Source organism: Arthrobacter sp. TmT3-37 (assembly GCF_054510835.1).
In genome coordinates, this window is sequence record NZ_JBTNDU010000008.1 from 1 (window position 1) to 57,445 (window position 57,445).

56 protein-coding genes and 1 pseudogene (1 of these 57 cut by a window edge) are annotated in these 57,445 nt (G+C 61.8%); 34 read left to right on the forward strand and 23 right to left on the reverse strand.

Features of this window, described 5'->3' with window-relative positions; translation table 11 throughout:
- Window positions 1-784, forward strand: a 784-nt coding sequence (locus ACX80U_RS11265; protein ID WP_459268458.1) for a hypothetical protein, incomplete at its 5' end; no start/stop codon positions are given.
- A 19-nt stretch (window positions 785-803) separates the two neighbouring features.
- Here the strand turns inward: ACX80U_RS11265 and ACX80U_RS11270 are convergent.
- The 5 genes from ACX80U_RS11270 to ACX80U_RS11290 form a co-directional block, all read right to left on the reverse strand.
- Window positions 804-1,289 (reverse strand): hypothetical protein, encoded by a 486-nt coding sequence (locus ACX80U_RS11270; RefSeq protein ID WP_459268459.1) that lies wholly within the window; start codon window positions 1,287-1,289, stop codon window positions 804-806.
- Window positions 1,290-1,312: 23 nt separating this feature from the next.
- Window positions 1,313-1,612 (reverse strand): hypothetical protein, encoded by a 300-nt coding sequence (locus ACX80U_RS11275; protein ID WP_459268460.1) that lies wholly within the window; start codon window positions 1,610-1,612, stop codon window positions 1,313-1,315.
- A gap of 13 nt (window positions 1,613-1,625) precedes the next feature.
- A complete protein-coding gene (locus tag ACX80U_RS11280; RefSeq protein WP_459268461.1) occupies window positions 1,626-2,288 on the reverse strand; it encodes a recombinase family protein in 663 nt (220 codons plus the stop codon).
- Window positions 2,289-2,745: 457 nt separating this feature from the next.
- Window positions 2,746-3,957: an ROK family protein gene (locus ACX80U_RS11285; RefSeq protein ID WP_459268462.1), complete on the reverse strand. Its 1,212-nt coding sequence runs from the start codon at window positions 3,955-3,957 to the stop codon at window positions 2,746-2,748.
- 145 nt (window positions 3,958-4,102) lie between these two features.
- Window positions 4,103-4,249 (reverse strand): hypothetical protein, encoded by a 147-nt coding sequence (locus ACX80U_RS11290; protein ID WP_459268463.1) that lies wholly within the window; start codon window positions 4,247-4,249, stop codon window positions 4,103-4,105.
- A gap of 52 nt (window positions 4,250-4,301) precedes the next feature.
- On the opposite strand from ACX80U_RS11290, the gene ACX80U_RS11295 reads away from it, so the two are divergent.
- The 6 genes from ACX80U_RS11295 to ACX80U_RS11320 all read left to right on the forward strand — a co-directional run bounded on the left by ACX80U_RS11295 (window position 4,302) and on the right by ACX80U_RS11320 (window position 12,398).
- On the forward strand, window positions 4,302-5,591 hold the full coding sequence (locus ACX80U_RS11295) for a sugar ABC transporter substrate-binding protein (RefSeq protein ID WP_459268464.1): 1,290 nt from the start codon (window positions 4,302-4,304) through the stop codon (window positions 5,589-5,591).
- Between the two features lie 201 nt (window positions 5,592-5,792).
- Window positions 5,793-7,325: an ABC transporter permease subunit gene (locus ACX80U_RS11300; protein ID WP_459268465.1), complete on the forward strand. Its 1,533-nt coding sequence runs from the start codon at window positions 5,793-5,795 to the stop codon at window positions 7,323-7,325.
- 1 nt (window position 7,326) lies between these two features.
- On the forward strand, window positions 7,327-8,283 hold the full coding sequence (locus ACX80U_RS11305) for a sugar ABC transporter permease (protein ID WP_459268466.1): 957 nt from the start codon (window positions 7,327-7,329) through the stop codon (window positions 8,281-8,283).
- Window positions 8,283-10,220: a glycoside hydrolase family 13 protein gene (locus ACX80U_RS11310; protein ID WP_459268467.1), complete on the forward strand. Its 1,938-nt coding sequence runs from the start codon at window positions 8,283-8,285 to the stop codon at window positions 10,218-10,220. The genes ACX80U_RS11305 and ACX80U_RS11310 overlap by 1 nt, the downstream gene beginning before the upstream one ends.
- Before the next feature lie 19 nt (window positions 10,221-10,239).
- Window positions 10,240-10,395 (forward strand): hypothetical protein, encoded by a 156-nt coding sequence (locus tag ACX80U_RS11315; protein WP_459268468.1) that lies wholly within the window; start codon window positions 10,240-10,242, stop codon window positions 10,393-10,395.
- Window positions 10,396-10,652: 257 nt separating this feature from the next.
- Window positions 10,653-12,398, forward strand: coding sequence for a glycoside hydrolase family 13 protein (locus ACX80U_RS11320; RefSeq protein WP_459268469.1), 1,746 nt, complete (start codon window positions 10,653-10,655; stop codon window positions 12,396-12,398).
- Window positions 12,399-12,468: 70 nt separating this feature from the next.
- On the opposite strand, the gene ACX80U_RS11325 is transcribed toward ACX80U_RS11320, so the two are convergent.
- Entirely contained in the window at window positions 12,469-13,512 is a 1,044-nt protein-coding gene (locus tag ACX80U_RS11325; protein WP_459268470.1) for a LacI family DNA-binding transcriptional regulator, read from the reverse strand.
- Between the two features lie 154 nt (window positions 13,513-13,666).
- Here ACX80U_RS11325 and pulA point away from each other — a divergent pair, with 154 nt between their 5' ends.
- From pulA to ACX80U_RS11345, 4 genes are all read left to right on the forward strand, one after another.
- On the forward strand, window positions 13,667-16,753 hold the full coding sequence (gene pulA / locus ACX80U_RS11330) for a pullulanase-type alpha-1,6-glucosidase (protein ID WP_459268471.1): 3,087 nt from the start codon (window positions 13,667-13,669) through the stop codon (window positions 16,751-16,753).
- 300 nt (window positions 16,754-17,053) lie between these two features.
- Window positions 17,054-19,771, forward strand: a complete 2,718-nt coding sequence (locus ACX80U_RS11335; RefSeq protein ID WP_459268472.1) for an alpha-amylase family glycosyl hydrolase — start codon at window positions 17,054-17,056, stop codon at window positions 19,769-19,771.
- A gap of 95 nt (window positions 19,772-19,866) precedes the next feature.
- Entirely contained in the window at window positions 19,867-20,895 is a 1,029-nt protein-coding gene (locus ACX80U_RS11340) for an aldo/keto reductase (protein WP_459268473.1), read from the forward strand.
- Between the two features lie 728 nt (window positions 20,896-21,623).
- Window positions 21,624-21,776 (forward strand): hypothetical protein, encoded by a 153-nt coding sequence (locus tag ACX80U_RS11345; RefSeq protein ID WP_459268474.1) that lies wholly within the window; start codon window positions 21,624-21,626, stop codon window positions 21,774-21,776.
- On the opposite strand, the gene ACX80U_RS11350 is transcribed toward ACX80U_RS11345, so the two are convergent.
- The gene (locus tag ACX80U_RS11350) at window positions 21,773-22,936 is read right to left on the reverse strand and encodes a glycoside hydrolase family 26 protein (protein WP_459268475.1); all 1,164 of its coding nucleotides are present in this window, start codon (window positions 22,934-22,936) and stop codon (window positions 21,773-21,775) included. The genes ACX80U_RS11345 and ACX80U_RS11350 overlap by 4 nt on opposite strands.
- A gap of 349 nt (window positions 22,937-23,285) precedes the next feature.
- Here ACX80U_RS11350 and ACX80U_RS11355 point away from each other — a divergent pair, with 349 nt between their 5' ends.
- On the forward strand, window positions 23,286-23,768 hold the full coding sequence (locus ACX80U_RS11355; RefSeq protein WP_459268476.1) for a hypothetical protein: 483 nt from the start codon (window positions 23,286-23,288) through the stop codon (window positions 23,766-23,768).
- A gap of 539 nt (window positions 23,769-24,307) precedes the next feature.
- On the opposite strand, the gene ACX80U_RS11360 is transcribed toward ACX80U_RS11355, so the two are convergent.
- On the reverse strand, window positions 24,308-25,900 hold the full coding sequence (locus tag ACX80U_RS11360) for a sensor histidine kinase (protein WP_459268477.1): 1,593 nt from the start codon (window positions 25,898-25,900) through the stop codon (window positions 24,308-24,310).
- 1,182 nt (window positions 25,901-27,082) lie between these two features.
- Between ACX80U_RS11360 and ACX80U_RS11365 the strand changes: the two genes are divergently transcribed.
- Complete coding sequence (locus tag ACX80U_RS11365) at window positions 27,083-27,799, forward strand: EAL domain-containing protein (RefSeq protein WP_459268478.1); 717 nt, start codon at window positions 27,083-27,085, stop codon at window positions 27,797-27,799.
- Between the two features lie 437 nt (window positions 27,800-28,236).
- On the opposite strand, the gene ACX80U_RS11370 is transcribed toward ACX80U_RS11365, so the two are convergent.
- Both ACX80U_RS11370 and ACX80U_RS11375 read right to left on the reverse strand, forming a co-directional pair.
- Window positions 28,237-28,587 carry a DUF3040 domain-containing protein gene (locus tag ACX80U_RS11370; protein WP_459268479.1) on the reverse strand — a complete coding sequence of 117 codons (351 nt, stop codon included), beginning with the start codon at window positions 28,585-28,587 and terminating at the stop codon, window positions 28,237-28,239.
- 43 nt (window positions 28,588-28,630) lie between these two features.
- A complete protein-coding gene (locus ACX80U_RS11375) occupies window positions 28,631-29,257 on the reverse strand; it encodes a hypothetical protein (protein ID WP_459268480.1) in 627 nt (208 codons plus the stop codon).
- A 519-nt stretch (window positions 29,258-29,776) separates the two neighbouring features.
- On the opposite strand from ACX80U_RS11375, the gene ACX80U_RS11380 reads away from it, so the two are divergent.
- Together ACX80U_RS11380 and ACX80U_RS11385 are read left to right on the forward strand one after the other, a co-directional pair.
- Window positions 29,777-30,070 (forward strand): hypothetical protein, encoded by a 294-nt coding sequence (locus tag ACX80U_RS11380; RefSeq protein WP_459268481.1) that lies wholly within the window; start codon window positions 29,777-29,779, stop codon window positions 30,068-30,070.
- A gap of 157 nt (window positions 30,071-30,227) precedes the next feature.
- On the forward strand, window positions 30,228-30,983 hold the full coding sequence (locus ACX80U_RS11385) for an ANTAR domain-containing protein (RefSeq protein WP_459268482.1): 756 nt from the start codon (window positions 30,228-30,230) through the stop codon (window positions 30,981-30,983).
- Window positions 30,984-31,211: 228 nt separating this feature from the next.
- On the opposite strand, the gene ACX80U_RS11390 is transcribed toward ACX80U_RS11385, so the two are convergent.
- Window positions 31,212-31,955 carry an alpha/beta fold hydrolase gene (locus ACX80U_RS11390; protein ID WP_459268483.1) on the reverse strand — a complete coding sequence of 248 codons (744 nt, stop codon included), beginning with the start codon at window positions 31,953-31,955 and terminating at the stop codon, window positions 31,212-31,214.
- Here ACX80U_RS11390 and ACX80U_RS11395 point away from each other — a divergent pair.
- Both ACX80U_RS11395 and ACX80U_RS11400 read left to right on the forward strand, forming a co-directional pair.
- Window positions 31,935-32,141, forward strand: coding sequence for a hypothetical protein (locus tag ACX80U_RS11395; RefSeq protein ID WP_459268484.1), 207 nt, complete (start codon window positions 31,935-31,937; stop codon window positions 32,139-32,141). The genes ACX80U_RS11390 and ACX80U_RS11395 overlap by 21 nt on opposite strands.
- A 363-nt stretch (window positions 32,142-32,504) precedes the next feature.
- On the forward strand, window positions 32,505-32,858 hold the full coding sequence (locus ACX80U_RS11400) for a hypothetical protein (protein WP_459268485.1): 354 nt from the start codon (window positions 32,505-32,507) through the stop codon (window positions 32,856-32,858).
- Between the two features lie 85 nt (window positions 32,859-32,943).
- Here ACX80U_RS11400 and ACX80U_RS11405 read toward each other — a convergent pair whose 3' ends face one another.
- A complete protein-coding gene (locus tag ACX80U_RS11405) occupies window positions 32,944-33,621 on the reverse strand; it encodes a GAF and ANTAR domain-containing protein (protein ID WP_459268486.1) in 678 nt (225 codons plus the stop codon).
- 376 nt (window positions 33,622-33,997) lie between these two features.
- On the opposite strand from ACX80U_RS11405, the gene ACX80U_RS11410 reads away from it, so the two are divergent.
- Entirely contained in the window at window positions 33,998-34,732 is a 735-nt protein-coding gene (locus tag ACX80U_RS11410) for a GAF and ANTAR domain-containing protein (RefSeq protein ID WP_459268487.1), read from the forward strand.
- 284 nt (window positions 34,733-35,016) lie between these two features.
- On the opposite strand, the gene ACX80U_RS11415 is transcribed toward ACX80U_RS11410, so the two are convergent.
- Both ACX80U_RS11415 and ACX80U_RS11420 read right to left on the reverse strand, forming a co-directional pair.
- Window positions 35,017-35,283: a Txe/YoeB family addiction module toxin gene (locus tag ACX80U_RS11415; RefSeq protein ID WP_459268488.1), complete on the reverse strand. Its 267-nt coding sequence runs from the start codon at window positions 35,281-35,283 to the stop codon at window positions 35,017-35,019.
- Window positions 35,280-35,528: a type II toxin-antitoxin system Phd/YefM family antitoxin gene (locus tag ACX80U_RS11420; protein ID WP_459268489.1), complete on the reverse strand. Its 249-nt coding sequence runs from the start codon at window positions 35,526-35,528 to the stop codon at window positions 35,280-35,282. Before ACX80U_RS11420 ends, ACX80U_RS11415 begins: the two co-directional genes overlap by 4 nt.
- 156 nt (window positions 35,529-35,684) lie before the next feature.
- Between ACX80U_RS11420 and ACX80U_RS11425 the strand changes: the two genes are divergently transcribed.
- From ACX80U_RS11425 to ACX80U_RS11435, 3 genes and pseudogenes are all read left to right on the forward strand, one after another.
- Window positions 35,685-36,380 carry a DsbA family oxidoreductase gene (locus ACX80U_RS11425; RefSeq protein ID WP_459268490.1) on the forward strand — a complete coding sequence of 232 codons (696 nt, stop codon included), beginning with the start codon at window positions 35,685-35,687 and terminating at the stop codon, window positions 36,378-36,380.
- Window positions 36,381-36,673: 293 nt separating this feature from the next.
- Window positions 36,674-37,516 (forward strand): sigma-70 family RNA polymerase sigma factor, encoded by an 843-nt coding sequence (locus ACX80U_RS11430; RefSeq protein ID WP_459268491.1) that lies wholly within the window; start codon window positions 36,674-36,676, stop codon window positions 37,514-37,516.
- Window positions 37,517-38,403: 887 nt separating this feature from the next.
- Window positions 38,404-38,580, forward strand: a pseudogene (locus ACX80U_RS11435) (DUF1059 domain-containing protein).
- Between the two features lie 249 nt (window positions 38,581-38,829).
- Here the strand turns inward: ACX80U_RS11435 and ACX80U_RS11440 are convergent.
- The 3 genes from ACX80U_RS11440 to ACX80U_RS11450 all read right to left on the reverse strand — a co-directional run bounded on the left by ACX80U_RS11440 (window position 38,830) and on the right by ACX80U_RS11450 (window position 42,083).
- The gene (locus tag ACX80U_RS11440; protein WP_459268492.1) at window positions 38,830-40,023 is read right to left on the reverse strand and encodes a diguanylate cyclase domain-containing protein; all 1,194 of its coding nucleotides are present in this window, start codon (window positions 40,021-40,023) and stop codon (window positions 38,830-38,832) included.
- 853 nt (window positions 40,024-40,876) lie between these two features.
- Window positions 40,877-41,368 (reverse strand): DUF7793 family protein, encoded by a 492-nt coding sequence (locus ACX80U_RS11445; RefSeq protein ID WP_459268493.1) that lies wholly within the window; start codon window positions 41,366-41,368, stop codon window positions 40,877-40,879.
- A gap of 100 nt (window positions 41,369-41,468) precedes the next feature.
- Complete coding sequence (locus ACX80U_RS11450; protein WP_459268494.1) at window positions 41,469-42,083, reverse strand: GNAT family N-acetyltransferase; 615 nt, start codon at window positions 42,081-42,083, stop codon at window positions 41,469-41,471.
- Between ACX80U_RS11450 and ACX80U_RS11455 the strand changes: the two genes are divergently transcribed.
- From ACX80U_RS11455 to ACX80U_RS11485, 7 genes are all read left to right on the forward strand, one after another.
- Window positions 42,082-42,462 carry a hypothetical protein gene (locus ACX80U_RS11455; protein WP_459268495.1) on the forward strand — a complete coding sequence of 127 codons (381 nt, stop codon included), beginning with the start codon at window positions 42,082-42,084 and terminating at the stop codon, window positions 42,460-42,462. The genes ACX80U_RS11450 and ACX80U_RS11455 overlap by 2 nt on opposite strands.
- A complete protein-coding gene (locus ACX80U_RS11460; RefSeq protein ID WP_459268496.1) occupies window positions 42,459-43,301 on the forward strand; it encodes an NmrA family NAD(P)-binding protein in 843 nt (280 codons plus the stop codon). Before ACX80U_RS11455 ends, ACX80U_RS11460 begins: the two co-directional genes overlap by 4 nt.
- Before the next feature lie 334 nt (window positions 43,302-43,635).
- Window positions 43,636-43,911, forward strand: a complete 276-nt coding sequence (locus ACX80U_RS11465; protein WP_459268497.1) for a hypothetical protein — start codon at window positions 43,636-43,638, stop codon at window positions 43,909-43,911.
- Between the two features lie 239 nt (window positions 43,912-44,150).
- Entirely contained in the window at window positions 44,151-44,474 is a 324-nt protein-coding gene (locus tag ACX80U_RS11470; protein WP_459268498.1) for a DUF3040 domain-containing protein, read from the forward strand.
- Window positions 44,475-44,809: 335 nt separating this feature from the next.
- The gene (locus tag ACX80U_RS11475; protein WP_459268499.1) at window positions 44,810-45,064 is read left to right on the forward strand and encodes a hypothetical protein; all 255 of its coding nucleotides are present in this window, start codon (window positions 44,810-44,812) and stop codon (window positions 45,062-45,064) included.
- 610 nt (window positions 45,065-45,674) lie between these two features.
- Window positions 45,675-45,851, forward strand: coding sequence for a DUF1059 domain-containing protein (locus tag ACX80U_RS11480; protein ID WP_459268500.1), 177 nt, complete (start codon window positions 45,675-45,677; stop codon window positions 45,849-45,851).
- Window positions 45,852-46,208: 357 nt separating this feature from the next.
- Window positions 46,209-46,892 (forward strand): hypothetical protein, encoded by a 684-nt coding sequence (locus ACX80U_RS11485; RefSeq protein ID WP_459268501.1) that lies wholly within the window; start codon window positions 46,209-46,211, stop codon window positions 46,890-46,892.
- Between the two features lie 956 nt (window positions 46,893-47,848).
- Here ACX80U_RS11485 and ACX80U_RS11490 read toward each other — a convergent pair.
- From ACX80U_RS11490 to ACX80U_RS11500, 3 genes are all read right to left on the reverse strand, one after another.
- Entirely contained in the window at window positions 47,849-49,174 is a 1,326-nt protein-coding gene (locus ACX80U_RS11490) for an AI-2E family transporter (RefSeq protein ID WP_459268502.1), read from the reverse strand.
- Between the two features lie 158 nt (window positions 49,175-49,332).
- Window positions 49,333-49,773, reverse strand: coding sequence for a MarR family winged helix-turn-helix transcriptional regulator (locus ACX80U_RS11495; RefSeq protein WP_459268503.1), 441 nt, complete (start codon window positions 49,771-49,773; stop codon window positions 49,333-49,335).
- A gap of 260 nt (window positions 49,774-50,033) precedes the next feature.
- Window positions 50,034-50,807, reverse strand: a complete 774-nt coding sequence (locus ACX80U_RS11500; RefSeq protein WP_459268504.1) for a membrane protein — start codon at window positions 50,805-50,807, stop codon at window positions 50,034-50,036.
- Window positions 50,808-51,034: 227 nt separating this feature from the next.
- Between ACX80U_RS11500 and ACX80U_RS11505 the strand changes: the two genes are divergently transcribed.
- From ACX80U_RS11505 to ACX80U_RS11530, 6 genes are all read left to right on the forward strand, one after another.
- Window positions 51,035-51,907 carry a DUF2382 domain-containing protein gene (locus tag ACX80U_RS11505; protein WP_459268505.1) on the forward strand — a complete coding sequence of 291 codons (873 nt, stop codon included), beginning with the start codon at window positions 51,035-51,037 and terminating at the stop codon, window positions 51,905-51,907.
- 112 nt (window positions 51,908-52,019) lie between these two features.
- Window positions 52,020-52,178: a helix-turn-helix transcriptional regulator gene (locus tag ACX80U_RS11510; RefSeq protein WP_459268593.1), complete on the forward strand. Its 159-nt coding sequence runs from the start codon at window positions 52,020-52,022 to the stop codon at window positions 52,176-52,178.
- Window positions 52,179-52,683: 505 nt separating this feature from the next.
- Window positions 52,684-52,965 (forward strand): hypothetical protein, encoded by a 282-nt coding sequence (locus tag ACX80U_RS11515; protein ID WP_459268506.1) that lies wholly within the window; start codon window positions 52,684-52,686, stop codon window positions 52,963-52,965.
- Between the two features lie 191 nt (window positions 52,966-53,156).
- Window positions 53,157-53,909 (forward strand): ANTAR domain-containing protein, encoded by a 753-nt coding sequence (locus ACX80U_RS11520; RefSeq protein ID WP_459268507.1) that lies wholly within the window; start codon window positions 53,157-53,159, stop codon window positions 53,907-53,909.
- A gap of 489 nt (window positions 53,910-54,398) precedes the next feature.
- Window positions 54,399-55,295: a glutaminase A gene (gene glsA / locus ACX80U_RS11525; protein ID WP_459268508.1), complete on the forward strand. Its 897-nt coding sequence runs from the start codon at window positions 54,399-54,401 to the stop codon at window positions 55,293-55,295.
- 741 nt (window positions 55,296-56,036) lie between these two features.
- Window positions 56,037-56,213, forward strand: coding sequence for a CsbD family protein (locus ACX80U_RS11530; protein WP_459268509.1), 177 nt, complete (start codon window positions 56,037-56,039; stop codon window positions 56,211-56,213).
- Window positions 56,214-56,407: 194 nt separating this feature from the next.
- Here the strand turns inward: ACX80U_RS11530 and ACX80U_RS11535 are convergent, their stop codons facing one another.
- The 3 genes from ACX80U_RS11535 to ACX80U_RS11545 all read right to left on the reverse strand — a co-directional run.
- The gene (locus ACX80U_RS11535) at window positions 56,408-56,821 is read right to left on the reverse strand and encodes a MarR family winged helix-turn-helix transcriptional regulator (RefSeq protein WP_459268510.1); all 414 of its coding nucleotides are present in this window, start codon (window positions 56,819-56,821) and stop codon (window positions 56,408-56,410) included.
- Complete coding sequence (locus ACX80U_RS11540; RefSeq protein ID WP_459268511.1) at window positions 56,818-57,126, reverse strand: DUF3040 domain-containing protein; 309 nt, start codon at window positions 57,124-57,126, stop codon at window positions 56,818-56,820. The genes ACX80U_RS11535 and ACX80U_RS11540 overlap by 4 nt, the downstream gene beginning before the upstream one ends.
- Window positions 57,127-57,315: 189 nt before the next feature.
- On the reverse strand, window positions 57,316-57,445 hold the 3' portion of the coding sequence (locus tag ACX80U_RS11545) for a mechanosensitive ion channel family protein (RefSeq protein ID WP_459268512.1). The gene runs 638 nt beyond the window's last position; 130 of the gene's 768 nt are visible here — the last part of the coding sequence; its start codon lies off the right edge, out of view — the gene reads right to left on this strand; it ends in the stop codon at window positions 57,316-57,318.

The following is a 57,445-nucleotide window of genomic DNA, read 5'->3' on the forward strand; positions in this document are numbered from 1 at the left end:
GGACTTCTCCAAGGCCCTCGGCCTGAACACCTCATCAGCAATCGCCGAGATGGCTACCGGGATGCTAGGCAAGACGGACTTCTCCAAGGCCCTCGGCCTGAACACCTCATCAGCAATCGCCGAGATGGCCACCGGGATGCTAGGCAAGACGGACTTCTCCAAGACCTTCGGCCTGAACACCTCATCCGCGATCATCGACCTGGTCGACAGCCTCCACGACAAGACGGACTTCTCCAAGGCCCTCGGCCTGAACACCTCATCAGCAATCGCCGAGATGGCTACCGGGATGCTAGGCAAGACGGACTTCTCCAAGGCCCTCGGCCTGAACACCTCATCCGCGATCATCGACCTGGTCGACAGCCTCCACGACAAGACGGACTTCACTAGTCTGATCGAAACTATCCGAACCCATCAGAGCGCCTTCAATTTAGAAGAGATTGAAGCCCAGTTTGATCAAATCCCAGATGGTGAAGCTCTTCTGACACGATCGGCAACGGAATTTGGTCTAACCGTCCCTTTTACTCACGACCCAGTAGTCCGGATGACACTTCAAATCATTGTCACTACTATCTTCACCACGTTCATGCTGTACCTAATCACCGTGGCTCCCACTACTATTGCCGTACTGCAAACTTTCGTTTCTACCAAGACGTCGGTCGAAACGTGGAAGGCCGTTGGTGCGGCCTATGACAAGCTTTACGACAGAAAGCACTATCACCCAGAGAGGGGTACAAAGCGGCCACCCTTGAACGGGCCACCTAGCCCCAACAACGATGTTTGGTGAAGAAGCTACCCCTAGGTCGTCAGAACAAGGTTGGGGCGTCGGGGTCAATGCCGGCGAGCAGAGGGCGGATGATCGGTTCGTTCCATCCGTGCTCGAGGAGGGCTGAGCGCAGCTCGACGGATTGGGCGCGGAACTGGGCGCGGCCGACGCCGCGCCATCGGAAGGTTGAGGCGTTGGCGTGCCGGCCTTTCTGGGACCGGTCGAGCATATTCAGCGCTTGGGTACCGGGCAGCAGGTGCGTGTCCGTCCCGGTACTGGCATGGACGCAGAGCGGCACGTCGCAGACGTGCATGAGCGCGATGCCGGGGTGCAGGGTGTCTCCGGTGAGGTGTTCGTAGGCGTAGCGTTGCGGCCGCAGGGCGCGTTGCTCGCCGTCCCTGGTGACCCAGAACCGTCCGTAGCCGTCGTCGGCGACGGCGCCGGTCCAGATCCAGCAGTCCTGTAGCCTCGGGCCTTTGACGACTTTCTCCCAGAACCGGTCAGCCTCTCCCCTGCGATGCCTCATTGCCGGCTACCTCCGCCAGGACGTCATCGGACCCGCGCCTGCCGGCGGACGATCAGCCGGCGGCCTTCCATTCGCACCACACCTGCGATGACGACGGCAGCTGCAGCAGCGACCATCAACTGCCCCCACCATGGCGCGCCGGCTGCGGTGGCGACGAACCACGATGAGAAGAACCACAGGCCGACGGCCAACGCGCCGGCGACCTGGTTGCGCACACTCGGGGGGATCGGCAGCAACAGCAGGGGAAGTCGGATGAACGCACGGACAAACAGGTAGCTGTACCGGATGCTCGAGGTGAGCAACCAGCGGATGAGTCTGATCATCGTGTTGTCCTGATCATCGGGAGACCTCTGGTGCGAGCCTGGCCTCGAGTGCTTTGACCTCGGCCGCTGATTTTGTCGGTGATTTCGATTTCAGCTTTCGCCCCTTTGCAGGAGTGACCTGGTCGCGCTTGAGTGTCCGGTAGATGGTGGTCCTGCTGACTCCGAGGACCTGACCGATCTGTTCGACGGTCATGTCTTGCTGCTCGTACATTCGCCTCGCGGCGGTGGCCTGATGGGGACTGAGTCGCGGTGGGCGCCCACCGGTGCGGCCTCGAGCTCGGGCTGCCGCGAGACCGGCGTTCGTGCGCTCCTTAATAAGGTCACGTTCGAACTCGGCGAGAGCGGCGAAGACGTGGAAGACGAGCCGACCGCCAGGCGAGGTTGTATCGATTGTTTCCTGAAGGGACTTGAACCCAACGCCCTTGTCCTGGAGCGCTGTGAGCTGGTCGATGAGGTGACGGATGGAGCGACCGAGCCGGTCGAGCCGCCACACCACGAGCGTGTCCCCCGGCCTGAGCTGATCCAACAGCTTCGTGAGCTCCGGTCTCTGATCGAGGGATCCCGAAATAGTGTCGACGAACACCCGATAGCAGCCGGCAGCAGTCAGCGCATCGACCTGCAACGCGGCATCCTGGTCAGTCGTCGACACTCGCGCGTAGCCCAGAAGGTGTCCCATGCTCTTCAATGTAGCGGATCTCGTCCCAAAGGAGCAGAAGTGAAACATAGATTCTGGCACTGAGTATTGCTACACCAAAAGAGCTTCTACGTGATCTTTCGCGGTGTCGCAGTTGCGTGTAGCGAATACGTTCGTATGCGGCTCGATTTCGATCGATGCTGATGCTGCCAGCAACGGTCCCGTACTGCCCACGTCCGACCGTTTAGGGTCATGCGGAAGGCATCACCGCCGACGTCTCCGGTTGTACGCGCAGCGGCGTCCTTCAGCGCGGGCAGTTCCACGGCGAGTGCTTTGCCGCGGGCGATGGCGCTGTCCTTGCCGGCTGAGCGCTGCCTGGTTGCGGTGCCAGCCGCGCTCAAGGCGCTGCAGGCGGTCAGTTCCTGATCGGCTTTGGACTTCTTCAGGTGGACGTGCCTAGCCTCCTTGATGCCGGAAATTTGCACGAAATCGGTGCATGTTAGCCTCGACGCAGCTCGATATCCAGGGCGTCTCGCCCTACCCTAGCCAGCGCGGCATTCACGGCTCCGGTCAACACAATGTCGCCTGCAAGGGAGGATGCCACCACTCGGGGCGGGAAGTGCGACGTCGCAGCGACCTTCGCTTCGATTTGCTCCGCCAGACGGGCGATGGACGGTGCCACCGCACCGCCGATGACCACGGTGTCCGGGTTGAGCAGCGACGCGAGTGTCGAGATGACGTGGGATAGTCGTTCCGCCAAGCGCTCCACGATCTCGACCGCAACGGCATCGCCGTCCGCTGCTGCTGCGAACACCGCCTCAGCGGCCGGTCCGTTTTTCTCCGAGCGGCCCTGCGATAAAACCGTAGTCCGGCCTGCCGCAATAGCTTCAGCCGCCCATGCCCGCGCCAGCGGTGCAATGGCTTCGGGGCTGCCTACACCCTTCACGAGGTCTAGGTAGCGCATCTCGCCGCCACCTCCCAACGATCCATGCAGGAGGTGACCGTCCTCGATGATGCCCGCACCGAACCGTTCGCCGGCCAGGAGCACCAGGAAGCTTCCATCCGGGTCAACGGTGCCGTTGTAACGTTCCGCCAGCGCGGCAAGGTTCGCATCATTCTCAATGAAGGACATCCACTGCGGATGTTCGGCCAGTACGGCTGCCTGATCAACGGCCATCCGTTCCCAGAATGGGTTACCGGTCGGGATGGTGCCGCGGCGGCTGACCGGCGCGGGGATGCCGAAGCACACGGACAGAACGTGCCGCGGATCGATGCCGCCGTCGTCGAGCACTGATTTTATGGCGCGTTGCAGCGCAGCAGTGCGCGGGACTGGATCGGGATTGTCGATGTCGGCGACGAACGGTGCGCGACCACGGCCGACTAACTCGCCGCGCAGGTTGGCGATGACACTGCGGATGCCGCTGTACCCGGCGTCGATGCCGATGACGAAGCCCGCCCGGGCGTCAAGGGCGAACTGTCGGGCGGGTCTGCCCTTGCCGGTGGCGGTGCGCGCGGGCGCCTCAACAATCCATCCGTCACGGAGCAGGTCATCACAGACGCCGAGGACGGTTGCGCGGGTGAGGGACGTTGAGCGGATGAGTTCATTCGCCGTAATGGTGCTGCCCGGTGGGACCCGCCAGATTGTGTTCAGGATCAGCCGCGCATTGGAGCGCCGCAGCATGTTGGTCGACGACGCTCCTTCGGAGACCACGCGTCGTTCGGTTCCGGCTACATCTACCACTTCAGCTACCACTCTTGACTCTCCCAGTTTCACCCCTCAACATAGGTGAAGACATAAATGTATGTCATAAATGTATTCCTGAGAACCAAGCAAAGGAGCTTGCATAGGCCGCTCCCTAACCGGCTGCACCCGCAGCGACGTCGGCGCCGTCGGTCGCCAGGCTGATACCAGTTCTGGACAGGCGCCTCTCATTGAGCCCTGCTGTCAGGACCGTAACTTCCTCTAAAACTCTTAGTTCGTTGATGCCTTGACCTGGTGTCATGCGTCGCTTCAACAATTTCGATTATCAACCCAGCAAACCACTAGGGAGCACTATGCGTAACACTGTCCGGTCGTTCGCCGCCATTGCCGGCATCTCATTTCTCATCACCGGATGCTCCAGTGGTGGCGGTGGTGAAGCGACTCCGACCGAGTCAACCGGGTCCACTCAGTCTGCCGGTGAAAGCGCCGCGCCTGCTGTTCGCGGCGATGAGGACCTCATCATTTGGGCCGACCCGGTCCGGATTGAATACATCCAGAAGATCGCAGACGCCTACGCGGAGGAAAACGGCATCACGGTCGGCGTCCAGGGGATCGTCAATACCCGTCAGGATTTCATTACGGCAAACTCGGCGGGCAATGGGCCTGACGTTGTCGTCGGTGCTCATGACTGGATCGGGCAGCTCGTGCAGAACGGCGCCGTCGACCCGCTCCAGCTCTCACCGGACGCCCTGGCCGGGTACTCCGAAACGGCGGTCGATGCTTCCACCTATGAGAACCAGCTGTACGCATTGCCGTATGCGGTGGAGTCAGTCGCCCTGTACTGCAATACCGAGTACGCCCCGGACACCTACGCCTCCATCGAGGACGTCATAGCAGCCGGTCAGCCGGCAGTCGATGCGGGTACCTTGGACGTTCCGCTCATCGTGCAGCAGGGCGAACCGGGCGACGCGTATCACATGCAGCCACTATTCACCTCAGCCGGCGGGTACGTCTTCGGCCGTGACGCGGAGGGCAACTACGATCCGACCGATCTGGGGTTGAACAAGCCCGAATCGATCGCGGCGGCCGAGAAGATCGCCTCACTGGGCGAAACCGGAGCGGACACCATCCGCCGGTCAATCAGCCCCGATAACTATCTCTCGCTGTTCACCGAAGGCCGGGCGGGTTGCATGGTGTCAGGCCCGTGGGCGTTGCCCGACGTCAAGGAAGCGTTGGGGGAGAACTACTCGATTCAGCCCGTTCCGGGCTTCGCGGGCATGGAGCCGGCGGAACCGTTCATGGGCAGCCAGGGTTTCATGGTCGCATCCAACGGCCAGAACAAGGCCTTCGCTCAGGAGTTCGTCGCCAACGGTGTCAACAACGAAGAGGCCATGCAGGCATTGTTCGAGGCGAGCAACCAGCCGCCGGCCATGGAATCAGTACGCGAAGGCGTCACCGATGAGGACGTGCTGACATTCGCCACCGCAGCGGACCAGGGCGCCCCGATGCCAGCGGTTCCCGCGATGGCTGAAGTGTTCGCCCCACTCGGCCAGGCATGGTCAGCGATTATCGGCGGCGCCGATCCGACCGAGACGATGAACCAGACCCACGAGACGATCGCCCAGGCCATCGCCGGTCAGTGACATCCGCTCACACCCGTGGCCGGGCCGACTGGCCCGGCCACGGGTGCCACGGGACCCTCAACGGCCCCATTTTTTTGACCCGTAGAGGTTTCTGAAGCGACTTTGGAGCGTGACGGCGTGAACCAGCGTGTAGCAAGCAGGGCAGTGAAAAAGGCACGCAATGGTGACCTTGGCAGCACAAAAGGAGGATCCAGCGGTGTAGTGGGACTGCTGGTCAAGATCGTCGCTCTCGGCACGATCATCGGGTTGGCGGTCATGCTGACCCCGGCCCTGGTAGGGACCGGACAATGGGCCTTCCTCATCGTCATTTGGGGCATCGTCGCCTTGCTCGCTGTAACGTATGCGACCCGCCGGTTCATCCCGGCCAAATACCTTGTCCCAGGCACGCTCCTGCTGGTGCTGTTCGTGGTGTACCCGATCCTCATGACGTTCCAGCTCTCGACGACGAACTACGGGGACGGGACACGCACCACGAAGGAAGTGACGGTCTCCCGGATCATCGGGAACGCAGCACAGCAGGTCCAAGGTGCCAAAACATTCGGGCTCTCTGTCGGCAGCGAAGGCACAGCCACCTCCGGCCCCTACACATTCCTCCTCGTCGATACCGCCACGAACGAAGTTTTCGCCGGCACACCGGACGGGCTCAGTGAGCTGGACCCAGACACTGTCACGGTAGAAGACGGCGTCATCACCGAAGCGGAAGGGTTCACCCTGCTGGACCGCCGCCAGATCAACGAGTTCAGCCAGCAGGGCGGTGACCTCGAGGGATTCGCCGTGCCGACCGAGGATGGCGTCATCACGGCCCAGGGGTTCAGCGCCGTCGAACTGTTCTCGCCGCTGGAATACGACGAAACCACGGATACGATCACGAACACCGAGACCGGTGTCGAGTACACGCCCGTCCAGTCCGGGGACCGGAAGTTTTTCACCAGCGCTGAGGGCGAGCGTCTCTCCGACCAGTCCTGGGGTGAGAACGTCGGCATGGGCAACTACGTGCGGGCTTTCACTGACCCACGCATCAGCAGCGACTTCGTCGGCATCTTTATTTGGACGCTCGTCTTCGCCGTCCTGTCCGTGGGCACCACCTTCGCGTTGGGACTCTTCCTCGCCACGGTCCTCAACGACGCCCGGGTGCGCGGCCAGAAGGCGTACCGGTCGATCCTGCTCCTGCCCTACGCAATCCCCGGGTTCATCGCACTGCTGGTGTGGTCGAGCTTCTTCAATTCCGAGTTCGGGCTCATCAACAACATGCTGAACCTCGACATCAACTGGCTCGGCAACCCGTTCTGGGCGAAAGTCGCCGTCTTGCTGGCCAACCTCTGGCTGGGATTCCCGTACATGTTCCTGGTCTGCACGGGTGCACTGCAGGCCATCCCGTCGGACTACAAGGAAGCCGCGTCGCTGGACGGCGCGACCGGCTGGACGAACTTCAGCAAGATCACCTTCCCCCTGCTGTTGGTCTCGATCGCGCCTCTCCTGGTGGCCGCCTTCGCCTTCAACTTCAACAACTTCAACGCGATCTTCCTGCTTACCGAGGGCGGGCCATTTAGCCCGGACAACCCGACCGCCGGCGGCACGGACATCCTGATCAGCTACACGTACCGCCTGGCGTTCGGTGGCGGTGCGCAGCAGATCGGCTTCGCCTCGGCGATCTCGGTGATCCTGTTCATCATCACCGGTGTCCTCGCCGCACTGCAATTCCGTGCCACCCGGGCACTCGAGGAGGTTGGCTAACATGACACAGGTAAACCCACAGGCCGGTCAGGTTGTATCACCGTCCGATCTCACCGACCCCGCCCAGCGCGGCAAGCCCTTCAAGAGCTCGCAGGCGAACAAGGTTCCTCGCGGCCGATGGTTCAAGGAAGTCGGCTGGCGTCACCTCGTCGGCATCATCGCGATCGTGTACGCCGTCATCCCGGTCCTGTACATCCTCTCGGCGTCCCTGAACCCCGCCGGCAGCGTGTCAGCGGCCTCTATCCTGCCGCGGGCCATCAGCTTCGAAAACTATGCCGCCCTCTTCAACGACCCGGGGCGCCCGTTCGCCCGCTGGTTCCTCAATACCCTCATCGTGGCGGTCGTTGTCGTGATCGTGTCGCTCTTCTGCAGCGCACTGGCCGCGTACGCGTTCTCCCGCTTCCGTTTCAAGGGCCGGCGCGGCAGTCTCCTCACACTGCTGCTGATCCAGATGTTCCCGCAGTTCCTTGCCGCCGCGGCACTGTTCCTGCTGTTCACGCAGGTTGGTGAGGTGATGCCGGCCATCGGTCTGGACACCCTCGCCGGATACATCATCGTGCTCCTCGGAGGCGCACTGGGACAGGTGTGGCTGATCAAGGGTTTCTTCGACACGATCCCGCGCGAACTCGACGAAGCCGCCCTCATGGACGGGGCCACCCACACCCAGCTGTACTTCAAGATCATCCTGCCGCTCGTCACCCCGATCCTCGCTGTAACCGGGTTGCTCTCCTTCATCGGTGTCCTCGGCGAATTCATCCTCGCGTCGATCTTCCTGCGTGACACCGAGATCAAAACCCTCGCCGTCGGACTGTACGGACTCCTCGACGCCGACCGGACCAACAATCTCGGGATCTTCGCCGCAGCAGCCGTACTCACCTCCATCCCGGTCATCCTGCTCTTCCAGTACCTGCAGAAGTTCATCGTCGGTGGTATCACCTCAGGGGCGGTGAAAGGCTGATGGAAATCCTCGCAGCACACACGAAGGACCAGATTCGCGCGTCACACCACCTGCTCCACCAGCCACACCACGACGGATCAGCACTGTATGTCCCGGAGCAGGCCCCCTCCCTGGGGGACGTTGTCCCGGTGCGCCTCTTCGTACCTCGCGGCCCCGACGGGACACCAGGGGCGACCGCGGTCACACTACGTGCGGTACACGACGGCGAACCACACCTCGAAACCGCTGAGCCGGAGGCCAGTGACACGGCCGGAACGTGGTGGAGGGCACCGCTGCGGGTGGTCAACCCGGTGACCCGGTACCGGTTCCTGCTGACCGGGCCCCCCGGATCCTTTGCCGGTGCGTACACCTGGCTGAACGCCACCGGAATCCACCGCCGGGAGGTCACGGACACCGCGGACTTCCGGGCTGTCGCGCATCCCCCGGTGCCCGACTGGGTTTCCGACGCGGTGGTCTACCAGGTGTTCCCGGACCGGTTCGGACGCTCGACCGCCGCCGACACCAGGACCCTCCCGGCCTGGGCCAAACCCGCTGGCTGGGACGACGCAGTCATCCACCAGGGACCGGATACCCCCTTGCAGTTCTTCGGCGGGGACCTGGCCGGAATCGTCGAACACCTCGACCACCTCGTCGAACTCGGGGTGACGGTGCTGTACCTCACACCGATCTTCCCGGCCCACAGCAACCACCGATACGACGCCTCCACGTTCGACCACGTCGACCCGCTCCTCGGCGGGAACGAGGCATTCACGGACCTAGTACGGGAAGCTCACGCCCACGGCCTGCGCGTGATGGGAGACCTCACACCGAACCACACCGGCAACTCCCACGAGTGGTTCCTCGCCGCGCAAGCCAACGCCGAAGCACCCGAGGCCGAGTACTACTTCTTCGAGAGGCACCCCGACCAGTACGCCAGCTGGTTCGGACTGCCGTCACTGCCCAAACTCGACCACTCATCGACCGCGCTGCGCCGGCGCATGTACGAGGGGGCCGATTCCATCGTCGCGCACTGGCTCACGGCAGGGCTCGACGCGTGGCGGATCGACGTGGCGAACATGACCGGCAGGCACGGCGCGCAGGACCTCACCCACGACGTCGCCCGTACCCTGGTCACCACAGCCCGCCAGACGAGCCCGGAGGCGTGGGTGCTCGCCGAACACGGACACGACGCCGGCCCGGATCTCCAAGGTGATGGCTGGCACGGCACTATGGACTACGCCGGATTTACGCGGCCTGTCTGGACGTGGCTGGGCGGGGCCGAAACCTCCACCCGCCCGTTCTTCGGCCAGCCAGCGGCATCCCCTGTCCTCAGTGGCGTCGACGTCGTCACGGGGATGCGCGAGGTGCACGCCGTGATGCCCTGGCGGGCGCAAGCCGCGTCAACGCTCCACCTCGACTCCCACGACCTGCCCCGGTTTCGGACCGCGGCCGGCGGCGACGGCTCCGGGGACATCTCCGAGCGGGGCCGTGAGAAACACCTGGTGGGGTTGGTGCTGCAACTCACGATGCCCGGCGTCCCGTCGATCTTCGCTGGTGATGAGATCGGCCTCACCGGAGTCGACGGCGAGCACTCCCGCACACCGTTCCCCTGGCACCGCCGCGATGAATGGGACCAGCAAACGCTCGACGCCTACCAGGCGTTGATCGCACTGCGACACCGGCACGTCGCACTACGCCACGGGGGCCTGCGCTGGGTGCACGTGGACGACGATTCGATGACCTACCTGCGCGAGCACGCCGACGAACGCATCCTCGTGCACACCGCCCGCGCGGACCACCGACCGGTGACCCTGCCCCTGAGGGCCCTCGGCGTCGGATCGGTAAGCCACCTGGTTCCCCTCCTCGGCGAACCCGGTACCTCGGTCGACGCCGATAACGTGCAGTTGCCGGCCGGCGGACCGGCAGCCCATGTATACCGGCTTCCCTCGGTTCCCTGACAGCAGAAAGGCGATCTTCATGTCAACCGAGAGGATAAGCGAGGAACCACAGACCTGCCCGCACTGCGGCCAGCTCCTGCATGAAGAGCCCATCATCATCGACCACGCGCTACGCGTCGGACTGGCCTGCACCCAGCACGGCGTCGCAACCATCACAGAGCCCTTCACCATGTAACCGTTAGCAAAAACAAACGGTTCACCTCGTCCCCTTGGTGCTTGTCCACCCACCATGCGCTTTTACACAGGCCCACCCCCTGCAGCGGCTTTTCCCAAGTGTGCTGGGTCGCCAGCACATTGGTGTTTTCTGCAACCTAATGGCCAAGGACCCATCCTCGCGAATTACATCCTGCGCTCAGTGGGGTCTGTGGAGCATCAATGGCCAGTCCAAACCCACCCAAAATAGATATCAACCGAAAAGAACAGGACCACCCTTTGACCACCACCGCCACCCCAGCAAAGTCCTTCGAATCCGAGCGCATGGCTGATCCGAACTGGTGGCGTCAAGCCGCGGTGTACCAGATCTACCCGCGCAGCTTCGCCGACTCCAACGGTGACGGCATCGGCGACATCAAAGGCATCACCGCAAAAATCCCGTACCTGAAGTCCCTGGGAATCGACGCCGTATGGCTGAGCCCGTTCTACCCTTCAGCGCTGGCTGATGGTGGCTATGACGTTGATGATTACCGCAACGTGGACCCCAGACTGGGAACGCTCGAAGACTTCGACGCGATGGTCGCTGCCCTGCATGCCGCCGGTATCAAGCTGATGGCAGACATCGTGCCCAACCACTCATCTGACCGGCATGAATGGTTCAAGGAAGCCCTCGCGTCACCAAAGGGCTCCGCTGCGAGAGACCGCTACATTTTCCGCGACGGTAGGGGAGAAAACGGCGAGCTACCGCCGTCGGACTGGGACTCTGTCTTTGGCGGACCGATCTGGGACCGCATCACCGAACCCGATGGCACCCCGGGCCAGTGGTACATGCACATCTTCGCCAAGGAGCAGCCGGACTTCAACTGGGACAACCCCGAAGTCCGTGATGACTTCCTGAAGACCCTGCGCTTCTGGTCCGACCGCGGGGTGGACGGCTTCCGCATCGACGTCGCCCACGGCATGGCGAAGGACCTCTCCGAGCCGCTGCCGTTGAAAGCAGAATTGGAAGCACGAGCCGGAGCCGACGGATTCATCGATGGTTCACACCCGTTCTGGGACCGCGACGAGGTCCACGAGGTGTATGCCGAGTGGCGCAAACTTTTCAACGAGTACACCCCGCCGCGCACAGCCGTTGCCGAGGCCTGGGTCCACGAGACACGCCGGGCCCGCTACGCCAGCCCCGAAGGGTTGGGGCAGGCCTTTAACTTCGATCTCCTACTAGCAGACTTCGAGGCACCGACATTCAAGAAGGTCATCACGGATAACCTCATCGCGGCAAAAGAGACCGGGGCGTCCTCGACCTGGGTGTTCTCCAACCACGACATGGTCCGCCACGCCACCCGCTACGGTCTGCCCAAAGGCACTGACACACCAGCCCAGGGAACCAATGCGGCTCAGGACGTGACTGCGACCGAGCCCAGGGGCCAGGACGGCAAGGCCTGGCTGCTGGCGGGCGGGCCTACCGGCGAACTGGACGTGACCTCTGGCCTGCGCCGCGCCCGCGCCGCATCCCTGCTAATGCTTGCCCTGCCTGGTTCGGCTTATCTGTACCAGGGAGAGGAACTGGGCCTGCAGGAAGTCGCGGAGATTCCAGACTCGGAGCGGCAGGACCCCGCGTTTTTCCGCAACAAGGGCATCGAAGTCGGGCGTGACGGCTGCCGTGTGCCCCTGCCATGGACGACGAAAGGCCCCTCCTTTGGATTTGGAGACGGCGGAGCACACCTGCCGCAGCCGCAGTGGTTCAGTAAGTACGCAGTGGAGGCGCAGGACGGCACGGAAGGCTCAACCTTAGAGCTCTACCGCACCGCCTTGAGGCTACGTCGCGAGCTCCAAACTGATGAGGAATTGGAGTGGGTCGAGACCGGTGATCCCGAGGTACTGCACTTCCGTCGCCCGGGCGGCTGGCAGTCGATCACCAACTTTGGGGACACTCCCGTCGATCTCCCCTCCGGAACCGTGCTGATCAGCAGCGCACCTCTTGAGGGCGGCAGCCTGCCGGCAGACACCACGGTGTGGGTGCGTTGACGCAGGCATGAGTAGCACTCACCGTCGGCAGGGTCGGCCTTGCTACTGGCCTCGTTCCTTCGGGTTGCGGCTAGGACGTCCTGCCGACGGCAGGCCCTGCGCCGGTGGAGCCGCGCACTACAAGATCGGCTTGGAATAGCATGTCTGTACGTGTGGCCTGGTCACCGGCCAGTTCCGTAACCAGCGCATGGACGGCGGCCTCCGCCATTCCAGCGATATTTTGCCGCAGGGTGGTCAGCGGTGGGTTGGTGAAGGCCATGAGCGGCGAGTCATCGAATCCGATCACCGAGATATCCTCGGGTACGCGGAGCCCGCGCGTCTGTGCGGCCCGCACCGCTCCAAGGGCCATGACGTCCGAGGCACACACGATGCCCGTATGGCCGCTGTCGATGAGTTTGTTCGCCGCGCTCTGTCCGCCCTCGATGGTGAACATGCTGGAGGCGACGTGAGGATCCGCGTCGTGCTCGCCGAGGAAATCGGCGAGCCCGGAGCGGAACCCCTCCATCTTGCGGCGGCTCGGGATGAAACGGTCGGACCCGGTCGCGAAACCGATACGTTGATGGCCTTGCGTCGCGAGGTGCCGGACGGCGGTCCGGATCGCCGTAGCGTCATCGTTCGAGACAGACGGCGCGTCGATTTCTGCCCGGGCCCCGTTCACCAGCACGAAAGGAACACGGCCGCGTAACCGCCGGTAGCGCTCTATTCCCGCTCGACCGTCAGCGTGCGCCGCACACACGAAGATGATGCCGCTTACGCCCTGGTCGAGCATGAGTGCCACGTACTCGTCTTCGGTGATGCCGCCGCCCGGCAGCGTGCACAAAGCTGGAATGTAGTCATTGGGTGCCAGCAGGGCGGCGATGGCCCCGGCGAAGGCGGGGAAGATCGGGTTTACGAGATCCGGTACGACGACGCCGATCTGCCCTTTCGAGCGCCCCGCTGTCCTAGCGGGCCGCTCGTACCCGAGATTGTCCATCGCAGTAAGGACAGCCTGCCGAGTTTCCTGGGAGGCTCCTCCCTTCCCATTAAGAACACGTGAGACGGTGGGGACGCTGACGCCCGCGCTACGGGCGACGTCGTCCAAGCGCGGGCGAACACTGCGGGGTTCGGAGGTCATGGCTTCAATGTAGTGCCAGCCCAAAATTCATCCATGAAACTTTGCGCGAAACTTTCATATTTTCGTTGACTGCCGGTAGTGGCCTCTCTAAGCTCGGGGTACCCACCCCTCCTCAGTCCGACTCAGCAGAGACGCTCGGTCGGGAAGGATCACCATGACACCCCGAGACACCACGGGCACGGCTCAGCTGGGCAGCAGGCCCTCCTTGAAGCGCCAGACCCGACTAGCCGCCGCCGTCGTCCTGACCGTACCGCTCCTCGCCACGCTCATGCCGGCCCCCGCGATGGCCGACCACACAGATGTACCAAACACTGTCGGGCTCGTCGGTTCCCTACAATCCGAGCTCGGCTGCCCTGGAGACTGGCAGCCCGACTGCGCAGCAACACAGCTTGTACCCGTGGACGGATCGCCGGACACATGGGCGACAACCTTCGATGTTCCCGCCGGCTCCTATGAGTACAAGGTGGCGCTAAATGACTCGTGGGGAGAGAATTACGGTGCCGACGGCGCAGCCGGCGGCGCCAACTTGGCGCTGCAGACAGCGGGAGGCCCGGTGACTTTCACCTACAACCATCGAACGCACGTCATCTCGAGCGATGCACCGCAGGCTCCCACGGCCACAATGGCGGGCCATTGGCTCGCCGAGGACACCCTCGCCTGGGACGTCGATCTGCCCGCCGATACGCAGTACAGGCTGTACACGGCGCCCGACGGCGGACTCGCCGTCGAGGACAACGTCGTCACGGGCGGAACATACCTCGGGCTCGAGCGCAGCGGCGACGCACTGCCGGCCGATCTCGCGGCCCGGTACCCGCACCTCGCCGCCCTCGATACTTTCAAGCTCGGCCGGAAGGACGCCCGGAACGCAGGCAACCTGCTGAAGGGGCAGCTGCTCCTGGCGGCGGTGTCACCGGACGGCACCGTGCTGGCGACCACCGGTGTCCAGGTACCCGGTGTGCTCGATGACCTCTACTCAGGCGCCACGCGTAACGAACTCGGGCTCACCTGGAAGGGTCAAAAACCGCAGCTCGATCTCTGGGCGCCGACAGCGCGCAGCGTCTCCGTGCAGGTCTTCCGGGAGGGCTCCGGAGGCGATCCCATCGCCACACGTGCCCTCCGGCAGGACAAAGACGGCGTCTGGAGCGTCAAGGGCGAGAAGGACTGGAAGGGCGCGTACTACCTGTACGACGTCGAGGTCTTCGTGCCCGAAACCGGCGCTGTGGAACACAACCTGGTCACCGACCCGTACAGCGTGGGCCTGTCCACGAACTCGGAGCGGTCCCTCTTCGTCGACCTCGCCGATCCGACCCTCGTGCCGGCTGACTGGAACCGGCTCGCCAAGCCCGTTCTCGAGCGCCCCGAGCAATTGAGCGTCTACGAACTCCATGTACGGGACTTCTCAATCAGTGACACCACTGTGCCCGAGACCGAGCGCGGAACCTACGCTGCCTTCTCACGTCAGGACAGCGATGGCATGAAGCGCCTCTCCGGGCTCGCCGACAGCGGGCTGAACGCTGTGCACCTCCTCCCCGTCAACGACATCGGCACCATTGAAGAGGACAGGTCCCTGCAAGCCGAACCCGCGTGCGACCTCGCGTCCTACGCCCCGGACAGCACGGAGCAGCAGGAGTGCATCTCGGCTATCGCCGGCCAGGACGGCTTCAACTGGGGCTACGACCCGCTGCACTACACGACACCAGAGGGCTCCTACTCGACCAATCCCGAGGACGCTACCCGCATCCGGGAGTTCCGCGGCATGGTCGCCTCGCTCAACGAATCCGGACTGCGTGTCATCCAGGACGTCGTCTACAACCACACGGCCGGCGCGGGCCAAGCGTCAACAAACAATCTCGATCGCATCGTGCCGGGCTACTACCACCGACTCAATCCCGAGTCGGGCGCCGTCGAGACCTCGACCTGCTGCCCTAACACGGCAACCGAACACACCATGATGGGCAAGCTGATGATCGACTCGATCGTGACGCTCGCCCGGACTTATAAGCTGGACGGATTCCGATTTGACCTGATGGGACACCACTCGAAGCAGAACATTCTCGACGTCCGCGCTGCGCTGGACAAGCTCACGCTCAAACACGACGGGATAGACGGCAAATCCATCTACCTCTACGGGGAAGGCTGGAACTTCGGGGAGGTCGCCGATGACGCCCGCTTCGAACAGGCCACGCAAGCCAACATGGCCGGTACTGGCATCGGAACCTTCAACGACCGCCTTCGTGACGCGGTACGCGGCGGAGGTCCATTCGACGAGGATCCGCGGGTCCAAGGCTTCGCATCGGGGCTGCTGACCGACCCCAATGGTATTGAGGCAAACGGGACCGAGGACGAACAGCGTGCACGGCTGCTCCAATCACAGGACCAGATTCGGGTAGGCCTGACAGGCAACCTGAAGGACTACGCCTTCACCGACCGGTTCGGCAACGAGGTAACCGGGGCAGACGTCGACTACAACGGCTCTCCCACCGGATACACCGCCGACCCGCAGGAAGCCATCACCTACGTTGAGGCGCACGACAACGAGACCCTCTTCGATGCCCTCGCCTTCAAGTTGCCGACCGACACACCCATGGCTGACCGGGTCCGCATGCAAACACTGGCCCTTTCGACGACGGCGCTGGGACAGGGCGTGTCCTTCTGGCACGCAGGCGGAGAGGCGCTGAGGAGCAAGTCACTGGACCGCAACAGCTACGATTCCGGCGACTGGTTCAACTTCCTGGATCACACCGGAACGGACAACGGCTTCGGACGCGGGCTGCCTCCACGCACCGACAATGAGGACAAGTACGGTTTCATGCAGCCGCTGCTCGCCGATCCGGCCCTTAAGCCCTCACCCACTGACATCGAAGCGGCCCTTACGCAGGCGCAGGAGCTACTGCGCATTCGCCAGGGTAGCCCGCTCTTCAGTCTCGGTACAGCGGACCTTGTTCAGGAGAAGCTTTCCTTCCCTGGAACGGGCCCAACTCAGGCACCCGGCGTGATCGTGATGCACCTCGACGACACGGCCGGTCCGGACCTTGATTCCGAGCGCTCGGGCATCGTGGTGGTATTCAACGCTTCCGACGAAACCACCATGCAGCAAGTACCAGCGGCGATAGGAAAGGGTTTCGCGCTGCACCCCGTACAAGCTGATGGGAGCGACGAATTGGTTCAGCAGGCAACAGCCGACGCGAACGGTGTCTTCACAGTTCCCGCGCGGACGGTGGCGGTCTTCGAGGCGCAATAAGTCAGCCTCGGGCGGCTGAAAGTGGTCGTTGGGCCCCTGATTGGATCAGGGGCCCGAGCGGACCATCCACCAGTGACCCTTCCTCTACAAGTCCTTAGCCGCCATGCAGTTGTTGGCCGAAGGAGTGGCAGCCCATTTCTACTGACTTAGTACGATGCCCTGACCTCCAGTTGGCCTGCTGAGCAACTGTCATAACTCGTACTCAAAGAAGGCGGCCCAGGGAGCCCGACCGCCATCAGCCGATCATTTAGTGCACAGCGATACAGCATTCGCCATAACTCGCCTTCCCAAGGAGACCCTGTGAAACCCCGCCACGCCACCGTAGTCGTGCTGACCGCCCTTGTTGCCGGTTCCGTCACGTCCCTGCCCGCCACCGCCGCCCCGAAGGATCCTGGCGACTCCCCTCCCGCTACTGCGCAGCATTCCCTGCGTTCGGCGGTCACCGACGAGAACTTCTACTTCGTCATGGCCGATCGCTTCCAGAACGGCAGCACGGCCAATGACGACGGCGGTCTCGGACCTGACCCGTCCGTCTCCGGCTTCGACCCCACCCGGATGGGCTATTACAACGGCGGGGATCTCAAAGGCCTGCTGCAGGAACTCGACTACATCCAGGGCATGGGAACCACCTCCATCTGGTTGACCCCGAGCTTCAAGAACCGTGCAGTACAGCCAGAGGATGGAACTGCTGGATACCACGGCTACTGGATCACGGACTTCACGCAGATCGACCCGCACCTGGGCACGAACGACGACCTGAAGGCCCTCATTGACGCAGCGCACGCGCGTGGCATGAAGGTCTACTTCGACATCATCACTAACCACACGGCCGACGTGATCGGGTACGACGCCGGAGAGCGGGCACCGTACATCTCGAAGGACGAGGAGCCCTACCGCGACGCGGACGGCAACGCCTTCGACGACCGCGACTACGCAGGTACGGGTACCTTCCCGGAGCTGGACGCCACAACGTCGTTCCCGTACGTCCCCGTGGTGTCCGAGGCGGACCGGGACCTCAAGGTGCCGGAGTGGCTGAATGATCCCACGCTGTACCACAACCGGGGCGACACGACCTTCGCGGGCGAGGACTCCTTCTACGGGGACTTCTTCGGGCTCGACGACCTCTCCACCGAGAACCCCCGGGTGGTCGACGGCATGATCGACATCTACAAGACGTGGATCGCCGACTTCGGCGTTGATGGTTTCCGGATCGACACCATGAAGCACGTCAATGACGAGTTCTGGCAGGCCTTCGGTCCCGAGGTGCTCTCCTACGCCCAGGAGCAGGGCAAGGACGAGTTCTTCATGTTCGGCGAGGTCTTCGACACCTCCAAGTCCTTCACCTCCCAGTTCACCACCCGCAACCGCATGCAGTCCGTCCTCGACTTTCCGTTCCAGGCCGCCGCCCGGGGTTATGCGTCGCAGGGCGCGCCGGCGTCGGACCTCGAGTCCTTCTTCGCGGGCGACGACTGGTACACGGACGTGGACTCCAACGCCTACAGCCTCCCGACGTTTCTCGGGAACCATGACATGGGACGCATCGGCAGCTTCATCACCTCGGACAACCCGGGAGCCGCAGAGGACGAACTGCTGGCACGCGACACCCTCGCACACGAACTCATGTACTTCTCCCGCGGCAACCCGGTCATCTACTACGGCGACGAACAGGGCTTCACCGGCCTCGGAGGCGACAAGGAATCCCGACAAAGCCTGTTTGCAAGCCAAGTTCCCGAATACCTCGACGACAACCTCCTCGGCACCACAGCGACCCACGCCACAGACAACTTCGACACCGGGCACCCGCTCTACCAAGGCATCGCGACCCTTGCCGAGATCACAGCAGAACACCCCGCCCTACGCAACGGCGCCCACCAGCACCGCTACGCCTCCGATGGCCCCGGCATCTACGCGTTCTCCCGCATCGATGCGAAGGACCAGCGCGAATACGTCGTAGCGCTCAACAACAGCACCGAACCGCAGACCGCGGCCATCCCCACCTACGCCGCCAAACGGAGCTTCGGACTCGTCCACGGCGAGGCACCCACCCGGCTGAAGTCGGGCACCGACGGCACGCTCAGCGTCACCGTACCCGCCCTCTCCACCGTGGTGTACGAACTCTCCGGGAAGATCCCACACTCCAAGGCGGCTCCGGCCATCACGCTGCAGCAACCTGCTCCCAGTGCGGAAGACAACGGCCGCATGAAGGTCGCCGCCGACATCACCGGGTCCTCGTTCTACGAGGTCACCTTCGAGGCGCGCGCGGCAGGATCGGACTGGGCAAGCATCGGCACGGACGATAACGCCCCCTACAACGTCTACCACGACACCAGCGCACTACCGACCGGAACTGCCGTCGAGTACCGCGCCGTCGTCCTCGACAACGGACGCCACACACGGACCTCCGCCACGGCGTCGGCCACCGTCCCCGCGCCTCGACTCACCATGGGTCTGCCCGCCGAGGGAACCCAGGTGCAGGACGAGGTGGAGGTGACGGCGACGGCGAGCCCGGAGAAATCCGACTACACCGTAACGCTCGAACGCAGCGTTGCCGGCGGAGCATGGACCGCCATCGGCACCGATGACTCGTCGCCGACCTACACCGCCATCGACGACCTCGCGGCGCTCGACCTTACCGAGGGCACCCAGGTGAGCTACCGGGCCGTGCTCGGCACATCCCTCAGCGACATCAGGACGGTAACCGTCGGTTCCGTCACCAAACAGCCAGGCACGGTCGCAGTGGCCGGCAGCCTCAACTCGGAATTGGGCTGCGAAACCGACTGGGACCCAGCCTGCGACCAGGCACAGATGACATTCGACGACCCATCGCAGAAATGGGTTCTTGAAGTCGCTGACCTGTCCGCTGGCAGTTACCAGTACAAAGCCGCCCTCGACCGCGGCTGGACCGAGAACTACGGAGCCGGCGGTGCACCCGACGGCAGCAACATCGTGCTCGAACACTCGGGCGGCCCGATAACCTTCACCTACGACCACCAGACGCACATCATCACCACGCAATAACCAATTCATAGGAATGACGGCGGCCGGGACTCTTAGGTTCCGGCCGCCGTCGGGATGATGCAACATAGCCAACAGTTCATAAAATGTCCCTTAAAATGGAGCACGAAAGCGGCATGATTTCGCGACAGCTCGGTAACTCATCCCTAAGCGTTTCTGCACTTGGTTTCGGTGCGGGCCATATCGACACGAGGAATCTGAATGAGAAGACCGCGCAGGACCTCCTTGATACCGCCCTTGATTTGGGCATCACCTTCTTTGATACCGCCCGTGGCTATGGTGCGTCCGAAGAACGGCTGGGACGATGGCTGGTCCCACACCGGGACCGCGTCGTCCTGTCCACGAAGGTCGGCTACGACGTTCCAGGACAGAAGGACTGGACCGCCGGAGCCGTCACAGGCGGCATCGACCGGGCCCTGAAAGTACTGAACACCGATGTCATCGATGTGGTCTTCCTGCACTCCTGCCCCCTGTCTGTTCTTCAGCAGGGAGACGTCATCGACGCGCTGCTTGCCTCCCAGGACGCCGGAAAGATTCGGGTCCCGGGCTACAGCGGTGAGAATGCCGAGCTAGCCTGGGCCGCGGACGCCGGCGTCTTCGGTGTCCTTCAAACCTCGGTAAACCTGACAGACCAGCACTCCCTAAGGCACACTCTTCCCCGCGCTCAGGAACACCACCTCGGGGTGGTCGCCAAACGTCCCCTCGCCAATGCCCCGTGGCGCCACCCCCAACGACCCACCGGGATGTACGGGGAAACCTATTGGGATCGGCTCCGCCGTATCGGCCTTCACCCCGCCGACGGTGACTGGGCCGGAACCGCCCTGCGATTCTCGGCCTTCGCCCCCGCAGTCAGTACCGCGATCGTCGGCACGTCCAACAAGCGCAATCTCACAGCCGCAGCCTCCGCGCTCGACAAAGGGCCCCTGCCTGCCCCTGAGCGGGAACGATGGGAACAAGCGTTCGCTCCCTACGACGGGAATGGGCCGGAGAAATCTAAAACCCGAACACCTGCCCGGCTGGCCCCAGGGGACAAGAACCGCCAAACCACCGGTGTGACAACCCTCGAAACAGATATCGATCTGTTCTCACCACTAGAGCGGTTCTGCTGCCTGGTCGTTTGGGAGTGACGCCGAACTCTTCTTGCTGTTCTGCAAGGATCAGTAGCCGCTATTTCACTACCGGCCCGGCGCAAAGCTCGGATGCCTGGATGTCTTGTCAAGGACCATCCGCAAGACGCCTGAGAGCTACCGGGCTCGAGACGGCGCGTCGTGTCTTATGGCTTGTGTCCGCAAGCTACGTACCGTGCCCCCCGTTCACGGCACGCTGTCATTCCACTCACGATGACCAGGGTTTCCAGCGCGTCTTGAAAACCTAAAGCTTTACAAGACACCCCAACTGGTTCAGCACCGACCCATCGCGGGCACTAACGGTCTGGATAAGGTTTGACAGCAAATGTAGCAAAAACATTCGTTTATGGTGTTGGGGCCGATTGTGACTAAGGCGAATGAGATTTCTTTTGTATGTTCCAAAGACGTCACGACTTCGTAATTGAGTTCGCGACGACAAGACTCCTGCTCACAAGCACTGCTGGCATCAACTGAGGCGTCACTCTCCTACACCAGCAATCCGCCTCAAGGAGGCGGAGGCGTAATTAGGCAACCGCCGACCTTCGCGTAGTTACCCTTGAAGCCTGAAGCCTTGATCAAAATTTGTTCAACAATTGCAACGACACCCAAAACCACACTGTTTCTCCGTTGCCCCCTCCTAGAGTTGATCCTGCTGTGCCGCGGTACTGTCCTTGGATAGTGGGCCGCCGTGCGACAGCCCGGCGTGCATGCAGCGTGGATGGATGTGCATGAATAGCAGGATCACTCCCGACGAAGCCTTTCCGGAGGTGGCGCAGCTGCCCACCTCCGGAAAGGTCGAGGTGCTTAAAAGAAAGGTTCACCGTAAACTCGAGTTCGAATACGGAAGCTTGCCCTACCAGGTGGTGGTTCTGCGGTCTTAGGCGAGGGGTTCTCCGCAGGTTTGCGGTTTGGGTGCGTAGTGGTACCAGTCCGGTAGTGCGCTGGTGAAGCTGGTGCGGGTGGTGTCGTTTTCCAGGACCGTCCAGTCCACGGGCGCGCCGACTTCGGGTTCCATCTTGTTCCACTCGAACCAGTTGACCATCTTCAGTTGCGGGAATCGTTCCTGCACTGTGGGGGCGAAGACCTGCTCCCACCATGCCCGCTTGATATTCAGGCTTCGCAGCTCGCCGATGTCGGCCTGCACCAGAGACGCTGTCTCGGGGATCGCGACGGGTTTGCCGTGGTCGACTCCGTACTGGGTGTAGAAGTCCGGCAGCATCGCGTCGTTGCCGTTCTTGCCGTTGTAGGTACCGGTGAGCTGGTCGATGAACTTGCCTTCTTCGGGCATCTCACTTTCTGCCCAGGGGTAGGTGTTGCCCCAGTGGTAGAGGGACATGCCCACCCAGTCCACGGCGTCATCGCCCGGGTAGTAAGGGGCGTACGGGTCATCGAAGGACGTCAGGGCGCCGTCACCGGTGGTGTCCAACTCCGCGAATCCGGGGGATCCGGGGAGGGATTCGAACTCACCTCCCGCAAACGGGTACCCGCCGGCGTAGTTCGGCGCCCACATCATCGCCGACCCCGGGGCCTGCTCGTGGACGGCTGATGCGACGCGTCGGTAGGCGGCGATGTACTCGGCTGGTTGCTGTCCCCAGGGGTACCAGGACCCGTTCATCTCGTGGGCGAAGCGAACGATCACCAGCACGCCGTTGGTGTTGAACCGTGCGAGGAGGGCTGCGAGCTCGTCCGCGCGCTCGGACGTGACCGCGTCGAGTCCTTCCATCGGTTCCAGGGTCAACAGCAGCGTGCCCCCGTTCTGGCGTAACTGTTCGGCCGCTGATGCCAGCAGGTCAGGGTCTTCCTCGTTGAAGGGGAAGTCCGCGAATGTGACCGCGACAGCGGGGCGTTCACCGAGCTTGTCGGAGTACTCGGCAAGGGTTTCCCTGCCCCATTCCAGATTCACGCCCATCAGCGTGCCAGTATCCGGGGCGAGGTTGCGCCCGTCGATCGGATCGCAGGGGACGGCTTTGGGGTTGATGTTGCAGGCGCATAGGGACAGGAGCAGCATCGCCATGACCAGGCGAACGAAACGTGAGACCACACGTCCAACCTACTGGTGAGGATCCACCCTGAAAGCGGAAACAGACCGAACTTCACCCAGTCCTGCGCCTACCCTGACCAAATAAGTTCCCCAGCTTCAGAAGCTCCTACCCTGCGTCCAGCATATTGACGGCGGAGCGGCCGAGTCGACCCCGGCGAGTAGGTGGCTTCCCACGTCCCCGTTGCACGGATAGCTCCGGTGGCGGACCAACTGACCGTCCCCTGGGCGGTGCCTTGGAAGGTGCTGAAGAGGAGGTTGCAGTCGGGTCTCGGCCATTCCGGCGCGTCCCGTCATCGGCTTACGGTCGAAGTGAACGCCTCACCCTCACCGGAGCGACAAGGACCATGCCGTGACAATAGTGCAGCAAACATTCAACATTCAGTTCGCCTCTTGGCTTCCGCGGTCAGGCGGCTGGGCGGGATTCATGATTGCCGCCGCGATCGGGCTCACGTCATGTGCCAGTGATGGTGAGGACAATTGGAACTCCACGGCGGTAGGGGACGACAAGAGCGTCGGGGCCCTTGACCTGCGCAGTGTCCTTCTGGTTGCGTCCGAGGAGAACGAAGCCGCGAGAATTCTCGGCACCCTGGAGAACAACAGCGATCAGTCCGTTCAGGTGACAATCAGCGATGCTGATGAGGAAACGGTGCTCACCGTGCCGGAGCAAGGCAGCCTTGCCCTGGATACGAACGAGACAGTCATCCGAACCGCCGGAGACTCACCAGGTGCCCGAACCACCCTGACGGCCAGTACAGGCGAAGGGGCCGTGGACCTTCTCGTACCGGTCGTCGACGGCACCCTTGACCCATACCGCCCCTATCTCCCTGACTGACATGCAAACGCGGCAGCGCTGATGTCCAGAAATGCCCGCAGCATCCATACACCCGTCATCAGCGCTCAGCAACGTCCGCGAAGCAGCCAGCACGACACGTGAAGGGGTGACACAGCGGCATCAGCATTGGAAGCGAAGTCACCATGCACGCACAAGCCGAACTGGAATTCGTCCGGCAAACCCCTGTCGAGGACATCATGATCATCTTGCAAGCGCGTTCGGATTCCGAGCAATGCACAGCCAATAGACCCGTCCTCAGTGAGGATATTCAGGCCCTCCTGTGTGCCGCTGTTGCTGATCTGGAGGCCCTCGACGACCGCCTCCACGCAACGCGGTTAACAACCCGTAGCACCAGCTGACCCTTGATGCGGCACTTCGTGCTGCACCACGGCAACGTGGCATCGCGGCCGATCAGAAGGTGCACGGGTGCGCCCGAAACGAGGGAGGGTTGCCATGGCTGGTTTCGTCGTATTGCTGTCGATCACCGGCTGCGCATGCCGCTCGTGAGTTGTTCCTGGGCGCGTAGGGACCGATTGGGTTCAAGCTGTTATTGTCTGGGCGGGAAGACTGACAGTGAAGGTTGAGCCTGCACCGATGTTGCTGCTGCAGGAGATCTTTCCGCGGTGTCCTTCGACGATGGCTTTGGTGATGGATAGTCCCAGGCCTGTTCCGGGAATTTGAGAGGCTCGGGCTGAGTGGGTGCGGAAGAACTTATCGAAAACTTTCTTCGCGTCGGAGGGGGACATTCCCATGCCGGTGTCTTTGACATCCAACTGGAGTTGCCCGCTTTCGGTGCGTGCCCTTACAGCAACCAGGCCGCCTCCGGGGGTGTATTTGATGGCGTTGGAGAGCAGGTTTTCCAGTACTTGGCCCATTCTGAGCGGATCTGTGTGTGTCCATAAGGGTGCTGGCATGTCGGTTGTGATCTTGATTCCGGCGGCGGCGGCCTGGGGCGACACTGCATCGATGACCGTATTGATTAGGCCTGCGAGGTCCGTTTCGCGCGGGTGGACCGTGATTGCTGCTGAACTGGATACCAGCAGGTCAGAGATCAGTTTCGCCAGTCGCCCGGCGGCCCGATACGCGATGTCCACGTGAGAGGAAGCTGCCTGGATTTCGCCCGCGTCTTGAGCGAGTTCGAGGTTGCCCACGATGGAGGTTAGGGGCGCCTTGAGCTCATGGGACACCGTAGCGATGACCTCGTCTTTGGCGGTGACCGCTTCCACCAGGCTGGTGACGTCGGTGTAGGCGATGACGGCTCCTGCGAAGTGTCCTGATCCGGTGTCGATGACCCGCGCCGCGGTGGACAGCGCCCGCGCATTGGCGCCTTCACCAGCCCAGACGTAGTAATCAGCGAACGTCTCCCCACGGACCGCCCTTGCGACGGGCGTCCTGTCCTCGGGCACCATGGTTGTACGGTCCTGCCCGTAGAGCACGAACGCGTGTCCATCCATGCCGAACTGGGCCGGGCCCGGAGCGGTCCCGTCGAAAACTTCCTGCTGGCGGTTGCGCAGCATGACTTGGCCTGTGGCATCAACTGCGGTGATGCCAACATTGATGGTATCGAGGACGGTCTTGAGGAGGCTTTCGCGTTGCGTGCTGGATTCAAGCAGTTGGCGTAGCTCTGCGTCTTTTCGCTCCAGCATGTGCTGCTGGAGGAAGAGGGTTGCGGTCACGAAGCGCACCGTCAATGCCACAGCGAGCAGCATCAGGGCCACCAGCACGACAGATGTCACTTGTGTTGGCATGGCTCCTGCTGGTTCGCGGAGCAGTGGCACCAACCCGGTCACCAGAGGGGCGACGAAGCTAAGGAGCGTCGCGGACTTCGGGAACCGGCCCGAGGCTGCCAACCAGATCACCGGGAAGATCAGGACGATGCCAAGGCCGGGCACGAAATCGATCGCACCATTGTGTGAGAGAAAAAGAGCGAGCATACCTCCCACAGGGATGCTTAGCGTCGCAGCTGGTGGCAGACGTTCCCAAGGAATGACCCAGCACAGCACAAACAACAACGCGTGGACCAGCAACGAGAGCTGAAAGAGCCCCTCGTCCAGCAGCCCCGGCCACGCGGCAGGTGCAGCCAAAACAACACATCCCATGATCACCACAAGCGGGGACTGGAAGAGCGTCATACGTGCTCTCAGACTCAGACCCTCAAGAAACAAGACCCCCGAAGACTCCGCTTCCCTAAACAATGAACGGGGTGGGCACGTCGAGGGCGTGCAGGGGTGACGGTACGTGCAGGGAAGAGACCATGGGTTCATTATCACCACCGTCGGAAGCGGAAATGGACGAATCGCCCAGAAAGCCCACTTTTCCCGGGTGCCGGCCCTGACTCGGTTGGTGGTAGACGCGCACCGGACGCTGTGTAGCGGGCGCGAGCACGAAGCAGTGGGAAAACTGTCATGGCGACCGTCATGATGACCGTGCAACAAGCAACGGCACAAGGACCTCGACGAGGCGCCTCATGACCCAGCGGAGGCCGACACTGGTGGCCACACTCCTGTGAACCGGTACCCGCTCCAAAAAAATCATCGAGGAACAGGACAGCTACGTGTCGCACTCGGAGCCGGGTCACCCGTGAAGGGCGGCCCAGCCCTCTTGCAACCTATAAGAAGGAATCGTTATTTCTCCCGTGAGAGGTTCTGGCTCTCGCCCTTGTGCACTCCCGACCATCCCGGACGTGCTAACGCTGCTGCCGAGACTAGGACCGGCGGGGTGCAGCGGGGTGAGAATCGGTCGATGTTCGTCTATTGCTCGCAGGAGCACCTACTTGTACGGTCTGGACCATGAGAAAGGGATTGCTGTTCAGCGTTGTCGTTGGGGTCGTCGTCGGCGCGGTCCTGGGACTACTGATTGTCGAGGGCATTGGGCCGATCGTCGGAGCTATCTTCGGCGGCTGCCTGGGATACGCATTCCATCTAGTAGCCAGCAAGAATAATGGGTCGTCATAGCGACCGCGCCAGATCTGATCAGTCCGAACGACGTAACCCGAAACGTAGCGGCCGTCCCTCGCCCGAGGTCCTGCACAGTTTTAAGCTGGGCAAGAGCACCGTGACACGCGGAGCCGCAGGTTGTGCACAACGGGCGACTGAAGCCTCGACCTACCTTCAGATGCCGCCCTGAACGGAATCATCTTCGTCAGCGCATGACGAGGAGGTCCCACCTTTCTGGTCACGATGGGTGTCATCGGTGGCCGTGGCAGGTAACGCCGACTGGCCTGGTGCCCTAGGGTGAGTGGAATTAGTGAGGGGGAATCAGGCATGGCCTGCGATGGGTGCACGACATCTTCGAAGCTCGACTTCGATTTCAGCATGGCCTTCCAGCCCATCTATGACGCGGTCGACGACCGCGTCTGGGGCTACGAAGCGCTGGTCAGGGGACTATCGGGCGAGGGCGCCCATGAGGTCCTGTCGAAGATCTCTCCGGAGCAGATGTACCGGTTCGACCAGGACTGCCGCGTCAAAGCCATCGAGTTGGCCTCGCGCCTCTTTCCTGCCGGCGAGGACCTGAAGCTGTCGATCAACTTCATGCCCAACGCGGTCTACGAGCCGGCCGCATGCCTCCGAGCGACGCTCCGGGCTGCCCGGCAGTTCGATTTCCCGACGTCGGCCATCATGTTCGAATTCACGGAGAACGAGGAAGTCTCGGACACCGCCCATCTCACGAACATCATCACCGAATATCGCAAGCACGACTTCACCACCGCCATCGATGACTTCGGTGCCGGTCATGCGGGTCTGGGGCTCCTCGTCGAGTTCCAGCCGGACCTCGTCAAGATCGATATGAAGCTCATCCGGGGAATCGACACCAGCCCGGCTCGCCGGGCCGTCGTCGCCGGCATCGTGAGCATCAGCGAGGCTCTCGGCATCACGCTCCTCGCGGAAGGCATCGAGACCGAGGCGGAGTTCCTGGTCCTGAAAGCGGCCGGCATCCGCCTGTTCCAGGGGTATTGGTTCGCGAGGCCGGCCTTCGAGGAACTCCCGCAGATCCATCGCTGGTCCGCTCCTGGCGTTCCCGCTGTCGCATAACTCCCATCCGGCGTCTTTTCGACAGGCCAATTACCAAGGCTTGCTGATCCAGTCCGGGGGTGTCGGGCTGCCGTCAGCATGAGCAAGGACGCCCTGTCCCGGGCTGTTGTTTGGGACGAACAGCACCGGTTCAATGCGCTGCTCGTCACGGATAACACCGGCCGGTTCCTCGACATCGCTCGCGTGGAACGCCTCAGCACAGCACTTTCCACCGCCCACCAGCCCACCGCTCTCGTACCTGACGAGGATCATGGCGCCCAACTGAATAGGCACGTTGTAATCAGCACCTGTCTGGAGACTACTGCGTGCCACCAAGGATGCAGGTTGTCCTCGGTTACCGCACGGGGGCGGTAACCAAGGAACAACGATTTGATCGTTTGGGCCTTTGGTTGGGTGCCGCATCGGGGTTTCGAGGTGCCGCCCGGACGCTTCGAGGGCTAAAGCTCTCCTAACTGATCTCTATCCCGTTCGTGCGAACCAGAGGATCGGCGGCCGCGTGCTCTGCGATCACTGCGGAGCGCACCGACGCACAGGACTCCGATCCCGGTGATCCACAAGAGGGGAGCAAGCATTAGTGCCCCAGCTATGAAGACAACGCCTCCCACCACAAGGATCAGCTGGGACAGGACCCGGCGCCGGGCTGCTTGTGAAGGCATCCAGCTTCTGTGCTGAAGCCGATTGGGTGCACCGGGATAATCATCTACCAGGGATCGCTCAAGCTCACTCCACGCGCGACGTTCATCGTCCGAAAGCGACATTTGCCTCCCCTGTCCACCTGATGAATACATACTGGTTCACGGTCGTGACCGGCCCTAAATCAGCCCGGGAAGGTCAGCCGTTGAAGCCGGTTTGGTGGTCGACACCTACCTGATCGACTTTGCGGTGGAAGCGCATGCCGGCTTTACCGCCGAGGATCGCCCCGATCAGCGGTACGAGCACGGCGATGGCCAGGGCGATCAGGCCGCTGGCAGTCAGCAGACTGCCGTCGACGGGGATTTGAGGTGCGCCGCCGATGCTGGAGAGGACGTTGAACTGATCGCCGGCGATAGCAACAAGGATCGCGACGATAATCGCGATGATGATGCCCCACAGCCACACGGCGACGCCCTGCTTCACACCATCGAAGCGTGCCATGCGCCCTGCGACGTACCCGCCGCAGTAATAGGAGATGAATAGGACGATCGCGAGCACGATACCGCTGACGATCCCGATTGTCTGCGCGTTCTGGGTCGCCCGGTCGGCTGCCTCACCAGCGCTGGTGTTGTTCGCTGCTCCTACGCCGACGCCGATCGCTGTTGCCAGGGCGCTAAGCAGGACGGTCAGCCCGATAGCGGTGAGCCAGCCGAACAACGCCGAACCCCACTTGATGCCACCAAAGCGTTCCTTTTCCGCGGCAACAACATCGTTCCTGCGGCTCTTGGGGGTACTGGCCCCCGATGTGTTCTCCGACGCCATCATCCGTACCGCTTTCCTGTCAGTGTCGCGCGAGTCGTGGACTCTTCGTGGCTCCGGTGCTGGTTCGACCGGACGAAAAGATCAGTCTGCTTACTACCGTGACCCTCGAGCACCCGCCACTGCAAGTTTCTTATTTTGCCCTGCGTGCACATCGTTATCGTCGAGCGGGCTGTCATCACACCTCCGCCGGGATCGCAGGAATTTTTGCACTTTGGGTCGCCGGGGAGGGTAGAAAATCGTTACATATCCCGGTAGTGGAGTTGCGTGCTATATGGCGTGATCCTTGCCTGCGGGCGCCAGCGCCCGACAGATTAACGGGACAGCCGTCTTCGCGTCTGGCCAGCCGGGGAGCCGTCTGCACATCTCGTCAACCGGCGCTTTTTCCCGGCGACGTCCTCCGTGTCTTCGCGGAAGAATTGTGGTGCGTGGATGGGTAGAATGAGTTCCTGCTGATACGGTCAGCGGTGGTTCAGAAGAGAGCCGAAGCTTCATCATGCTCCCTTCATCCGGATAGGCGTATCCATGAACACCAGACTCACTCCGTCGGAATCGTTTCCCGAAGACCTCACCTCGCTCGGCCTTCCCGAGGTGGAGGTCCTCAACAGCAAGATTCAGCGGGAGCTGTCCCATGAGTACGTGCACGATGGCGAGCCTGATCCGGAAACGGAATACCGTAGCGAGGAACTTTCCGAGGAACTTGATCGCCGTGACGCCATGGAGATCACAGAAGGTGCAGAAGGCGTGAAAACCACACACGCAGCAGGTCAGCTATCGCCGTCCTCGTCTTCCACTCTGGGGACTGTTAAATCCCTGTAAGCCCACTGCCGGAACGCAATCCAGCATGCTGGGCCTGCTCTCGGCTGTCAGCTGTTGCCGGTTGTACTCCCCTCCCAGTCTTGCTTTGGCCCGTTACCTGGTGTCGAGGTATCCGCGTTGTGTTGACTCCGCTGGAGTCGGTAAGGAAAGAGTTGCTGTGCCTGATGAGAGGGAACTTGCCGCAGACGCGGCCGAGAACGAAACCATCGCCGTTCTGCAGGATATGGTGCTCGACAGCGATGACGTCCACCAGTTCCTCGACGGCCTGGTGACCGTCGCCTCGACCGCTTTCAATGGCGCACACGGCGAGGTTTTCTGCGGGGTCACCCTGTTGCGCCCGGGGTCCATGGCCACGGTTGCCAGCAGCAGCAAACACGCACGAGTGATGGATGAAGTGCAGTACGGGTTCGACGACGGGCCGTGCCTCCGGGCCGCGCGCGAGGGTTATACCGTGCACATCCCCGACTTCCTCTCCGAGGCTAGGTTCCCCGAGTACCGCGAAGCCATCGCCGGTCACGGGATCCGCTCCGCCCTCGGCATTCCCATCCGACTTGAAGCCGGCACCAGTGCGGGCCTGGACTTCTACTCCACCGAACCCAATGCATTCACGCGTACGAGTATCGCCGTGGCCGAAGGCTTCGCCCGCGATGCTTCCAAGTCCCTCCGTCTCGCCGTGCGCATCGCAACTCTCAGCGACAACGCCAACAACATGCGAGCAGCCATGGAATCCCGCACCCACATCGACCTCGCGGTCGGAGCCATTATGGGCCAGAACCGGTGCAGCCAGGACGAAGCGATCACCATCCTGCGCTCTGCCTCCCAAGGCCGCAACGTCAAGTTACGGGACCTCGCCGCCAACCTCCTGGCGTCCCTCGGACAAACAGGCCCGATCCGCACGCACTTCGACTACTGACGCCGTTCCCGACAGGCATCCTGCTGCTCAACCTGGCCTTTTCGGCTGACGTCCCCTCTGACTCATCGGGCAGGAGCCGTGGCTGTCAGCCGGTAGCGGTACCGCAGAGGCTCTCGCTCATTTGCAGAGGCTCTCGCTCATTTAACGAGGAAGGTGAAGAGGGCCTGGTTCCATTCGTCGGGGTGGCTGACATTGCAGCCGTGCGGCCCGCCCTTGATGACATCCAGGTCACTGCCGGCAAGGGTTGCGTGGGTGGACTGCCGGAGCCCTCGAACGGCACGGTCGTTTCCGAGTCGCCGTGCAGGACCAGAGCCGGAACCGTGATTCTGGGAATGTCGTGCGGAAGTCGGTGGTCCCGAACGCTTCCATGCATGCCAGGGCTGCTTTCTTGTCGGCCTGCCAGCACAGCTCCAGGGCGTCCTGACGCTGTCCCTCGGTGACCTTCAGCACCCCGTTGGCGGAGAAGGAATTGGTGGCAAACCCGTCGTGCAACGACTCCTGATCCTTCGTGAGATCCGCCGTCATCCCGGCGGCCGCCTCCTTGGTAAGGGGACCTTGTGAGTTGTCCTCGCCATGCATCATGAATGGCGGGACGGCCGAGGCGAACACGACGCTGCGGATGCGCTCCGGGCTGTACTTGGAGAAGTAGCGGGCGATCTCTCCCGCGCCCATGGAGAACTTGACCAGGGGCGCGTGCCGCAGGTCGAGCTCCTCGAGCAGGGCTTGGAGGTTCTCGGTCAGCGTGTCGTATGTGTAGCCGGTCATCGGCTTGTCGCTGCGGTCGAAACCGCGCCGGTCGTAGGTGATCACCCGGTATCCGGCAGCGTGTAGCGCGAAGGCCTGGTTTTTGAACGCCTCCCCGGACAGCGGCCACCCAGGGATCAGCACCACGGGGTGACCGGTTCCACCGGTGTCGTCGACGTGAAGCTTGGTGTTCTTAAGCAAGCCACGGTGAGCGACGATGTCCGTCATAAAGATATTTCCTTCGCGCTTGGAGGGGCCGTCCTGGACCGCGTCCTTTCTTGCCCTGAATATTTGTCAGCACGCTGTTTTTCGGATGGGGTGAAGGACGACATGCTGGACTGGCTGCGTTCGCTCACAGTCCAAGCGTTATCGAGCGAGGTCAAGTTCGACTCCCGGCAAGCGGCGGCCGCTTGACCTACGGGCGGTGACCGCGTTGACTCATCAGTAGGCTTAGCATCTGGTCAAGAAGCGGCTGGGTGGTGAGCCGGGCCGCCGCGGCGCACCGCCTCTCTAAGTCAGAGGTGGTACGTCGCGTAGGTCAGATGACCCCACAACCCGGGCCCGTCCTGATTCCCAAGCGATCGGGATCAACCTTCAGTAAGGACGGTCTTCGACTGGTCTTCCGTGGGCACTCAGCGTCAACTCCTGGTCGACTGGAGGTTGTAACGCGGGGTGAGTTGATTGTGAACCCACACTGTTCGCTGAATTGAATCTGCGGTACACGGAAGGTTTTGCGATGGTGAGGTTGGGGACGGAGCACTCGAAGCAGGGACACCCATGGGTGATTATGCCGAGGACGAAGAACAGCAACGTCTACTGATCGAGGGGGCTATCACTGCTGCAGCCTTTGTGCTCTACGACGTGTGGCGACGCTACTTCGAAACCGGGGGGCACGCGGACAAGTTCGAGCTAGAGGCCTACCTCAACGGCCTCCTGCCGCTACCCATGGAGGAATGCAATCTTTTGGCGCACGCGGTCAACGAACTCATCGACGAGGAACCTCCCCTTCCCCGTGCCCCATATCGACACCCGCCCGAAGCGCTCACGACAGCCGATACTCCCTCCACGTTCCAGCAGGTCCGACAGTGGCTGTGGGGCGTGCCCTCATCACCATCAGATTGCGACACCTGAATCGATAAAGCCTTGAACCCGAGGGGCCGGGGATCCGAGAATTCAGAAGAGTTAAGAATCAGCGGCCTTCAGTTGCACCCAACTATCAATCAAAGTGTGTGTTGGGAGCGGTTTGACCGACGCAGTGCATGACGATTTCCGCGACATCGCGGAGCTTCGTGTTTCGGGCACTGGACGCTGCTTTCAAGATGCTCATGGCCGTGTCGTGAGTGCACCTGTTCTGGGCCATGATGATGCCAGCGGCTACCTGGATAGCGGTCCGTGATTCCATGGCAGTGTGCAGGTGTCGGTTCGCCTCTGACAGGTGAGCGATACGGACCGCCAGTCGCAGGGATTGGGAGGCCTCGCGCGCCATACTTCCTGCGGCGTCGACAGCCGCCTCGCCGAAGGCGTCCACATGCGTCGAGTACAGGTCGAGGGCCGCGGCCGCTCCGCCGTCCAACGGGATGGGCGTGGCAATAGCTGAGCGCAATCCGTGATCATGAATTGCGACGCTGTATTGACCGAAACGTGTCTCAGTATGGAAGTCGGTGACGACGTAGACAGTGTTCTCGCGGGCTGCGCGCAGACACGGCCCGTCGTCGAACCGGTACTGCACTTCGTCAATCACCTGGGCACGGTCACCGCTACTCCCAACGGTCGCTTTAGTTCTGGGGCGCAAGAGCGTTACGGCCGCCAATACCTCGTTGTCAGGTGCTGAAAAGTGGCATGCTGCTTCCTGAGCGAGACCAGCGAGGAACGCCTTGATGTCGGCGCTGTCCAAGACGATGTCCTGGAGTACATCGGAGAACGGCCGGAGACCGACAAGGGTCGAGGGTGTCAGATGAGGGCGCATATAGTGTCGCTTTCTGGGCTCGGCATCTTCCCACCCTGAGGGTGATCTCCACGAAACCTTGTGGAGGCGCCCGCTGCTGAACGACATCCTTACAGTACAGGCAATCCACTCGAGTACCTCGACACTCTAGTTACTCAGCTTTCTGCGTAGCCGTCGTTGGAGGGCTTAGGACGCTTCGTTGTTCATCGTTTCTGCCGCCGCGAACTCCGCGGGCTGGACCCCGGTAGGCTGGCCGTAGAACGTGAATGTGCTGAGCACACGTACCTGCTTTCACGTCACACGATGAAGAGGACCGGCACACCCTATGACCAATGAAGTAGCACAGGGCAGTTCCGATCCTGCGGATGAAGCTGGTGCGATCGCCCAGCAGCTCAGCGATCTTGCCCGAGATCTGCAGGGCGAATCGAACACCGAGCAGATTCTCGACGACATCGTGCAGGCCGCCCTCCGGCTCATCCCTCACGCCTCCGAAGCTTCCATCAGCTTGGTTAAGGCGCGCCGCACCGTGGAAGCGCACGCAGCCTCGAGCGATCTTCCTCGTGATGTGGATGCCGTACAGAGCGAGACGCGACAGGGCCCGTGCATTGATGCCGCTTTCCGCGAAACCATCGTCCGTGTGCCACATATGGGCGAGGAATCGCGATGGCCGAAGTTCGCGGAGCGGGCCTGGGACCTGGGTGCCCGCAGCATGCTCTCATTTCAACTCTTCGTCGACGACGACAACCTGGGCGCTCTGAACGTGTATGGGGACGATGTCGACGTGTTCGACGAGGACAGCGAACAGGTCGGCCTACTCGTCGCCTCCCACGCTTCGGTCGCATTTTCTGACGCACGACAAATTGAGCAGCTCAACTCGGCTCTCGTGAACCGCGACCTCATCGGGCAAGCCAAAGGAATTCTCATGGAACGCCACAAAATTTCCGCTCAGCAAGCCTTCACGCTCATTTCAACCGCTAGTGCGAACACCAACAGCAAACTCATCGACGTCGTTCAGCACCTCACCAGCAGCGGAGAACTCACCGCCAGAAAACGTCCTTGAGGCTCCCGACAGGATCGGCGACATCAGTGAGATCAGCACTGTCTTAATCGAGCGGTAAGGACTCGATCACGACATCGGCAGGCTAACCGTTCCCAAGTCCTACGACGACCTGTGCTGATCCCATCTTCCCTTTCGAGAATACCAACGCGATCGACCCTGCCCTACCGGGGCAACTCAAACCTGTGACGGTTACATCGGCGGCCGCTGATAGGCATCGCTGCAGCACAGCGCTAATCGCGCGTTTGTCCTTGAGCCGACCGTGCGGGATACACGACACACATCCCTTAGTAGTGATAGCGGGCTTGCAGGATCGTCACATACTGATCATTCACCATGTAGACCAGACGGTTGGTTTCATCGATACGACGAGACCAGGCACCTGCCAATGCATGCTTGAGTGCTTCAGGCTTACCAATTCCTTCGAAAGGGTCATCCCGAAGAATATCTTCAATAAGCGTGTTGATTCGTTTAAGCGTTTTTCGGTCTTGGCCCTGCCAATGCAGGTAGTCTTCCCATCCCTCAGCCGCCCACGCGAGTGTTTGAGCAGTCACTCCTCAAGCAGGTCGTGCTCAACGGTGGTGCCTGCACGAGCCGCGCCCAGCGCAGAGATCAGCCGGCGCGCGTTTTCCGGGGACCGTAGTAAGTAATTGGTCTCCACGAGAGCGTCGTACTCATCCTTGGACATCAACACTGCAGATCCTCGACGCGACATGATTTCCACCTCAGTGTGATCAAGATTCACCCGTTCAATCAATCCAAAAAGGTCACGCCGCGCTTCGGTCGTTGTGATTGCCATAAACTTACCTCCTACATGTACTGAATATGGTACCACTCGCTGCAGGTGTGTCCTCGAAACGAAGCAGACATTCTCCACTCAGGCGTTGAGGTCAAGAGCCGACAACCAGCAGGTTGTGCCTCAACGGGTGCCGACGACAGCCCTAGGGTCGTGTCCATGACAGCCCTTCATGTCGCCCCCGGAACGGTCACCGTCTTCACCGACATCATGTGCGGCTGGTCGACCATTGCACTCCACCGGCTCTACCGGGCCCGGGACGCGGCGGGCCTCACAGGGCGCCTCCAGGTGAATCTCCAGCTCTTCCTCCTCGAGGACATCAACCGGATCGCCCTCAACAGTAGGATCATCGAACCCGAGATACCCGTCGTCGGCGCCCTGGAACCGGAGCTGCACTTCACCCCGTGGCAGCGTCATCCCTCCGAATGGCCGGTCACGAGCCTGCCCGCCAACGAAGCCGTGCATGCCGCGAAAGCACAGTCACCCGCCGCCGCGGAAGAGCTGGACATGGCGCTCCGCCTGGCGTTCTGGCGTGACAGCCGCTGCATCAGCATGCGGCACGAGATCCTGGCCGTCGCCGACGACTGTCCGGGAGTCGACACCGAGCAGCTACGGCATATAGTCGACACCGGCGCTGCCCGCGCATCCATGATGCAGTCCTATTTCGATCACCGGGAGGATGTGCAGGGCAGCCCGCACTTCTTTCTCGCGGACGGCACGGATACCCATAACCCCGGCATCGCCATGCACCAGGTGGGTTCTCCCGGCGCCGGGTTCCTCGTCGTTGACTCCGACGACCCCGGTGTCTACGACGACCTCGTTCGCGCAGCCGCAGACGCCGCGGACGTCAGTTGATATTGCACAGGACGTGCTGCCCGAACGTTTTAGGTCACGATCTTGGGCCCGCAATTGTGATCCCCTTCCCCATCGCTTCGATCGCGTTCGTTCTCAATCACATGAAGGAGGTGCAGGTTTTGGTGCGACATTCGTGTGGAACCTCAGCCTTGAGACAGGGTTGCCTCAGGTTCCTAACTGGTCTGTGGTGTCCGATGTAGCGTCAGCGTGAAATGTGCTGCCCGATAAGCGCCAGAAGGATTGGCCGATTGTGCCGGGTTGCAGCGTCTTCTAGCTGGCTGGGGAGCTTGCTCATGCATTCACGTGACCGTGAAAAACTCATCGTCGATAACCTGCCGTTGGTCGGATACCTCGTGTCTAGGATGTGTGCGCGCGCTACTCATCTGTCGCGAGATGATCTTGCTTCGGTGGGGGCGATTGCGCTGATCACCTCGGCGGATTCGTTCGATCCGACGCTCGGTGTGCCGTTTGGCGCCTATGCCCGACGCCGCATCATAGGAGCCTTCGCCGACGAGCTGCGATCCAATGACTGGGCTCCTCGCGTGGTGCGTCGCCGCATCGGCGACACCCTCGCCGCGAGGGACACCCTCGCCGCGTCCCTCGGCCGCACCCCGACCAACGACGAGCTCGCGGCCACACTCGGGATCAGCCGCAAGGACGTCCAGGCCGCACTCGATGACGCCAGCCGATCCGTGCAAACGCTCGACGAGACCGTAATCGACATGTTCGCCGACAGGGACTCATCCAATCAGCATCCCGAAGCCTCCCTGCTCGCGGACGAGCAGACCCGGCACCTGCGCGCGGCCGTCGCACACCTGCCCAGACGCATGCGTCACATCATCGAACAAGTCTTCTTCGAGGGCCGGTCCGTGACCGAAATAGCGGCCGAACTCGGCACCACCCACTCCGCGGTATCACAGCAAAAATCCGAGGCGCTCCGCCTGCTACAAGACGGCCTCGCAACGCACTACCCCGACGCCCCTTCTAACAGCACCACACCTGTCCCCGTCTCACGAATCTCACCGAAGCGACGCGCCGAGTACCTCTCCGCCCTCGGCGCAGCCCTCACACCATCACGCGAACACACCCGGCTACCCACGAGACCGACCGCACCAATACTCACGTTGGCGTCATAAAACCGCCCTCGAAACGGGGAGCACAAACACCCAAAACCACTGACGAACGTCCTCTGCCCTGATCGCCCCGAAGGTACTTCCCGGTTCCTGCGTAACATGCGCGGCCGCTGAAGCGAGGAGCTATGACACCCAACCAGCGGTCACCGCACGATTGTCATTGGTGAGGTGCCCGGCTACACCACGGCGGGTGGCGCGCATAAAAAATGAGCAGAGGGCAGAAACGGCGTCAATGCTGACGCTCAACGCAACGTGCACCACGATTGGCACTGCCCACGGTCGGGGCCACAGTGGGCATTCGCGCCGGTTCCCAGCCGACGGGTGACTCCCGGCTCGGTCATGTATGCCAGCCCATACTCACGGTCGGCACCGTGCCAAGAAAGGTTAGCCGGGGCGTTGGTCCGTTCCCGCGTTGGTTCGTTCTGTCAATGATGACGCATGGTCCCGCCGGCGCGACCATGCGCCATGCGCCTTGCGCCATTGAACCGTCCGTCGTTTGACGCCCCTCGACCCTGTGCTGTCCCACAGCGAACAGTTTTCCACTAGGTCTTTCTCATGGTCATGCTCAACAGGTAGTGATCGCAGGCGGCGCTGACCATTTGTTGGTAGCTGTTGGGTGACCGGCGGCGGCTGAGGTGCGGGATGGTCTCAGGATCCCACTCACCGCCGGTCACGTCTTTTCCGGCCTCGAGCAGGGCTGGAAGTATTTCGGAGACGCTCTCGCCTCGACTTCCACCCTAAAGATCCAAGCGATTCTGTCGCCCTTAGTGCGGTACTCACTTCCTTGCTCCGACTACCTAAATCCCGGGCGCCATGGAGTGCTATAAGTTGAGAATCGTGGTGCCGCGCGGGGCGGCAAGCAGTCAGTTCAATGATGAAGTGAGGTCTCAATGAAGTCTTTTTCCTGCGGTGACGTGGTCCCCGGATGCGATGCGCGCTAGGTGTGCAGCTTCAACGACGAAATCTTGATCACCGTGCAGTCCCATGCCGCAACAGCCCACGGGCTCTTTGAACTTCCGGACAGCGTCATCCAGACGGTGCGCGACAACAGCGTACCCGTGGGGTAAAGCACCATCCTGGCCGCCTCGTGAATAGTTGGACCACGGTGCCTGACACGCTTGATGCCTAAAGGCCCGGGCAGTTGTCGGCCTTAGTACGGTGCATCAGGTCGTTGTCGATACGGCCCGGCCAAGTAACCGAACGCCGCGCCGTCCGGAACAGACAACATGCGTGCCGTCGGACGTGCTTGTTCGGCTTGACATCCCTGACGACACCCCGGGCCGTTCATCGGGTGCTGGGCTGTCCTGCCCGTGTTCTCAGGTGGGCGCAAGGACGGGCCCATGCCCGGTTCGTTTGGCCTCATACATCGCCTGGTCCGCACGCTCGTATAGTGCGCTGCTGCTTTCGTGTGGGAGTGCCACCGCGACACCGATACTCGCGCTGACCTCGATCGTGGCGGAGCCGAGGCTGACAGGGTCTAGCAGCACTGATGCGATGCGGTGCGCGACGGTCTGTGCGTGCTTTTCGGAGGTGTTGGGCATGACGATGGCGAATTCATCGCCGCCCAGGCGTGCGACCGTGTCCGTGGAGCGCACCGATACCCGCAGCCTCTCGGCAATGTGCCTGAGTAGGGCGTCTCCGGCCGGGTGCCCGTGGGTGTCATTGATGCCTTTGAACGCGTCGACGTCCAGTACTAGCAACGCTGTGCTGTTGCCGGGCGCAACCTGGGTGGCGATGGCCTGTTCGAGGCTGTCCGTGAAGAGGGTTCTATTGGCGAGTTGAGTCAATGGATCATGCAGGGCCCGACGTTCCAGTTCGGCGCGCAGCACCGTTTCCTCCGCCCGGGCCCGTTCATGGATCCGCCAGTGAATAAGGCTTGCCACGCAGATCGCCGCAAACAACGCTCCGTGGATCAAGGACCACTTCAGGGGAGAATCGAGCGCAGCAGGATGGTTATAGATGTCGGCAGGGTTTGTTAGACCCATGACTGCGTGATGCAGGAAGACAATGCCGACAGCGACCGCGAATGGCACCCAATCCTCATACAGTGCCACGATCGGAACCATGATAAAGAACAGGAAATGTGCCTCGATCGTGCCTGACAGATGAACAACGAACGCGGCCAAGAACATCAGCGCACCACAGGCCAGCGAGGCACCCCACCGCCTTGAGCCCCGCACCAGCCACCCCAGCACAGCCAGACCGACCGGGACCAGGGCACCCAAGCCCAGCAGCCCTCCTGCCGTCTCCACCAAGACAGTCATTCCGTCCATCCCGCTCATTCCACTCATCCCGCTTGTCCCGCCATGGGAATGGGCGTGATCGGTTGCTTGGGTCAGCCCGTACATGATGACGACGAGGACCCCGACGATGACTCCGAGGATGATGTTGCGATGACGCTTCCGATATACCTCCTCGGGCAGGGAACTGCTGCCTGGCAGCGCGGTCACGACCACCCTGCGCAACGCTGTCTTGAGTCGAAGCACAGCCACTCTTTTCACCTCGGTCATCCCAGCAATCACCGGCATCCACTACCTCACCCATACCGTCCGAGTACCTTGTACTACCCGGTAACGGGTCCAGGACGCGTCGGAGGGCAAATGGCACCTCACGGTGACAGTTCAGTACTCTGCGGATGCAATGAACGGCAGGATTCGCAACAGAGACAAGTAAACGACGCACCGTATACAGGACCGGGTGGAAAAACATCAGTGTATTCACAACTAGGCCGGACTGTCTCGTGAAAGCTCCTGCGCGGTGGCGAGAGCACTCTGGCGCAAGCGTCAGGTCCAAAACATCCGCGCGGACCGGAGGATTGACCTGCCCCCGTCACCGCGAGCCCGAACCGTCGTCTAGGTCGGAAGCACCACAAGGGAGCCGGCCGCATGAGGCCCGCTGCTCCCCACCGGTGAAAAGGAAGCCGTTCCTAAACAAGTTCGCTTCGGTAAAGCGCAACCGTCACTACACGGGAACCGGCTGTCGACGACGTGCTCAAGGCAAAGGTTGAACTTCTCGGCGCCGACGACGCTGATATTTTCGACACCACCGACGGCACGGGCTACCGCAAGTGAGACGACCGGCACCAGACGAGCCAAAGACGGCAACTGCCGGCCAGGCGCTGCGCGAGCACTACGCGCCTCCCATATTTCGCGCCTTCCATGTGAAGGGTAAGAATCACACCGATAGTGTGAACAGAAGGGGCAGGCACCTTGGACGGGGGTGCCTGCCTCGTTTGTGTCCGCCGCGTCGAATTGAAGCACTGGTGAATAAATCCAACAACGACGGCTCTCCTGACAATCGCTATCACGACCGTTTTCCAAGTTGTACGGCTGTAGATCGCGTGCAGTGAGCGATCTGTAGTCGTTAAGGACGCCCGATCATCAAAGGGCCGGTTTGCGTGCTGCTGTTGAGTTGTGGTGTGTGGCGGGGGCGGGGCCTGAAGGGATCGAGGTCGATGGTCAGACTCATGGTGTGCTCAACCGGGTCAGTGCACACGAGATCGTGCATCAGACTGAGCCACTGCTGTGCTGTTTCCTGATCGGTGAAGTACTCGCTCGGATACACCGCATGTTCGTACGGCGCTGAAAGCATCCGGTCCATCGGACCGTGGCCCAGCATCGCGGCCGCCAAGATATTGCGGGCTGAGCAGAACACGCGCCGGGCCGCAGGTGATACGTCCGAGATCAGGGCCATATCTACCAGGACCACGTATTTCCGGTGATCAGTCACCTCGAAGCTCCGCTGCAGAATCGCTACGGCGTCAGCCTCGGTGATCGATAATGGACGTTGCAGGCAAACAGACACCGCGCACCTGTCGATCTTGGTAACGCGAAAGTCGTCATCAAAAGTACTCACGCACTGCCTTGCTTCAAGCATCGAGACCACCCTGAACCTACGTGCGTTATCAACCGAACAGGCCCTACACCGGTCATCAAGGTCAGCATCAGAGCCGACATCAGCGTCGGCGTCGACTATTGGGGTGATTTTCGGGTGTTTGTCGCTGGGTGGGCATCAGTGCGAGGAACTGCGGATTCGCGGCGAGGAACGCCTGGACGTAGGGGCAGTACGGTGTGGGAGCGAGGCGGCGTCGGTGAATACTCAGCAGCGCTTGCCCGATCAGAGTTTCCTCCACTTTCGCCCCGGGATACGACGCCTCGACGATAGTCGCTAGCAAGGTGATACGTCCGGCGCGCATGACGTACTTCAGATACCCCACCACCGTTCCGTCGCGATACAGCTCGAACTGAGACCGCAAGGGATTGTCTCGGAACTTCTCCCGCGCATCTGCCGCCACTCCACGCTCAGCGGCCTTCGCCTGTCGCCGGCCCAGTTCCTCAACTGCTGTGCTGTAGTCCTCCCCGGCACCGTACGGGGGGTAATCAGCGTCGAGGGCCTTGTAAAGGTCATCACAGAGGGCGCGCAGCGCGCGGATCGTCAGCCTCGACAGGTCGGCCGGAAGGTCGATCGATGATTGAGTCAGGTGTGTGAGCTGGCCCTGAAAGGAAGTGTCCGCTGCAGCAAATCTTTGCTGCTCAGGCAGGGCCACGAGGGAGAGTTGACCAGAAGACATGACAGATACCTTCACAGCAGTAGTCGTCAAAAGGCTGCTTGCTGAACCTGTGTACCGCAGTCTAGACGATCAGCTAAACAAACTGAACTTTCGCTGGTCTAGCGAAAACACGTCGGTAGGTGGTCTTCGCCGTCCAACCGCAGACCTGCTGGTGCTTGATCGGATGAGTGCCGCCCAGAGTGGTGTGAACCAGTTCAAGTCCGGGTTCCGGCCGGTAGCGTTTACATACGAAAGCTGGCTTGTTCGCGACAGCGCTGAGGAACTGCTTGAAGCAGCTTTCAGCGGCCGCATGACTGCCTTGATGTCGGGCGTTCACCCACCACTGAGCCCTTACCTCCCCACCAACGCGCAGTCGAAAGTGTGTATCGTCCCCCCATGAGTTCCTATATCGGTTCCCCGATTCTCGTCACAGGCGCCACCGGTAATGTGGGCCGGCCGCTGGTGGAGGCTCTTCGCGCTCAGGGAGCAGATGTTCGTCCCGCGTCTCGTCGTAATCGAGACCCGGACGGAGTGCTCTTTGACTTTATGGACCCTTCAACGTGGCGGGCAACGTTTGAGGGTGTGCAGTCGATGTACCTGGTCCGCCCGCCAGAGGTGACCAAGATCGACTTTGATCTGCTGCCCGCGCTCGAGTGGGCGCGCTCCCGCGGGGTGCGTCATGTGGTCTTGCTCTCAGTCCAAGGCGCTGGGCGCATACCTGTTCTACCGCACGCGGCGATTGAGCGGTGGTTGCGCCGCTCAGGTATGGCCTGGACCTTTGTACGGCCGTCCTATTTCGACCAAAACCTCTCAACAATCCTCGCCGCGGACATCCGGGACCGGGACCAGATCATGGTGCCCGCAGGAAACGGGCGGACCGCGTTCGTCGATGCTGTTGATGTCGCCGCATGTGCGCTGCTCGAACCGCAACAGCACATCGGACGGATATGGACACCGACCAGCAACGAAGCCCTGACGTACACGGACGTAGCCGCCATTCTGACTGACGTGTTGGCACGCCCCATCACGTACCGGCGCCCGACTATTCCCGGATATGTTCGGCACGCGCGGGACGTCCTGGGTTTCAGCACACCGATGGCAGCAATGACGACCCTGATCCACGCCACAGCCCGGCTCGGGGTGGCCGGACATCTTACCGATGATGTCCGCACAGTGACCGGACGTGCCTCAACCCCACTGCATGACTTCGTCGTACGGGAACGACGCGCTTGGGAATAGACATGACCCGACAGCATGTGAAGCCCCGATAGATGTAGAACAATCTGGCATTTCACTCAGCACGTACCGGATTTCAGTACCAGCGCTTCATCCGTTGAACGACGTGTTCAGCTATCCGGAGTCACCGCCGCGGTGTCCTGTGTCCTGCTGAGAGCTAATTTCTCGTTGTCAAGAGCGTCCCTGATCCGGGAAACTGTTCTCCAGCCGGTGAACTCATATCTAGGGTGTAATCATCATGCTCGAGCACCGCCGCGAGCCTGCGGTTCATGGAAAGCCTAAAACGTCCAGATCCTCGTGCAGGTGCAAAAGCTTTTACCCTCAAGGAGGACGACGCATGGCACAGAATCTCGCTCAGCCCATCACCGATGACAGCATCAAGGTCCGTCAGCTCAGCCACTACCAGTTCAGCTGGGTGGCAGGCGAAGCTGGTCAGCCAGGGTCATGGACACTCCAACTCGTATTAGATCAGGGAGCGTGGGAAGAGGTTCTCACTATCGACGCTGATGACGCCGACAACCTGCAGGACCTACTCTCCACCGCGGAGACCGTCTACTACGACGTTCAGCGCCGGACCCTCATGTTCGGCACCACGAAAGCCGGACATCACTAGGTCATCCCGCCTCTAAAACCGGCCCGTGTCCTAGGTTGTCCTGTGTTTTGGATTATCCCGCGTCCTCGGAGAAACAGTCGGCGGAACGACGCGAGTACGGTTTTCATCTGCGAACCGTGATTCTCGCGTCGCTTCACCGGCTTTCATTCTTCTGACACCGGTATCTGCATTTCTGTCGGCCTTGGTGCCGGTGCCGGCATTAGTCAACGCGTCGTTCAAGGCGGCGAGAGGAGTGCGTTGTGGCGTTGTCCGACCGTGAGCAGCACGTTCTTGATGACATTATCCGGAATCTTGAGCACAGTGATCCTCGCTTGGCTGCAGAACTGTCGTCCGGGTACCGATTGTTGTGGCCTGCCCGTAATCGTTTCCTGGCTCTCGGAATCCTTATGATGTGCGCCGGACTTGCTGTCGTTGTGGCCAGCGCTAGCGTCTCACTGACTTTCTGGGGAGTGATGGGGTTCTGGCTAATGTGTGCAGGAGGCAATTGTGTCTTTCCCCTCGTCGCCACCACCGGTCACAGCAGTGCCGCACATTCCAGCGGTTTCGACAGCGTAGATTCCTGAAGCGCCGGCCCGCAGTGTGTATGACGTCGTCTCCTTCTTCTCGGCGCCCTACGCGGAGGCGCCGAGACTCCACCAGGCATTGGGCGTCCGATGAGGTAGCCCTGTCTCTCGTCGCAGCCAACCCCGTGCAGGATCAGGGACTGAATGAAAATCATCGGTTGTTGCCGGTGATGTCAGGAACGTCCTGGTACCCGGCTTGAGTGCTGACCCGCGCCGATGATGGCCGGCACCGCCAGTTCTCCGTCAAACGCCTCCACGGCCTGACGACACCGGATGGTGAAGTGTCCAACCTTTTGCACTTAAGCGTGAATGTCGGCGATTAAGTGGTGTTGTCGGTGCACTTCGGCGACGTCGTGCTCAAGCCCGGTGACCGGCCGATCGTGTTCGCCAGCGTCGGTATCGGCATCACTCCCATGGCAGGAATGATCTCCCATCTCGTCCAGTCCAACTCCGCACGCCAGGTGACCCTGTTGCACGCCGATGACTCCGCAGAGTCCTTCGCCCTGCAGGACCAGGTCCGCGCGGACCTCGCACGACTGCCCTATGCACCCCTCATCATGTGGTTCCTGGAGCCATTCACGGACGGCTAGCAGGCAGGCAACTCCTTCACGGGTTTCATGAACCTCGACGACATCGGACTTCCCGCCGATGCGGAGTACTACCTGTGTGGGCCGCTGCCGTTCATGCAAGCTGTCCGCAGTTCCCTCATCACTTGAGGAACCCCGCGCAGGACATTCAATACGAAGTCTTCGGTCCCGACCTCTGGCTCGCAGACTTCCAATAGCAACCATCATTCTCTGTCGTAACAGGTGCTGTTGACCCCCGGGCCGGTGCCAGCAGCAAAGGTCCCCAGTAGGTCTTCCTCATGGTCATTCTCAACAGGTACCAACTGCAGGCGGCGCTGACACAAGTTGGTAGCTGGGAAGTGACCGGCGGCAGCTGGGGCGCGGGATGGTCTCAAGATCCCACTCACCGCCGGTCACGTCTTCTCCGGCCTCGAGCAGGGCTGGGAATCTATTCGGCGAGGCTCCCGCCTTATGTTCCACCCTAGAAGTTTCCTTGTTCCAGTCGTGCCTAAAGCGGTACTCACTTCCTTACTCCGACTACCTGAATCCGGGGAGCAATGGAGTGCTATAAGGTACGAATCATGGTGCCGCGCGGGGCGGCAAGCTGTCAGTTCAATGATGAAGTGAGGTCTCAATGAAGTCTTTTGCCTGCGGTGACGTGGTTCCCGGATGCGATGCGCGCTGGGTGTGCAGCTCCGACGACGAAATCCTGATCGCCGTGCAATCCCATGCCGCAGCAGCCCACGGGCTCTCCGAACTTCCGGACAGCGTCGTCCAGGCGGTGCGCGGCAACATCGTGCCCGTGCGGTAAGTTCGCTCCTCTTGGTATGACCGGTCAGGGTGTTGTGTGAACGTCAATACCAGCATCAACGACACCCTGCCCCAGGCAGTGGTTCGCAATAAGAAGCACCGGGCGGAACCGCCCCAAACTGGGTTCGGATTGCGTAGCCGGCCACGCCTTGACTGCTGGTTAGCGGGCATCGACCACCATATGACTACTCGACGTGCCCATAGTGCGGTGCGAGTGCAACGCACCCGCACCGCAGGGGCGCCCTCTTACTACTCCACACGAGTCATAACGAAAAGGGATAACGAGGGCCGCTGCCCGTCGTGGTAGCTCGCGCAAATCCTCCAACCCCTGTGATCAGGTAGCGGATGCTCTGCGTCGATGCCGGAAGGCGACGAGGGCCTGCCGGAAGAGATCGGCTCGTCCTTGCAGCTGCCGTATCAGCGGGCCCCGTGGGGTCAGTTCTACCCGGTGGTGGGCGAGAACGCGCCTGATCGTGGCTTCCAACTCGGTGGCGCCCGTCATGGCGGCGCTGGCCTGCAAGCTCATCATCGCCGTCTTGGTTTCTTCCCGGTCCTGTTCTTTCAAGGCTTGGCTGATGCAATCGATACGGGCGTCCAGCATCGCTTCAAAGGTAAGAAGGAACTCCAGGGCGATAGCCTCAGAGCCGAGGTCCGTGACGAAACCGTCAAAAACCTTCTCATCGAACGCCCCGCTGATCCCTTTCGGCGGTCCCTCCGTTCGTGCGGAACAGGCGACGGCGCGCTGATGCGCTGCGACATTCATCGTTCAGCGTCCGGAGGTAAAATGGATGAGGGGCTCCCAGGTGGACGTGGAGAACTCGCGCTGCTCGATCTCGTCCCTAACCTCTGCGTGCCGAAACTCTGTTTCAGGATGCGCTTCGAGGTCGAGGGTGTATTCGTGATCCAACTGGCACTGAATCCGGCTGTGCAGGACCTGAAGCTCGATATCCGTCAGAGCGGCAAGGTCCTCGGGGAAAGACTCAGTCGGGGCGAGTCTGCTGTTCATCGTGTCTCCTCAAAGATGCGAACAACGTACGGGTAGCAGCGAGTTAGAGCGGGAAAAGACTAGAAAGAAACTGTCAGCGTGCTGGAAGCACATCAGGAAGCAAGCATCCAAGCGTCCGCAGCAGAACCAGCAGCAGGGTTTGATGTAGAGGCAGCCTTCGTCGCATGAGCGTTTGAGGTTTCTACCGCTTGACCTTCAAAAGAAGGCGCGATGACCTTGACCGCTTCCGGTTGATTGTCACTTAGCAGCGATCGGCAGGCCTCCTCGAGGAGGAGGACCGCTTCCGGTTCCAAGTGCCTGGCCCGGGTGACGTCGACAGCAACAGCGGGTTGCGTGGGTAGGGCGCGGGCGCGTCTGATAACCGGAACGAGTGCCCGATAGTTCAGGATGGTGAAGCAGCCCGTGACGCGAATTGTGAGGGAACTGCAGGAGAGGTCGACCCTGACGAGGGCACGAAGTTTGTGGTCCATGAGGCGGGCTCCACGAGTAACGATGTCCGATGGCCGCTTGCAGGACCAGACAAAATCATACGATCCCTAGGCCATCTAGCAAAAGCAGAACTCGTGTCCCATCGGGAGAGCTCAAAAACCTACCTCAGTTCCTCAACCTCACGCCTATCTTCACGGCCTCATGCCTCTGCCACCCCGGATCGTGACCTCATTGCCCCTGCGCTGAACGAACTCATCAACAAACGTTCACCGGTGCCGCACGCCCTCTGCGACACCAGTCCTTGATCACCCCGTCGCCGCGATCCGGCGATACCCTCTCCTACGCCATTGGTACGGAGGCCACACTGATAGAGCAGGCACATTGACCACCCGCGAGGGCCGGGGTAAGCAGTGGGTTGGGCTATCCGTTTGGGATGACCTAGTGAGCTGTCGTGGGAAGCTCGACCAATTGATTGCCAGGCGTGCCGCATCGTTAAACCGCGGTATACCGTTCGTAGGATTCGCTTGCGATGGTCCAGCCGTGGTCCAGCGGTCATCCAATAGCTATGTTTGGGGGCTTTGGTCCTGATGAGAGTTGTTGCCGGTGTTGTTGGGAAGATCCTGGTCTACGGCTTGCTTGCGTGGGGCTACGAGTGGACGCTCGGAGAGGGATTGCGCGTCGACGTGGGGTAGCTCTTGTAAGGATCCTGCTTCGGCGTCGAAGTCGGGCAGGGTGGAGGGCCCGTGGCCCTGTTCGTCCATCAGGGTGTGTGTTTCGGCTTCGAGAATCTGGTCCTCGGTGATGTCTTTGTCTGCTTCGGCGTTCCATGCTTTGATGCCAGCCCATGCGACGGCTGTGAGGGGCACGGCGAGGATCGCTCCGATGATTCCGGCCAGGACGGTCCCTGCTGTGAGTGCGACGAGGATGACGAGGGGGTGCACGCTGAGGGTGTGTCCCATAACAACGGGTTGCAGGAAGTTGCCCTCGAGCTGGTTCACCAGGATGACGACGCCGAGAACGATCAGTGCTGTGACAGGTCCATTGGTGACGAGCGCTATGACCGTTGCCAGGGCTCCTGCGAGGGTCGCCCCAACGAGGGGGATGAACGCTCCGACGAACACAATGGCCGCCAGCGGCAGGGCGAGGGGTACTTTGAGGATCAGCAGTGCAAGTCCGATGAAAAAGGCATCGACGGCCGCGACAATCGCGGTTCCTCGGACGTATCCGCCCAGTACGGCGACGGTCTGATCCCCGACCCGCCTCGCTCTTACGAGACGGACGCCTTTGAAAGCGCGAAGGAGGAACGCCCACATCTGCTCGCCGTCTTTGAGGAAGAAGAACAAGATGACCATCAGCAGCAACCCTCCTGTCAGGATGTTCGTGGCTGCGCTGAGACCGGCCAGAGCCGTCGTACCGGCTGTGCTGCTCGTTGCGAAATTGAGGACAGCGTTGCGGGCGGTCTCAAGCTGCGCGTCGCTGATCGGGATCGGGCCGCTCTGAATGACGTCGATGAGCTGGTTCGCGCCTTGCGCGGCGCTGGAGACTAGGGTGTCCGTCTGACCGATGACGGCGAACACGATACCGGCCATCAGCCCCCCGACGAGGGCAAGGAGGACGGTGAAAGCCAGTGCGGTAGCCCATGAACTCGAGCATCCCTTGCGTCGCAGCCATGCGACGAAGGGCCCGATCGCGGAAGCGAGGATGAGCGCCAGGAGCAAAGGGATGACCACCAAACGCACCCGCGTGAGCGCATAGACCGCGATCACGATCAAAGCCAGAAGCAACAAAACGTGAAGCGCGCGCAAAGCAGCACGCCCAAGGGATCCTTCCCACGTCGTTGGACTGGAGGACGCTGGCGACGACGTGCGCCGGACGGAGGTCGAACTCACGAAAAAGCCTTTCGAACATGAGGACTACTGATGACAGTGACAGTGACGACGGTGACGGTGACGACGGTGATAGGAAGTGACGCGTGAGTGCTCTAGTACCGCAGCGTTGCCGGAAACACCAGGCACTTCAATCCGTAGCGCCGCCACTTCGTTCCGGATTACTGACCCGCACATCCAGGGGATTGGGCCACTTCAGGCCAGGTCGCGGCGCGTCTGATGATGGTGGTGAGGGCGGGGCGGAGGGCTTCAGCATCGATGGGTATCTCAAGTGTTTGGACGCGTTCTTGCGCGATGTCCAGGATGGACCGTCCCTCATCAGTGATGCTGACAACGAATCGGTTGTGCGCGAGGCCCCGTTGGCGGGTAATCCAATGATTTCTCTCGAGCTTTGTCAGCACAAATCCGGTGGTCTGCCCGCTGGCGAGGACCAGGGTAGCAAGCTCGGCCTGCCGGATCGGGCTTCGTTCGGCGAGGTGCTGCAGGATATGAAAACCCATCAGCGGTAAGCCAATCGTTATGAGGCAGGCCGCCGACTGTCGCCTAGCCAGACGCGCTGCGACCAACAGGAGCTGCAGGGTCGATAGATCGTCGGGCTCCACTGCGGTCCTTCCAAAATGTGTGAACGTGAAGGGCTGCTAATTCTCCCCGAGCCCTGACGGGTCCTGCGGGTCGTGCGGTTGATACGGGTTGATTTCGCTGTCCGGGGTTGGGCGTGGGCGGTTGGGTGTAGGGGGCGAATGTCCCTGAATGACACGAGAGGGGTGCTACCTGTCGGGTAGCACCCCTCTCTGTATCTCTACTCGTCCTGTCCGGACCGACCTGTAAACCTCAGAAGGTGGCCCGTCAGGACGCGGGAGGACTAGATACGGTGTGCACCATCGGGGCTGCCGGTGTTGCGCTGGCCGGTCTGTGCCTTGGCCTGCTGGGCTTTGCCCTTGAGCTGCTGCCCGGCTGAGGGCGCGGCGTCAGCGTGCGCCTTGATCTTCGGGGCTTCTTCTTCGGCCTTGTTCAGGTAGCCTTCCCACCGCTTGGACATCGGACCGATGAGCCCGCCACCGACGCCGACGACGATCACTCCGACGATTGCCGCCAAAACGGCGATCAGGATCGGGGTGGTGACCGTGGTGGCGATCTCGACCTGATTCAGGGCAGCGATGATGCCAATGCCGAGGATGAAGATACTCGCGATGTTCGCCAGGATCCTGCCGTAGGACAGACCACCGAGAGCGTTCTGAATCAGTGACTTCACGGCCGCCGCGATCGCGGCGGCGATCACGACGATGACGATCGCGACGATGATCTTGGGCAGGAACGCGATGATGCCGGCCAGCAGATCACTAACCGGGTTCGGCCCGAAGACACCGAAGGCGAACTGCAGGACGAACAGGACCAGGAAGTAGTAGACGACCTTGGACACGATGTCGCTGGCGTCGAGCTTGGACTGGGCCAAGGCCTTCTTCACGCCGCCGCGCTCCACCGCACGATCGAAGCCGACCTTCTCGAGGAGCTTGTCCAGAGCCTTGGAGATCACCTTCGCGATGATCAGGCCGACGATGAGGATGACGAGGAACAGGACGAGTTTCGGTACGAACTCGACCACGGTCGCCAGACCGGTTCTGAGTGTTTCTTCCATGGGTGTTTCCTTCAAGCGCGTGGGGAGCCGGGTTCAGGGCGCCCCCACACGCCACCAGCAGCTATCAGGCTCACAGTAGGGTGCACACTCTTGCAAAGCAAGTAGGCTTACTATAAGACTGCTTATGGAGTTGGCAACGTCATTGACAGACCAGTACGAGCGTCACGCAAATTCTTGTTTCCCACCATGACCGGGCATTTGGCCCGGCTCAACCCAGAAGGAATTCCATGCTTACGCAGAACGACATCGACAGCATCCTCTCCGGCCGCGGCCACGTCCTGGACAGCAACGGCACCAAGGTCGGATCCGTCGGCCAGGTCTACCTGGACGACCAGACCGGCGACCCGAGCTGGGTCACCGTCAAGACCGGCCTGTTCGGCACCTCGGAGTCCTTTGCCCCCCTGCAGGGCGCGAACGTCAACGGTGACGATGTGACCATCGCCTACACCAAGGAGCAGGTCAAGGACGCACCCCGTGTGGAGTCCGACGGCCAAATCAGCCCCGAGGAAGAGGACCGCCTCTACCGCCATTACGAGCTCTCCGGCCACTCGGGTCGGACTGAAACCAACACCACGGGGACCACGGGCACTACGACCGGGACTGCCGGGTACGAAACCGGCTACCAGTCCGGCGACGAACGCCGTGACCGCTCCGACACCACAGTTGGCCACGACACCTCCGGACCGACCACGGACGATGCGATGACCCGCTCGGAGGAGCAGCTCCACGTCGGCACCGAGCGCCGCGAGGTCGGTAAGGCCCGCCTGCGTAAGTACGTCGTCACCGAGAACGTCACCCAGACCGTCCCCGTGTCGCATGAGGAGGTCCGCATCGAGCGTGAGCCCATCACCGACGCTAACCGCGGCGATGCCTACGACGGTCCTGCGATCAGCGAGGAGGAACACGAAGTCATCCTCCACGCCGAGCGCCCCGTCGTGGAGAAGGAAGCCGTTGCTGTTGAACGCGTCCGCCTCGGCAAGGAAACCGTTACCGAGCAGGAAACCGTCACCAGCGATGTGCGCAAAGAAGAGATCGAACTCCTTGACACCGACGAAACCACCACCACAGACGGACCCGACACCACGGGGCGTCGCCACTAAGCAGGTAGGATCGCCGACAGACCGATCGGCGCAACGTCATGAACCGAGGGGCGCCGCGGATGCGGCGCCCCTCGGCATGTTGCAGCGGACCGGGTTTTGAACAAGCAGTCCACTGGCGCAGCGCGATCTCCGACACCTTGACCAGAAGCGGCGCAGCAATCGCGTCGGCGTTTCCCGCCAGACCATCATTTCCATAGAACGGGGACGCTCCGATCCGTCCCTACCGCTGGCCTTCCAACTGGCGGCCATCTTCGGAACACCCCTCGAGTAACTCTTTTCCCCGACGACGCACCCTCGTCAAGGAATACTGCTGGCGCGTCCGACACCTCGGTAGGCTGACAGGTATGACCGGGGAAAGCTTGGATGACAGCGCGCCCAGCGCCTCCCGGATGACTGTCCTCGTTTCCTCGACCACAGGAGGCTTTGGTTGAGGAGCGGGCGCACCTGTTGGTTCCTGTTTGCCGCAGCCTGCGAAAATTGCAGCGGCCGTAGTTTCTGCTGGGCGCATCATGATCCTCGAACACCTCGATAACCCCGGGTATACGGCGCTTATCCGACCTGTCCGTCTGACGTGTCGATGGGTGCTCCGGGTGTGACCCCAACGCAACGTAGCGGGACGAGTAGCAAACCCTCGGTGTTCTCACGGCGGTAGTCCTAAGCGGTCAACGCCTTGTGGACGATGGCGAGCATGAGCCGCAAGGGGAAAGTTTGGGTGGCGCCCGGGTGCTGTGCTTGCTGGCATAGAAGGACTGGCACTGACACTGGAAGGAATCCCGATGACCGGCCCACTGGACGTTCAACACCGCACGGCCATGCAACTCGTTGCAGACAATGCACTGCATCCCTGGGACTTGTGGGTCGAGTACGTTGCCGTCGCCGGCAACGCGCCCGAGGAAGCTGTTGCCGCTTACATGTATGGCAGGGGTGACCTTCCACCCTTGGAGCGCAACCTTCTCGACATAGCGTTGCAAAGCCTCCTCGAGAAGGAATGGCAGCAACGCCCGCACGGCATCTTCCTCAACCTTCAGGAATACAGCACCCTGTACGACAACCACTAGTCATTCTGTAGGGCAGATCCTCTGACATCACGGCCGTATCGACAGGTTGGGCAGGTTGGGCAGGTTGGGCAGGTTGGGCAGGTTGGTTGCGTCGCACGCGCATGACAGTCGCCCTGGTCGCCTGGGGCGCTTCGGTGGCCTGGATGGCTTGGGCGACGTCGGTAGCGTCAGGGCAGTAGGATCGTCTTCTTATGCCCGATGAACAGGAATTGGCCCGTGAGGCCGAAGAAGACAGTCTGACCGCGGTACTGCAGGACATGGTTCTGGACAGCGAGGATGTACAGACATTCCTCACCGGACTAGTCCAAGTCGCTGCGCACTCGTTTTCGGGTGCTTATGGTGAAGTGTTCTGTGGCGTGACGCTGCTCCGCCCGCGGTCGATGGTGACCGTGGCCAGCAGCAGCGAACAAGCGCAGCTGATGGACGAAGTCCAGTACGGGTTCGATGACGGGCCATGCCTGCGGGCAGCCCGTGAAGGCTACACCGTGCACATCCCTGACTTTCTGACCGAGACACGGTTCCCGGAGTACCGGGAAGCGATCGCAGCGCACGGGATCCGCTCCGCGCTCGGTATCCCCATCCGCCTCGACTCAGGCGCCAGTGCCGGCCTAGACTTCTACTCCACCAAGCCCCACGCCTTTGACGACAAGGGCATCGCCGTGGCCGAAGGGCTGGGGCGCGATGCTTCCCGGTCGTTGCGGCTTGCGGTGCGCATCGCGCAGCTCGGCGACGAAGCGCGGAACCGTCAAGCCGCGATGGAATCACGCACAGTCATCGATCTGGCGGCCGGTGCGATCATGGCGCAGAACCGATGCACCCAGCAGGAAGCGATGACCATCCTGCGTCGGGCGTCCAACGCACGCAACGTGAAACTCAAAGACCTCGCCACAACCATGGTGGCCGCCCTCGGCCAGTCCACCCCGGTCGAAACCCACTTCGACTAGACCCCGCAAACAGGGCCCCCTACCGCTCGATCACGGACCGCAGTTCCGCGGTCCAGTGTCGAGACTAATGAGGGTGAACTGGCGAAGTGAAAGTGCAGTGGAGACGACACGGTGTCCATCGTGAGTGCTATTTGAGCTCAGCTTCAAGGAAGTGGCACTGCGTCGTCGAGGTGCTTCGTTGTGGTGGGGGCAGACGCAGCATGACGCCAGATCAGGTGTGGTGGTCAAAGCCGGGTCCTCTGCGTGCTTTGCTGGCATGTGAACGCTCTTCGAAACCGCGAGGACTGGCTATGTCCGGGTCGCAGCTGGCGAGGCTCTCACCGGCAGTCATTCCTGTCGTTGCAGGCCATTGCCCTGCCCGCAGTCAACCGCACCCGTAACTACCTTCATACAGGACCACCTGTGTCACTGTGGATGGATGACACCGGGCGCAGGAACCTACGACCTCGAGGACCTGCGGGCGCGGGTCATGCAACAAACGGCGGATCGGTGGATGACAGCATCCCGGAACTCGCCGCCGCGGACGCCGACCAATGCGCGGTGGCCCTGGCCCTGCCCGACGGGACGGTGCGCGGCACCACGCAGGCGGAGTCGCCGTTCAGCGTGCAGTCGGCGGTCAAACCATTCCTGTTCGCCCTGGCCCTGCTGGACACGGGCGGCGATGCCCTGGACCTCATCGGCATCGAACCGACCGGCGAAGCCTTCGACGCGATCAAGCTCGAGAGCGGCACCGGCCGCCCACCCAACCCGATGGTCAACGCCGGAGCGCTGCTCACGGCATCGCTCATCGACGGCAGTAATGTTGACGAGCGTAACGAGCGGATCCTCCGAGGCCTCTCCGCCTTCGCCGGGCGTCGGCTCGAGGTGGATGACAGCGTTGCCCACAACGAGCACCTCCTCGGGGACCGCAACCACGCCCTCGCACACCTCATGCGCGCGGAGGGAACCCTGCACGTCAGTGCCGACGATGCTGTCGCCGTCTACGCTCGCGCCTGCGCTGTCCTGGTCGACGTGAAGGCCCTCGCGGTGATGGGGGCGACCCTCGCCTGCGGCGGAGTCAACCCGGTGACGGAGGAGCGCGTCGTCCCGGCGGCCGCGGCCCGCGACGTCGTCTCGGTCATGGCGACCTGCGGTGTGTATGACGGCTCAGGCCGATGGATGCGCGCAATCGGCATCCCCGCGAAGTCCAGCGTCTCCGGAGCGATCGTGCTCTCCGCCCCCGGGCGGCTCGGTGCCGCGGTCATAAGCCCGCCTCTCGACGAACAGGGGACGAGCGTGCGCGGGCGAGTCACCGCCGACCTTCTGAGCGTCGAGCTCGATCTGCACGCCTTCGACCCGGCAACGGGCGGCGACCGCGAGGGACGCGCGTCCCGCACCGAGCTCTGACCTCGTCAAGCATCGCCGCGTCGACCCTGGTGGTCACCGGCCTGTCGCACGTCGAACTCGCCCAGCGGGGGCGCTGAGAGACAGCACAGTCATCATGCACTCACTCCTTACGTTCTATCGCCGCTCCTCGGCTGCCAGAATACTGAGGGTGCGGAAGGTCGCCGTCGTCTGCACCCGGTCACCGCCGCATCACGTCGACCCAGTCCGCCAACGCTTCGATGAGATGCTGCAGCCCTTCTGACGTGTTGGGGCGGACGCATCCCCGAAGCCGTCCATGTCGCCCGTATGTGCTGGTGCGCAGCGTTCTGCTACCGGGAGAAAAGATCGAGTGCTTAAGCGACAATGAAACCCGGTTTCATCCTTGAAATGACATACCCGGACTTAGCTGCAGGAACGGGACGCGTGCCCCGGCATTCTGACTCGCCGCGGCCCTCTGCGCCGGAGGATCGTCGTGCAGACCTCCGCATCAATCTCTGTTCGCGTACCGACCGGCGATCACCGAGCGGGCAGCCACGCCACCGTCAGGACCAGCCTGGAGGCCACCTCCAGTGGACGGAACATGAAACCGAACGCCGTAACCACGACCGTCGTGCAGCCCCTCAGCCAGGAAAACCCCTCCACCCACGTCGGCAACCCGCGCACGCTGGACACCCACATACCGATCATAAGCATGCTTACAATAAAGAGTCGGCTCCAGGGCCGATCGTATAACCACTGACCTCGACAGTAAGGAGAAGCATCATGGGACTGGATGACAAGATCAGCAACGCCGCGCAGAAGCTCATCGGCCAGGGCAAAGAAGCCACCGGCACCGCTACAGGCGATGAAAGCCTGAAAGCGGAAGGTCAAAGCGATCAGGCCAAGGGTGACCTGAAGCAGGCCGGCGAGAAGCTCAAGGACGCCTTCAAAAAGGACTGACGCCCAGCCCACCTGCCACCTGAGTGGATCCGGTGACTGGGTACGAGAACATAGAAGGGGAGTGCACCCGTATCGGGGCACTCCCCTTCTATGTGCCTGGTCCTTTTATGTGCCTGGTCCTTCGCCACTACTCCTGCAGGCGGGTCGGATCGGCCTCGCCCGTCGTGGTGGCTCGGACGTGCACTGCAGGGCCGTTATTCAGGGCATTGTGTGGCGCGGTTGATGATCGTGGCGAGAATCGGACGCAGGACGTCGATGTCGGTGGGCAGTTGGAGGGTACGGAGGCGTTCCTGCGCGGCCGCGAAAAGGGCCCGGCCTTGCTCGGTGATGTTTACGGCGACCTGGTTCTGGGCTAGTCCGCGCTTCCGGGTGATCCACTGGTTGGTCTCCAGCGTGGTGAGGACGGCGCCGAGAGTTTGGGAGCGGACAAGGACCAGGCGGGCGAGTTCGGATTGCAGGATGGGGCTTCGCTCGTTGAGGTACTCGAGGATGTAGTAGCCCAGTTGGGGCAGTCCGAGTGCTTTGAGGTAGGCCGCTGATTCGCGTTGGACAGCCCGGGCCGCTACTGACAGTAGCTGCAGGGAGGACCAGTGATCGGGTTTCATCATGGGATGTCCCCGCGTGTCTGGGCCCTCCCTTTGGCAGGCTGGCAGCTACGTCCGGCCAGATGAGCCCTGGTCCCGCCGATGATCATGAGGATAATCCCGAAGATACCAATCAGAGGGATGTTCACGATGGCGGCAAGGATCAGGAGCACGAATGCGACGAGCACGATGACCACCTGCGCCGGTGAACCATCCGTAGTGCGTCTGATCCAGCCGCTTCCGCTGAGCTGAACCGTTCGGGGATCCTCGGCTGCCAGTTGCCGCTCGAGTTCCCTCCACTGCCGGCGTTCCTCCGCAGATAGCCCCATCTCGTTCTCCCTCCTGACCTTCAGTTGTGCTGCGAACTCTTCACGTTTGCGGATGCCACCGAGTGCCCTAGGGGTGCGGGAAGGGGTACCACCCTGATGGGCGGCACCCTTTCCGTCGAACCTTCCGGAAACCTCGCTTCCAGGACTTCACCCGCATGACCGCACGAGTGAAGCACGTAGCGCCGTTGGCTAGATGCGGTGGGCGCCCTCATTAGGCCAGCTGGCAGTCTCCCCTGACGTCGCCTGCTGCGTCTTGCCCTTGAGCTGCTGGGTTGCTGACGGCGCGGCGTTCGCCTGAGCGGCAATCTTGGGTGCTTCT

Coding starts and splice junctions, on each gene's coding strand:
- ACX80U_RS11425 (WP_459268490.1), top strand. CDS start 35,685: ATGACAGCCCTTCATGTCGCCCCCGGAACGGTCACCGTCTTCACCGAC.
- ACX80U_RS11440 (WP_459268492.1), bottom strand. CDS start 40,023: ATGACCGAGGTGAAAAGAGTGGCTGTGCTTCGACTCAAGACAGCGTTG.
- ACX80U_RS11400 (WP_459268485.1), top strand. CDS start 32,505: ATGGGTGATTATGCCGAGGACGAAGAACAGCAACGTCTACTGATCGAG.
- ACX80U_RS11370 (WP_459268479.1), bottom strand. CDS start 28,587: ATGTATTCATCAGGTGGACAGGGGAGGCAAATGTCGCTTTCGGACGAT.
- ACX80U_RS11340 (WP_459268473.1), top strand. CDS start 19,867: ATGGAGCACGAAAGCGGCATGATTTCGCGACAGCTCGGTAACTCATCC.
- pulA (WP_459268471.1), top strand. CDS start 13,667: ATGACACCCCGAGACACCACGGGCACGGCTCAGCTGGGCAGCAGGCCC.
- ACX80U_RS11325 (WP_459268470.1), bottom strand. CDS start 13,512: ATGACCTCCGAACCCCGCAGTGTTCGCCCGCGCTTGGACGACGTCGCC.
- ACX80U_RS11360 (WP_459268477.1), bottom strand. CDS start 25,900: ATGACGCTCTTCCAGTCCCCGCTTGTGGTGATCATGGGATGTGTTGTT.
- ACX80U_RS11520 (WP_459268507.1), top strand. CDS start 53,157: ATGCCCGATGAACAGGAATTGGCCCGTGAGGCCGAAGAAGACAGTCTG.
- ACX80U_RS11305 (WP_459268466.1), top strand. CDS start 7,327: ATGACACAGGTAAACCCACAGGCCGGTCAGGTTGTATCACCGTCCGAT.
- ACX80U_RS11410 (WP_459268487.1), top strand. CDS start 33,998: ATGACCAATGAAGTAGCACAGGGCAGTTCCGATCCTGCGGATGAAGCT.
- ACX80U_RS11535 (WP_459268510.1), bottom strand. CDS start 56,821: ATGATGAAACCCGATCACTGGTCCTCCCTGCAGCTACTGTCAGTAGCG.
- ACX80U_RS11365 (WP_459268478.1), top strand. CDS start 27,083: ATGGCCTTCCAGCCCATCTATGACGCGGTCGACGACCGCGTCTGGGGC.
- ACX80U_RS11450 (WP_459268494.1), bottom strand. CDS start 42,083: ATGTCTTCTGGTCAACTCTCCCTCGTGGCCCTGCCTGAGCAGCAAAGA.
- ACX80U_RS11310 (WP_459268467.1), top strand. CDS start 8,283: ATGGAAATCCTCGCAGCACACACGAAGGACCAGATTCGCGCGTCACAC.
- ACX80U_RS11430 (WP_459268491.1), top strand. CDS start 36,674: ATGCATTCACGTGACCGTGAAAAACTCATCGTCGATAACCTGCCGTTG.
- ACX80U_RS11505 (WP_459268505.1), top strand. CDS start 51,035: ATGCTTACGCAGAACGACATCGACAGCATCCTCTCCGGCCGCGGCCAC.
- ACX80U_RS11390 (WP_459268483.1), bottom strand. CDS start 31,955: ATGACGGACATCGTCGCTCACCGTGGCTTGCTTAAGAACACCAAGCTT.
- ACX80U_RS11315 (WP_459268468.1), top strand. CDS start 10,240: ATGTCAACCGAGAGGATAAGCGAGGAACCACAGACCTGCCCGCACTGC.
- ACX80U_RS11295 (WP_459268464.1), top strand. CDS start 4,302: ATGCGTAACACTGTCCGGTCGTTCGCCGCCATTGCCGGCATCTCATTT.
- ACX80U_RS11480 (WP_459268500.1), top strand. CDS start 45,675: ATGAAGTCTTTTGCCTGCGGTGACGTGGTTCCCGGATGCGATGCGCGC.
- ACX80U_RS11380 (WP_459268481.1), top strand. CDS start 29,777: ATGAACACCAGACTCACTCCGTCGGAATCGTTTCCCGAAGACCTCACC.
- ACX80U_RS11500 (WP_459268504.1), bottom strand. CDS start 50,807: ATGGAAGAAACACTCAGAACCGGTCTGGCGACCGTGGTCGAGTTCGTA.
- ACX80U_RS11485 (WP_459268501.1), top strand. CDS start 46,209: ATGCCGGAAGGCGACGAGGGCCTGCCGGAAGAGATCGGCTCGTCCTTG.
- ACX80U_RS11465 (WP_459268497.1), top strand. CDS start 43,636: ATGGCACAGAATCTCGCTCAGCCCATCACCGATGACAGCATCAAGGTC.
- ACX80U_RS11515 (WP_459268506.1), top strand. CDS start 52,684: ATGACCGGCCCACTGGACGTTCAACACCGCACGGCCATGCAACTCGTT.
- ACX80U_RS11275 (WP_459268460.1), bottom strand. CDS start 1,612: ATGATCAGACTCATCCGCTGGTTGCTCACCTCGAGCATCCGGTACAGC.
- ACX80U_RS11540 (WP_459268511.1), bottom strand. CDS start 57,126: ATGGGGCTATCTGCGGAGGAACGCCGGCAGTGGAGGGAACTCGAGCGG.
- ACX80U_RS11420 (WP_459268489.1), bottom strand. CDS start 35,528: ATGGCAATCACAACGACCGAAGCGCGGCGTGACCTTTTTGGATTGATT.
- ACX80U_RS11460 (WP_459268496.1), top strand. CDS start 42,459: ATGAGTTCCTATATCGGTTCCCCGATTCTCGTCACAGGCGCCACCGGT.
- ACX80U_RS11375 (WP_459268480.1), bottom strand. CDS start 29,257: ATGATGGCGTCGGAGAACACATCGGGGGCCAGTACCCCCAAGAGCCGC.
- ACX80U_RS11270 (WP_459268459.1), bottom strand. CDS start 1,289: ATGAGGCATCGCAGGGGAGAGGCTGACCGGTTCTGGGAGAAAGTCGTC.
- ACX80U_RS11530 (WP_459268509.1), top strand. CDS start 56,037: ATGGGACTGGATGACAAGATCAGCAACGCCGCGCAGAAGCTCATCGGC.
- ACX80U_RS11290 (WP_459268463.1), bottom strand. CDS start 4,249: ATGACACCAGGTCAAGGCATCAACGAACTAAGAGTTTTAGAGGAAGTT.
- ACX80U_RS11345 (WP_459268474.1), top strand. CDS start 21,624: ATGAATAGCAGGATCACTCCCGACGAAGCCTTTCCGGAGGTGGCGCAG.
- ACX80U_RS11455 (WP_459268495.1), top strand. CDS start 42,082: ATGACAGATACCTTCACAGCAGTAGTCGTCAAAAGGCTGCTTGCTGAA.
- ACX80U_RS11280 (WP_459268461.1), bottom strand. CDS start 2,288: ATGGGACACCTTCTGGGCTACGCGCGAGTGTCGACGACTGACCAGGAT.